This window comes from Saccharopolyspora sp. NPDC045941, assembly GCF_056431445.1.
The window spans coordinates 170396-213078 of the sequence record NZ_JBWKKU010000009.1; the positions used below are offsets into that span (position 1 = coordinate 170396).

47 protein-coding genes (1 of these 47 cut by a window edge) are annotated in these 42683 nt (G+C 71.4%); 19 read left to right on the plus strand and 28 right to left on the minus strand.

Annotated elements, in window-relative coordinates; translation table 11 throughout:
- Positions 1 to 176, minus strand: the beginning of a protein-coding gene (locus AC07FN_RS10010) for a response regulator (RefSeq protein ID WP_093264979.1). 541 nt of this gene lie to the left of the window's left edge; 176 of the gene's 717 nt are visible here — the first part of the coding sequence; it begins with the start codon at positions 174 to 176; its stop codon lies beyond the left edge, outside the window.
- Positions 177 to 592: 416 nt separating this feature from the next.
- Positions 593 to 1168 (minus strand): DUF3000 domain-containing protein, encoded by a 576-nt coding sequence (locus AC07FN_RS10015; RefSeq protein ID WP_452612804.1) that lies wholly within the window; start codon positions 1166 to 1168, stop codon positions 593 to 595.
- A gap of 214 nt (positions 1169 to 1382) precedes the next feature.
- Between AC07FN_RS10015 and hemE the strand changes: the two genes are divergently transcribed.
- The 5 genes from hemE to AC07FN_RS10040 are packed head-to-tail and all read left to right on the plus strand — an operon-like array spanning position 1383 to position 5306.
- The gene (gene hemE / locus AC07FN_RS10020) at positions 1383 to 2477 is read left to right on the plus strand and encodes a uroporphyrinogen decarboxylase (protein WP_478395295.1); all 1095 of its coding nucleotides are present in this window, start codon (positions 1383 to 1385) and stop codon (positions 2475 to 2477) included.
- Positions 2477 to 3913: a protoporphyrinogen oxidase gene (gene hemG / locus AC07FN_RS10025; protein WP_478395296.1), complete on the plus strand. Its 1437-nt coding sequence runs from the start codon at positions 2477 to 2479 to the stop codon at positions 3911 to 3913. Before hemE ends, hemG begins: the two co-directional genes overlap by 1 nt.
- Positions 3914 to 3917: 4 nt before the next feature.
- The gene (gene hemQ / locus AC07FN_RS10030; RefSeq protein ID WP_132493784.1) at positions 3918 to 4613 is read left to right on the plus strand and encodes a hydrogen peroxide-dependent heme synthase; all 696 of its coding nucleotides are present in this window, start codon (positions 3918 to 3920) and stop codon (positions 4611 to 4613) included.
- A gap of 58 nt (positions 4614 to 4671) precedes the next feature.
- A complete protein-coding gene (locus tag AC07FN_RS10035; RefSeq protein ID WP_452612801.1) occupies positions 4672 to 4908 on the plus strand; it encodes a FitA-like ribbon-helix-helix domain-containing protein in 237 nt (78 codons plus the stop codon).
- Positions 4905 to 5306, plus strand: coding sequence for a type II toxin-antitoxin system VapC family toxin (locus AC07FN_RS10040; RefSeq protein ID WP_478395297.1), 402 nt, complete (start codon positions 4905 to 4907; stop codon positions 5304 to 5306). Before AC07FN_RS10035 ends, AC07FN_RS10040 begins: the two co-directional genes overlap by 4 nt.
- A gap of 2 nt (positions 5307 to 5308) precedes the next feature.
- On the opposite strand, the gene msrB is transcribed toward AC07FN_RS10040, so the two are convergent.
- From msrB to AC07FN_RS10060, 4 genes are read right to left on the minus strand one after another with little or no spacing between them, the layout of a single operon-like run.
- Complete coding sequence (gene msrB, locus AC07FN_RS10045) at positions 5309 to 5728, minus strand: peptide-methionine (R)-S-oxide reductase MsrB (protein WP_478395298.1); 420 nt, start codon at positions 5726 to 5728, stop codon at positions 5309 to 5311.
- A 45-nt stretch (positions 5729 to 5773) separates the two neighbouring features.
- Positions 5774 to 6673 carry a DNA glycosylase AlkZ-like family protein gene (locus tag AC07FN_RS10050; protein WP_478395299.1) on the minus strand — a complete coding sequence of 300 codons (900 nt, stop codon included), beginning with the start codon at positions 6671 to 6673 and terminating at the stop codon, positions 5774 to 5776.
- An 18-nt stretch (positions 6674 to 6691) separates the two neighbouring features.
- Positions 6692 to 6853: a hypothetical protein gene (locus AC07FN_RS10055; protein ID WP_478395300.1), complete on the minus strand. Its 162-nt coding sequence runs from the start codon at positions 6851 to 6853 to the stop codon at positions 6692 to 6694.
- A 52-nt stretch (positions 6854 to 6905) separates the two neighbouring features.
- Complete coding sequence (locus AC07FN_RS10060) at positions 6906 to 7283, minus strand: hypothetical protein (RefSeq protein WP_478395301.1); 378 nt, start codon at positions 7281 to 7283, stop codon at positions 6906 to 6908.
- Between the two features lie 441 nt (positions 7284 to 7724).
- Between AC07FN_RS10060 and AC07FN_RS10065 the strand changes: the two genes are divergently transcribed.
- Positions 7725 to 8495, plus strand: a complete 771-nt coding sequence (locus AC07FN_RS10065; RefSeq protein ID WP_478395302.1) for a DUF4389 domain-containing protein — start codon at positions 7725 to 7727, stop codon at positions 8493 to 8495.
- A gap of 311 nt (positions 8496 to 8806) precedes the next feature.
- Here AC07FN_RS10065 and AC07FN_RS10070 read toward each other — a convergent pair whose 3' ends face one another.
- Complete coding sequence (locus AC07FN_RS10070) at positions 8807 to 9349, minus strand: AAA family ATPase (protein WP_478395303.1); 543 nt, start codon at positions 9347 to 9349, stop codon at positions 8807 to 8809.
- A gap of 346 nt (positions 9350 to 9695) precedes the next feature.
- Complete coding sequence (locus AC07FN_RS10075) at positions 9696 to 11255, minus strand: alpha/beta hydrolase (RefSeq protein WP_478395304.1); 1560 nt, start codon at positions 11253 to 11255, stop codon at positions 9696 to 9698.
- Between the two features lie 158 nt (positions 11256 to 11413).
- Here AC07FN_RS10075 and AC07FN_RS10080 point away from each other — a divergent pair, with 158 nt between their 5' ends.
- Entirely contained in the window at positions 11414 to 12370 is a 957-nt protein-coding gene (locus AC07FN_RS10080; protein WP_478395305.1) for an EamA family transporter, read from the plus strand.
- A 16-nt stretch (positions 12371 to 12386) separates the two neighbouring features.
- On the opposite strand, the gene AC07FN_RS10085 is transcribed toward AC07FN_RS10080, so the two are convergent.
- The 12 genes from AC07FN_RS10085 to AC07FN_RS10140 form a co-directional block, all read right to left on the minus strand.
- Positions 12387 to 13286, minus strand: coding sequence for a 2-dehydropantoate 2-reductase (locus tag AC07FN_RS10085; RefSeq protein ID WP_397528398.1), 900 nt, complete (start codon positions 13284 to 13286; stop codon positions 12387 to 12389).
- Between the two features lie 11 nt (positions 13287 to 13297).
- A complete protein-coding gene (locus AC07FN_RS10090; RefSeq protein ID WP_478395306.1) occupies positions 13298 to 14410 on the minus strand; it encodes an ATP-dependent DNA ligase in 1113 nt (370 codons plus the stop codon).
- An 18-nt stretch (positions 14411 to 14428) separates the two neighbouring features.
- Complete coding sequence (gene amaP / locus AC07FN_RS10095) at positions 14429 to 15034, minus strand: alkaline shock response membrane anchor protein AmaP (protein WP_478395307.1); 606 nt, start codon at positions 15032 to 15034, stop codon at positions 14429 to 14431.
- Positions 15031 to 15567 carry a DUF6286 domain-containing protein gene (locus tag AC07FN_RS10100; protein WP_478395308.1) on the minus strand — a complete coding sequence of 179 codons (537 nt, stop codon included), beginning with the start codon at positions 15565 to 15567 and terminating at the stop codon, positions 15031 to 15033. The genes amaP and AC07FN_RS10100 overlap by 4 nt, the downstream gene beginning before the upstream one ends.
- A gap of 3 nt (positions 15568 to 15570) precedes the next feature.
- Positions 15571 to 15957, minus strand: coding sequence for an Asp23/Gls24 family envelope stress response protein (locus AC07FN_RS10105; protein ID WP_478395309.1), 387 nt, complete (start codon positions 15955 to 15957; stop codon positions 15571 to 15573).
- A complete protein-coding gene (locus tag AC07FN_RS10110; protein WP_093264953.1) occupies positions 15954 to 16133 on the minus strand; it encodes a hypothetical protein in 180 nt (59 codons plus the stop codon). Before AC07FN_RS10110 ends, AC07FN_RS10105 begins: the two co-directional genes overlap by 4 nt.
- 37 nt (positions 16134 to 16170) lie before the next feature.
- On the minus strand, positions 16171 to 16425 hold the full coding sequence (locus AC07FN_RS10115) for a hypothetical protein (protein ID WP_478395310.1): 255 nt from the start codon (positions 16423 to 16425) through the stop codon (positions 16171 to 16173).
- Complete coding sequence (locus AC07FN_RS10120) at positions 16422 to 16721, minus strand: hypothetical protein (protein WP_478395311.1); 300 nt, start codon at positions 16719 to 16721, stop codon at positions 16422 to 16424. The genes AC07FN_RS10115 and AC07FN_RS10120 overlap by 4 nt, the downstream gene beginning before the upstream one ends.
- A gap of 267 nt (positions 16722 to 16988) precedes the next feature.
- Positions 16989 to 17504 carry an Asp23/Gls24 family envelope stress response protein gene (locus AC07FN_RS10125; protein WP_478395312.1) on the minus strand — a complete coding sequence of 172 codons (516 nt, stop codon included), beginning with the start codon at positions 17502 to 17504 and terminating at the stop codon, positions 16989 to 16991.
- Between the two features lie 128 nt (positions 17505 to 17632).
- Positions 17633 to 18199 (minus strand): Asp23/Gls24 family envelope stress response protein, encoded by a 567-nt coding sequence (locus tag AC07FN_RS10130; RefSeq protein WP_478395313.1) that lies wholly within the window; start codon positions 18197 to 18199, stop codon positions 17633 to 17635.
- Entirely contained in the window at positions 18192 to 18749 is a 558-nt protein-coding gene (locus AC07FN_RS10135) for an RNA polymerase sigma factor (RefSeq protein ID WP_478395314.1), read from the minus strand. Before AC07FN_RS10135 ends, AC07FN_RS10130 begins: the two co-directional genes overlap by 8 nt.
- Positions 18746 to 19495, minus strand: coding sequence for a pyrimidine reductase family protein (locus AC07FN_RS10140; RefSeq protein WP_478395338.1), 750 nt, complete (start codon positions 19493 to 19495; stop codon positions 18746 to 18748). Before AC07FN_RS10140 ends, AC07FN_RS10135 begins: the two co-directional genes overlap by 4 nt.
- 96 nt (positions 19496 to 19591) lie before the next feature.
- Between AC07FN_RS10140 and zapE the strand changes: the two genes are divergently transcribed.
- A complete protein-coding gene (gene zapE / locus AC07FN_RS10145) occupies positions 19592 to 20617 on the plus strand; it encodes a cell division protein ZapE (protein ID WP_478395315.1) in 1026 nt (341 codons plus the stop codon).
- Between the two features lie 79 nt (positions 20618 to 20696).
- Here the strand turns inward: zapE and rocD are convergent, their stop codons facing one another.
- Entirely contained in the window at positions 20697 to 21929 is a 1233-nt protein-coding gene (rocD, locus tag AC07FN_RS10150; RefSeq protein ID WP_478395316.1) for an ornithine--oxo-acid transaminase, read from the minus strand.
- 178 nt (positions 21930 to 22107) lie between these two features.
- On the opposite strand from rocD, the gene AC07FN_RS10155 reads away from it, so the two are divergent.
- Positions 22108 to 23163, plus strand: a complete 1056-nt coding sequence (locus AC07FN_RS10155) for a lactonase family protein (RefSeq protein ID WP_478395317.1) — start codon at positions 22108 to 22110, stop codon at positions 23161 to 23163.
- A 268-nt stretch (positions 23164 to 23431) separates the two neighbouring features.
- Here AC07FN_RS10155 and AC07FN_RS10160 read toward each other — a convergent pair whose 3' ends face one another.
- Positions 23432 to 25066: a serine/threonine-protein kinase gene (locus tag AC07FN_RS10160; protein WP_478395318.1), complete on the minus strand. Its 1635-nt coding sequence runs from the start codon at positions 25064 to 25066 to the stop codon at positions 23432 to 23434.
- Positions 25067 to 25291: 225 nt separating this feature from the next.
- Between AC07FN_RS10160 and AC07FN_RS10165 the strand changes: the two genes are divergently transcribed.
- The 4 genes from AC07FN_RS10165 to AC07FN_RS10180 all read left to right on the plus strand — a co-directional run bounded on the left by AC07FN_RS10165 (position 25292) and on the right by AC07FN_RS10180 (position 29950).
- On the plus strand, positions 25292 to 26812 hold the full coding sequence (locus AC07FN_RS10165; protein WP_478395319.1) for a sugar ABC transporter ATP-binding protein: 1521 nt from the start codon (positions 25292 to 25294) through the stop codon (positions 26810 to 26812).
- Complete coding sequence (locus AC07FN_RS10170; protein WP_478395320.1) at positions 26809 to 27819, plus strand: ABC transporter permease; 1011 nt, start codon at positions 26809 to 26811, stop codon at positions 27817 to 27819. The genes AC07FN_RS10165 and AC07FN_RS10170 overlap by 4 nt, the downstream gene beginning before the upstream one ends.
- A gap of 139 nt (positions 27820 to 27958) precedes the next feature.
- Positions 27959 to 28963, plus strand: coding sequence for a substrate-binding domain-containing protein (locus AC07FN_RS10175; protein ID WP_478395321.1), 1005 nt, complete (start codon positions 27959 to 27961; stop codon positions 28961 to 28963).
- A gap of 342 nt (positions 28964 to 29305) precedes the next feature.
- On the plus strand, positions 29306 to 29950 hold the full coding sequence (locus AC07FN_RS10180; protein ID WP_478395322.1) for a trimeric intracellular cation channel family protein: 645 nt from the start codon (positions 29306 to 29308) through the stop codon (positions 29948 to 29950).
- Here AC07FN_RS10180 and AC07FN_RS10185 read toward each other — a convergent pair.
- Positions 29947 to 30399 (minus strand): peroxiredoxin, encoded by a 453-nt coding sequence (locus tag AC07FN_RS10185; protein WP_452612774.1) that lies wholly within the window; start codon positions 30397 to 30399, stop codon positions 29947 to 29949. The genes AC07FN_RS10180 and AC07FN_RS10185 overlap by 4 nt on opposite strands.
- A gap of 117 nt (positions 30400 to 30516) precedes the next feature.
- On the opposite strand from AC07FN_RS10185, the gene AC07FN_RS10190 reads away from it, so the two are divergent.
- Complete coding sequence (locus tag AC07FN_RS10190) at positions 30517 to 32484, plus strand: hypothetical protein (RefSeq protein ID WP_478395323.1); 1968 nt, start codon at positions 30517 to 30519, stop codon at positions 32482 to 32484.
- 42 nt (positions 32485 to 32526) lie between these two features.
- On the opposite strand, the gene AC07FN_RS10195 is transcribed toward AC07FN_RS10190, so the two are convergent.
- Complete coding sequence (locus tag AC07FN_RS10195; RefSeq protein WP_478395324.1) at positions 32527 to 33708, minus strand: low temperature requirement protein A; 1182 nt, start codon at positions 33706 to 33708, stop codon at positions 32527 to 32529.
- A 159-nt stretch (positions 33709 to 33867) separates the two neighbouring features.
- On the opposite strand from AC07FN_RS10195, the gene AC07FN_RS10200 reads away from it, so the two are divergent.
- Together AC07FN_RS10200 and AC07FN_RS10205 are read left to right on the plus strand one after the other, a co-directional pair.
- Entirely contained in the window at positions 33868 to 34668 is an 801-nt protein-coding gene (locus AC07FN_RS10200; protein WP_478395325.1) for an Fpg/Nei family DNA glycosylase, read from the plus strand.
- A 279-nt stretch (positions 34669 to 34947) separates the two neighbouring features.
- Positions 34948 to 35811, plus strand: a complete 864-nt coding sequence (locus AC07FN_RS10205) for a 3-hydroxybutyryl-CoA dehydrogenase (protein ID WP_478395326.1) — start codon at positions 34948 to 34950, stop codon at positions 35809 to 35811.
- Positions 35812 to 35950: 139 nt separating this feature from the next.
- On the opposite strand, the gene AC07FN_RS10210 is transcribed toward AC07FN_RS10205, so the two are convergent.
- The 3 genes from AC07FN_RS10210 to AC07FN_RS10220 all read right to left on the minus strand — a co-directional run bounded on the left by AC07FN_RS10210 (position 35951) and on the right by AC07FN_RS10220 (position 38567).
- On the minus strand, positions 35951 to 36508 hold the full coding sequence (locus AC07FN_RS10210; protein ID WP_478395327.1) for an SUKH-4 family immunity protein: 558 nt from the start codon (positions 36506 to 36508) through the stop codon (positions 35951 to 35953).
- A 173-nt stretch (positions 36509 to 36681) separates the two neighbouring features.
- Complete coding sequence (locus AC07FN_RS10215; RefSeq protein WP_478395328.1) at positions 36682 to 37524, minus strand: alpha/beta fold hydrolase; 843 nt, start codon at positions 37522 to 37524, stop codon at positions 36682 to 36684.
- Complete coding sequence (locus AC07FN_RS10220; RefSeq protein WP_478395329.1) at positions 37521 to 38567, minus strand: alcohol dehydrogenase family protein; 1047 nt, start codon at positions 38565 to 38567, stop codon at positions 37521 to 37523. Before AC07FN_RS10220 ends, AC07FN_RS10215 begins: the two co-directional genes overlap by 4 nt.
- A 125-nt stretch (positions 38568 to 38692) precedes the next feature.
- On the opposite strand from AC07FN_RS10220, the gene AC07FN_RS10225 reads away from it, so the two are divergent.
- Positions 38693 to 39253 carry a TetR/AcrR family transcriptional regulator gene (locus AC07FN_RS10225; protein WP_478395339.1) on the plus strand — a complete coding sequence of 187 codons (561 nt, stop codon included), beginning with the start codon at positions 38693 to 38695 and terminating at the stop codon, positions 39251 to 39253.
- A 12-nt stretch (positions 39254 to 39265) separates the two neighbouring features.
- On the opposite strand, the gene AC07FN_RS10230 is transcribed toward AC07FN_RS10225, so the two are convergent.
- On the minus strand, positions 39266 to 39919 hold the full coding sequence (locus tag AC07FN_RS10230; protein WP_452612766.1) for a GntR family transcriptional regulator: 654 nt from the start codon (positions 39917 to 39919) through the stop codon (positions 39266 to 39268).
- Between the two features lie 143 nt (positions 39920 to 40062).
- Here AC07FN_RS10230 and AC07FN_RS10235 point away from each other — a divergent pair, with 143 nt between their 5' ends.
- Together AC07FN_RS10235 and AC07FN_RS10240 are read left to right on the plus strand one after the other, a co-directional pair.
- A complete protein-coding gene (locus tag AC07FN_RS10235; RefSeq protein ID WP_478395330.1) occupies positions 40063 to 41244 on the plus strand; it encodes a CaiB/BaiF CoA transferase family protein in 1182 nt (393 codons plus the stop codon).
- A complete protein-coding gene (locus tag AC07FN_RS10240) occupies positions 41241 to 42434 on the plus strand; it encodes an acyl-CoA dehydrogenase family protein (protein WP_478395331.1) in 1194 nt (397 codons plus the stop codon). The genes AC07FN_RS10235 and AC07FN_RS10240 overlap by 4 nt, the downstream gene beginning before the upstream one ends.
- Positions 42435 to 42683: the final 249 nt, after the last annotated feature.

Below are 42683 nucleotides of genomic sequence, written 5' to 3' on the forward strand. Positions count from 1 at the left end.
TGCACCGTGCCGGCGCCCATCTGCAGCAACCGGGCGGCGATTGCCTCCCGGAGCAGCGGATGGTCGTCCACCACGAGCACCGTGAACAGCTCTTCCCGCGGGTGCGGGACCATGTTGGCCGGCAAAGCGCCGGCGGGCGTGGTTCGAGCGGCCTGACCTAAGCCGACGGCAGCCACGTCACTACCTCCCTGGAGTCGGTCGTGCCCCCCGACCGGCACCGGGACTCTCGACCAATCAGCCGCGCCACTGATCGACCGAAAGTGGTGTCGTCGGGGGCAGCGTAACCGCCCAAGCGGGTCAGCGGGACGATCAATCGGGTATCTATCCCGATCGAGTTGTTACCGGAACATGATCGCATCGCTCTTTTGGGTGACTATGAGCTATCTCCGTAACGTCGGAGCGTGGCCAAGCGACGTAACATGAACGCGGATTGTGAATAATTTGCGCAATCAACTGTTTCGGCGGCCTCGCAGGGTCTTCGCGAAAGGAAATCGCGCATCGGCGTGTCGGCCGCCACGGAAACAGGACCGGTTGCGCCGAACCTTACGCGCCGGAGTCGGCCGACACAGCCGGTGATCGGGCGATCTCGCGATCAGTCGCGATGCGCCGTCCCGGACCGCCCGCCGAGCATCGAGACGCCTTCCGGCGGCAGGCCCGCCGCGCTCGCCATCAACTCGTGAAACGCCGCCGCGTGCGGCGCCAGCTCCGCGTCGGTGGCCGTCCACGAACCGCGCAACTCCAGATCGTGGCTGCGGGCCGGGCCCGCGATGTCGCCGAAGCGGGCCGACGAGGTCAGCGTGACCGTGCCGCCCAGGGCGGTCCAGGACGCGCCGGAATCCTCCAGCGCATCGGTCAGCCACGACCAGCCGACCGCCGGCAGCAGCGGATCGGTGGCCAGTTCCGGATCGAGTTCGGCCCGCAGGTAGACGACGAGCCGCAGCACGCCCGCCCACGCCTCCTGGCCTTCCGGGTCGTAGAGCAGCACCAAGCGGGCGGTGGCCAGCTCACCGGCCGGGCCGTTCGCCTCCGCTGCGAGCGCATGAGCCCAAGGAGCGAGGCGCTTGGGCGGCCCCACCTCGGTCAGCTCTATCTCCGCTCGCGGACGCGAAGACGTCAACGCGGCAACCGCCTGCCGGAAAACCTCGGGCGCCACCGGCATCTCCGTCACGCCGCAGACTGTATGCGGCCGGGTGCGGGCGGTTGCGGAGGCACGCCGAACGGGGATGAAGACGCTTCGCGGTCGGCCTCGGAGTCGTCCTCGGCGGGGCGCCGAGGCAGGGGAAAGGGGCGGGCGGGTGCGTGCGAAGATTGCCGCGTAAGCCCGGTCGGCCCGCCGTGGCGCCGTCCCCGGGACGCCTTTCGACCTACGGACAGCGACCTCGATGACGAACTCCGCGAACCCCGCGCCGGCGTCGGCCCGCCGGAACCTGGCCGACGCCCCCCTGCTGGTTGCCGCCCGCGGCGGCACCCCCCGGCACACCCCGGTCTGGTTCATGCGGCAGGCGGGTCGTTCGCTGCCCGAGTACCGCAAGCTCCGCGAGGGCGTGCCGATGCTGCAGGCGTGCCTGACGCCGGAACTGGTCAGCGAGATCACCCTGCAGCCGGTGCGCCGGCACGGGGTCGACGCCGCGATCCTGTTCAGCGACATCGTGCTGCCCCTGTACGCCGCGGGTGTCGGGCTGGACATCGTCGCGGGCACCGGCCCCGTCGTGTCGAACCCGGTGCGCACCCCGGCCGACGTCGCGGCGCTGCCGACGCTGGATGCGGCGCAGGTCGCGCCGGTGGCCGACGCGATCGGGCTGCTGGTGCGCGAGCTGGGGCAGACGCCGCTGATCGGGTTCGCCGGCGCGCCGTTCACGCTGGCGTCCTACCTGGTGGAGGGCGGCCCGAGCCGCAACCACGAGCGCACCAAGGCGCTGATGCACTCCGACCCGAAGACCTGGCACGCCCTGCTGGACCGGCTGGCCGACACCACGCTGGAGTTCCTGAAGGTGCAGCTGGCGGCCGGGGTGGACGCGATCCAGCTCTTCGACTCCTGGGCCGGGGCCCTGTCGCTGCGCGACTACCGCGAATTCGTGCTGCCGCACAGCCGGCGGATCTTCGCCGCCGTCGCCGAGATCGCGGACGTGCCGAAGATCCACTTCGGGGTGGGCACCGGCGAGCTGCTCGGCGCGATGCGCTCCGCTGGAGCCGACGTCGTCGGCGTGGACTGGCGGGTGCCGCTGGACGAGGCCGCGGCGCGGCTGCGCGCGGCGGAGCCGGATGCCGCCGCGCCGGTGGTGCAGGGCAACCTCGACCCGGCGCTGCTCTTCGCCGGATGGGACGCGGTCGAACGCGACGTGCACCGGATCCTCGGCGAGGGCAAGGCGGCCGGTGGCCACATCTTCAACCTCGGCCACGGCGTGCTGCCCAGCACGGACCCCGAGGTGCTCACCCGCGTCGTCGAGCTGGTGCACACCGCGAGCAAGCAGCAGTGATGACGCGCCGGGTCGCAGTCGTCGGCGGCGGCATCGCCGGCCTCGTCGCCGCCTACCGGCTCCGCCGCGAGCTGGGGCCGGACGTCGAGATCGTGCTCTTCGAGCAGGGCGAGCGGCTCGGCGGCAAGCTCCGCACCGTCGAGCTCGCCGGCTGCCGCTACGACGTCGGGGCGGAGGCGTTCCTCGACCGGCGTCCGGAAGTCCGGCAGCTGGCCGAGGAGCTCGGTGTGCCCGAGGAGGTCGTGCACCCGGGCGCGGTGTCCGCGACGGTGCGCGCCGGAGGCCGGACCTGCCGGTTGCCCGGCGGAACCGTGATGGGTGTCCCGGCTTCGCCGGAGGCGGTGCGGGACGTGCTTTCCCCGGCGGGAGTGGCCGCGGTCCGGGCGGAGGCGGAACTGCCGCCGGTCCGGCTCGGCGGCGCCGACATCTCGGTGGGTGAGCTGCTGCGCGGGCGGATGGGTGACGAGGTCGTCGACCGCCTGGTCGAACCGCTGCTCGGCGGCGTCTACGCGGGCGATGCCGACCGGCTCGGCCTGCGGGCCACGATCCCGGCGCTGGCCGCAGCGATCGACGCCGGAGCGGAGTCGATCACCGCTGCCGCGGCGGCGGCGCTGCCCGCGCCGAAACCGGCGGATGCGCCGAAGCCGCCGGTGTTCGGCGCGTTCCGCTACGGCTACCGGGAGCTGGTCGACCGGCTGCTGATCGCCGCCGGCGCCGAGGTGCGGATCGGACTCCCGGTGCGGCAGCTGGCGCGGGCGGAGCAGGGCTGGCGCCTGGAGATCGGCGCCGCGCCCAGCCCGGAGTTCCTGGACGTCGACGCCGTGGTGCTCGCGGTGCCCGCTCCGGCGGCTCGGCGGCTCCTCGGTGACGTCGTTCCGGCGGCGGCCGCGAAGCTGGCCGAGGTGGAGCTGTCCTCCTCGATCGTGGTCGGGCTCGCCCTGCCGCCCGACACGCGGCTGCCAGAGGCGTCGGGCGTGCTGATCGCGCGCGGCGAGCAGCACGCGGACGGAACCCCGTTCACCGCCAAGGCATTCACCTTCTCCAGCAAGAAGTGGCCGCACCTGCGCGGCGCCGAGGGCGAGCTGCTGGTGCGCGGCTCGGTCGGGCGGTTCGGCGAGACCGCCGAGTTGCGGCTGGACGACGCCGAAGTGCTGCGCCGGGTCCTGGCCGACTTCGCGGAGCTGACCGGGATCTCCACGGCTCCGGTGGACTCCGTCGTGACGCGCTGGGGCGGCGGGCTGCCGCAGTACGGCGTGGGACACCTCGACCTGGTCGCCGACGTCGAGCGCGCCGTGGCCGAGGTGCCGGGGCTGGCGATCGCGGGCGCCGCGCTGCACGGGGTCGGCGTTCCGGCGTGCATCGCCACCGGGACCGCGGCAGCGACCGATATCACGCGGGACCTGCTGCAGGCCGGTCGCCGCGAGGTGGGAGCATGAACGCATGGCGCGGCTGAACTACAACGAGCTCAACGACACCATTCGCTACACCATGTGGTCGGTCTTCCGGATCGAGCAGGGCACGCTGCCCGAAGACCGGGCCAAGGCCGCGCAGCAGACCCAGGAGTACCTGGACTCGCTGGCCGAGACCGGCGTCGTGGTTCGCGGCGTCTACGACGTCTCCGGGCTGCGCGCCGACGCGGACTTCATGATCTGGTGGCACGCCGAGCGGATCGAGGAAGTGCAGGCGGCCTACACCGGGTTCCGCCGGGAGACCCCGCTGGGGCAGGCGTCCGAGCCCGTGTGGAGCAACGTCGCGCTGCACCGCCCGGCCGAGTTCAACAAGAGCCACATCCCGGCGTTCCTGGCGGGCGAGGAGCCGCGCAAGTACATCTGCGTGTACCCGTTCGTGCGCTCCTACGAGTGGTACCTGCTGCCGGACGACGAGCGCCGCACGATGCTGGCCGACCACGGCAAGGAAGCTCGCGACTACCCGGACGTCCGGGCGAACACGGTGGCGTCCTTCGCGCTGGGCGACTACGAGTGGATCCTGGCCTTCGAGGCCGACGAGCTGCACCGGATCGTGGACCTGATGCGCCACCTGCGCGGCACCGAGGCCCGTCTGCACGTCCGCGAGGAGATCCCGTTCTACACCGGTCACCGCGTCGACGTCCCCGACCTGGTCACCCGCCTCCCCTGAGCGGGTACAAGGCCGTCAGGCTAGCGCGATAGTAGCGCTGTCGCGCTACTATCGCGCTATGGCGACCATCCAGATCCGGGACATCCCGGAAGAGGCTTACGAGACGATCCGCAAACGAGCGCGATCCGCTGGGATGTCGCTGCAGACGTACATGCGTGACGAGGTCGTGCGCATGGCATCGCGGCGAACGAAGGAAGAAGCGCTCGCGGCTGTCGAGGCAGCACTCGCTCGCGATCGCGGTACCGGAGTGACCGTCGAAAGCATCCTCGCGGCAAAGGATGCTGATCGGCGGTGACGGAATTCGTCGTAGACGCCTCGACTCTCGTGTTGGCAACCACCGTCGTGTCGGACGAGGCCCGCCAGCTGCGGCATCAGCTGCTGCAGAGCGAGTGCCATGCACCGCACCATGTCGACGCCGAGGTCGGGAACGTGCTCAGAAGGCAGGAGTTGGGCGGGCAGATCGAAGAGGACGCCGCGACGACTGCGCTCCTGGCGATGAAGCACTTGATCGACCACCGCTATCCGCACGTAGGCCCGCTCAGCCAAGCCGCGTGGGAATTGCGTGGTGCCATCACGTTCTACGATGCGCTCTACGTGGCGCTGGCTGCTGGTCTGGATGTGCCACTGCTGACCGCCGATGCGAGGCTGTCCCGCGCGCCGAAGCTTCCGTGCAAGGTCGAAGTCGTCGTGTGACCTCACTCCGCCGGGGTCAGGCGGACGGCGATCGAGTTGATGCAGTAGCGCTGGTCGGTGGGGGTCGGGTAGCCCTCGCCCTCGAACACGTGGCCCAGGTGGCCGTGGCAGGACGCGCACAGGACCTCGACGCGCACCATGCCGAGCGACCGGTCCTCGCGGAGGATCACCGCGTCGCTGTCGGTCGGGTCGTAGAACGACGGCCAACCGCAGTGCGATTCGAACTTGGTGTCGCTGCGGAACAATTCGGCCCCGCAGCCGCGGCACTCGTAGACCCCGACCGTCTTGGTGTCGACGTACTCGCCCTGCCAGGCCGGCTCGGTGGCGGCTTGGCGCAGCACCGCGTACTCGTTCGGGCTGAGCTGCTCCCGCCACTCCTGATCGGATTTGGTGACCTTCGGGGTTCCTGCGACCGGATCCATGCCTCCACGCTAATCCGTGCGAAGATCAACTGCATCGGCGCGGTCTCAGATCGAGTCGAACGCCACCACGGCCGACTTCGCCCCTCTGGTCCCGGCCAACTGCTGGGCCTCGGTTTCCACCTCCTCGCGGACGGCGGCGCTCAGGGCGCGGAAGCCCGTCGCGTCCACCTGGAGCTTGCTGCCGGCCTTCCTCCCTCGCCAGGTGCCGATGATCTCGCCGTCGGCGAGCAGGGCCCCGGGAGAGCCGACCGCCCGCCAGAGGACCTTTCGGTGCGCGGGATCCGGCAGCAGCTCCGCGCGATCCCGGGCTTGCAGGTACGGGTCGCCGGTCGGCAGCAGCCGCACGCCCCGTGGTGACGGCGGCGAGTCGAGCGCCGCGACCGCGTCCGGCGCGAACCACGACTGCTTCCCGGCGACCGAGACCTCGACGAGGTCCGTCGGCCAGACCGGCCGCAGCGCGGTGGCGCTGGTGCCGAGGAGCGCGGCGACGTCGGCGACCGAGCCCGGGCCGAGCAGGCGCAGCACGTCTTTGATCAGGGCGTCGGTCCGGGCGGGCTGCTGCGGGACGTGCCACTTCGGGGCCGCCGTGATCCGCAGCCGCCCCGATGCGCGGACGAGCCGGATGCCCGCTGCCAGCCCGGATTGCAGGTACAGCGAGTAGAAGACGTGGGTCGATTCGCATCCCTTGCACCATGCCGAGGCTTCTGGGACGTCGCGGGTGACCGCCGCGCTCAGCGTGCCCCGGTCCGTCGGTTCGAGCGAGTGCTCGCGCATCGCCGCGACCGTTTTGCCGAACACCGCGAGCGGGGCGTCGACCGACTTCATGACCGGCATCCGGGCCACCACGTCCGCGTCCGACATCGGGTAGAGCCGGCCGGCCAGCTCCGCGAGGTCCGCGACGCGGTGCAGGTGCGCGCTGCCGCGCACCGACCAGGCGAGGACCACCGAGTCCGGGAGTTCCGCTCAGGGGATCCGCGTGCGCACCGACTGCAGCGCCGAGCCCGCCGGGGTGTCCGGCACGCCGAGCGGCAGCACTCCGAGGTTCTCGACGGCGCCTGCGGACCGGTCCAACTGCTGGACGGCGTGCCGGTAGGCCAGGACTCGTTCGCGGTCGGTCTCGATCACGGGTACCCCGATTCGACGGCAGGCGTCGAGCATGCCCCACGGCCCCGACAGATCAGCCGAGGAAGGTGCCGAACACGAACGAGACGGCGTTCCAGACCGTGAACAGCACGCCGAACAGGATCAGCAGGACCACCGCGACGGCCATCAGCCTCCGGTGACCGTTCGCCCGGTTCACGCTCTGCGCGAAGTCGTCCACGCCGCGCAGCATGCCCTCCACGGTGGCCTCGGAGTTCGGCCGCTGCATCCGGTCGCGATGCTCAGCGAAGGCCTGCACCTCGGGATCCTCCGGGTCGAGCCCGTGCAGGTCATCACCGAGGCGCTCGGTCTCCTCATCCCGGTCGCCGCGCTCCACGGCCCCACCGTAGCGCCTCACCACGGCGCCGTCGGGCGGCTGTTCGCGATCCGTGCCGCGTTCGGACGAGTCGGCCACCGAGCCAGCCCTCCGCCACACGGCCCACATCGTCCACAGTGGTCGGTGCTCTTCAGATGCAGGGGGCGCGCGCTCGTGGCGGACGGGCGAGCGAGGAGGCCGCTCCGCGTCCCGTCGCCGGACATGATCCAGTCCGCGATGCGTTGGTCGGCCGGGCTCGCCAAGGCCTTCGCGATCCGGCACTGGTGTGGCACCACGGCGAATCCGTCGCTGGGCACCGCGATCTGACAGGCATCCGGTCTCGTACACGTGGAGGCTCCTCCCGGCTTGCGGAATCAATCGCTCGCCGGGAAAACGCCGTGGAGCGCCCGCACGTGAGCTGCCGTGCCCGCCGTTCACCAGATCGGATGATGGAGAGCGCGTGCCCCCAGCCGAATCCCGACCCGGCCCAGGGGCGGTGGTTACATTCGCCGCGCTCCACACCGGACTCGGGAGGCGATGATGAGCGACCAGCCCGCGGAGGCCAACGGCCCGTTCCTGCCCGAGCTGGAGGTGGTTCCCCCGGAACGGCAGCGGCGCTGGACCGTCCTATTGCGACTGCTGCTGTTGATCCCGCACTTCATCGTGCTCTGGCTGCTGTCCATCGCCGCCGCCGTCGCGGTGATCGTCGGCTGGTTCGCCGCGCTGTTCCTGGGGCGGCTGCCGGACTGGATCGCCGGGTTCCTGAGCCTGTTCGTCGGCTACCAGGCCAGGGTGGTGGCGTCGAACATGCTGCTCGTCGACAAGTACCCGCCGTTCCTGGTGCCCGAGCAGGACTACCCGGTGCAGGCCGACATCCGGCCCGGCGAGCTGAACCGGTGGGCGGTGCTCTTCCGGATCATCCTGGTGATCCCGGCCGCGATCGTGAGCGCGATCGCCACCCAGGGCTTCGGCATGCTGGCGTTCTTCATCTGGCTGATCGTGCTGGTCCTGGGCCGCAACCCGCGACCGGTCTTCGACGCCTCCGCGGCGGTGCTGCGCTACAGCTACCGCACGAACGCCTACTTCTACCTGTTGACCGGCGCCTACCCGAAGAAGCTGTTCGGCGACGCGCGCGCGGAGGAGAACCCGCCGCGCCAGTCGCCGGGCACCCGCCCGCTGGTGATGTCCCAGGGCGGCCGGGTCCTGCTGATCGTGTTCATCGTGCTCGGCGTGATCGGCTCGGTCACCAACGGCGTCGTGCAATCGCAGTACGAGCCGCCGAACCACCAGGACTACTACTACGGCCGATGACGTCCCGCAGTTTCAGTGAGGTTTTCCAACCTCGTTTTGCGTGGCGGTGCGGGTAGCGGAACCTCAGAGGCTTCCTGGTCTGTGGGTGCCCCTCCTGATGTATGTCCGATACACGGCGGAGGGGCCGTCCTCGCCCAGGAGTGCCCCAGGGGCACGGGCGCAGTGAACCCGCGGCGGTGCCGGTGTCGTAGGTGGGCTATGCGCCTGCGGCGCATGCGGCACCTCATCGACGTGTGGCTTTACGACCCGCGGCTGCGGGCCGACCAGGATGAAAAACGCTCATTGAAACCGCGGGCCAACGTGCGGCTGGATCAGATCGCGGCTTCGGTCCAGGCCCGGTCGAGGATCTCCGCGACGGTCTGCTCCGGGGTCTGGTCGGAGGTGTCCAGCCACAGGCCGATGCGCGGCGTCTGCTCGTGCAGCACGGCGTTCAGCTCCGCGATCGCCCAGCCGTCGTACGCGGTCTTGCCGCGACCCGCCTCGCGCTCCGCGATCGCCGTGGTCGACGGCGCGAGGACGACCACGAGCAGCGGCCGGCTGCCGATGTTCTCGGCCATCTCCGCCAGGTGCTCGCCCAGGACCACGTCCTGCGCGACGACGGTGAACCCCGCCGCGAAGTACGAGTCCGCGGCCTGCGCGGTCAACCGGTGGCGCAACCGCAACTGGCGCAGTGCCTCGTCGGACGGCGGCGCGGACATCTCCTCGCGGCCGCCGACCACCATCCGGCGGAACGCATCGCCGCGCAGGTGCACCGAGCGCGGGAGCTTTTCGGCGACTCCCTGGGCGATGGTGGACTTCCCGGCGGCCTGGATGCCGGTGATCAGCAGGACGGCCTGGTGGTGCTCGTCGGACACGTTTCCTCCTCGTGCGAGGAGTGGATCTTCCCACCCGGTCGGCGCAGTCGTCATGCGCATTTCGCACCCGGTTACAGATCGCTATGCGTTCATGTGTCCTGTTCAGCGGGTTGGCCCAACGCGTTTCCCTCGCCCGGCGGTGTCTCGGTTGCTCCGTCGGCGAGCACCATCGCAACCGTTGGTATTCGTCACGACGCGGGAGGCCAAGATGGTCCGCACCGAAGCCGAACGTGCACCGGAAGCCCAGGGTGGCTGCAGCTGTTGCGGCAGCTGCAGCGGTCCTTCCTGCGGCTGCTGCTCCAGCTGCGGCTGAGCCGCCGGGGGGTCTGTCCGGGGTGTTGCGGGATCACCCCGGGCAGGCCATGCCTTCCGTCGGCACGGTGCCCTGCACCAGGAACCGGCTGACCGCCTCGGTGATGCACGGCGACTTGCCGATGGCCCCGTGCCCGGCGCCCTGCCAGCGCAGCAGCACCCCGGTCGGCATCTGCTCGGCCATGTGATCGGTGCCCAGACCCAGCAGCTGCGGGTCGTTCGCGGTGCTGATCACCGGGATCGGCGGCAGGTCCGGGCGGCGCGGCGAGGGCAGCGGCTGCTGCGGGACCGGCCACGACCCGCACCACACCAGCCGCTGAGCGGCGGCACCGCCGAACAGCGGGAACCGGTTCACCCAGTCCAGCGCGAGCTCGCCGGTGCGTTGCGGCGGCACGCGCACCGTCGTGTCGTTGCAGCTGGTGATCAGGTCACCGTCCAGCCACGGCGGGTTGACGCCCTGGTCGGCGACCAGCGGCGCGCTGATCGAGGCGAGACCGGCGCCGTCGCCGCGACCGGCCGCGGCCAGCGCATCGGCGAGAGCGGGCCAGGTGGCCCGATCGGAAAGACCCAGCAGGATCGCCTGCACCACCCGGCCGGCTCCGACCGAGGTGCCCGGCGCCGGTAGCGGCGTGCCGCGGGTCCCCTCGACCAGATCGCCGACCGCCTTGCGCGGCTCGGGGCCCAGCGGGCAGCCGCGGCTGACGCAGTCGGCGGCGAACACGTCGAAGGCCTGCTCCGCGCTCTGCGCCTGCGATTCCGCTTGGCCGATGGCGTCGCGGGTCGGGTCCGGTGCGCCGTCGAGCACCAGCCGGCCGACCGATCCGGGGAAGCGCTCCGCGAAGGTCGTCAGCAGGCGCGCCGCTTCGCCGCGCCCGATCGCGTGCAGTCGCGGCACGCCCAGCTCCAGGCGGAGTTCTTCCAGGTCGGAAGCCGCTCGCCAGGTGTCGTAGGCCTGCAGCCGCTCGTCGAGGTCGAGCAGGCATTCCTGGCTCGCCGACAGCACCGATTCGAGCAGCCGGTCCAGCGCGGCGCGGTCGGTGGCGCGCGGGTCGAAGCCGACGATCGCATCGCGCTGCGCGGGCGGCACGCAGTCGGCCGGATCGGATTCGCCGGTGCCGCGCCGGTCCATCCCGATGATGTCGAAGGTGTTGCGCAGTTCCGCCGGCAGCTGCGTGGCCAGCCGGGCCGCGTAGGTCGTGCCCGGCTCGCCGCCGACGTCGCCCAGCACCACCAGCGGGACGTGGCCGGAACCGGCGCGGATCAGCGAGATGCGCGCGGTGCCGCGTTCCGGGGCTTCCGGGGCGTCGAGCGTGCTGATCAGCCGCGAGCAGGAGAACGTCATGCCCGCTGGCAGACCGCCGAGTTCCGTGCGCGTCTGCTCGGTGCAGTCCTCCCAGCTCTGCGCGTCGTCGCCGGGGGAGCCCAGCGGCGGGACGGGGGCCGGTTTCGGCGGCTGCGGCGCGGGGACGACCTGCTGCTCGCCGTCGTGGTAGGCGACCGCGGGCCGGTTCGACGGTCCGGCCGAACAGGCGGCGACCACCAGCAGCAGCAACGGCAGTAGTGCGGCCCCGACCCGGTGAGTGGTGCGCGGCACGGGTACTCCTAGTCGGCAGGCGCGGTGGTCGCTGGACCGGGTCAGCATCGCATGATCCGGGTGAGGCCCCGGTGAGGGCCCTGACAATCGGGTGACGGTCGCGGCCGGTTGCGGGATAACGTGCGGCGGTAAGCGGTTGGCGGAGGCAGAGGAGCATCGTGCACGTCGCGCAGGTCGGCTCGGGGGCATCGTCGAACAGGCGGTCGCTGTTCAGCGTGGAGCAGGTCTCCGCGCGCGCACTCGGGGCGATCCCGCCGCCGATGCTCGTGCTGCTGGGCGTGATCAGCCTGCAGGTCGGCGCCGCGTTCGCCAAGCAGCTGTTCACCACGGCCGGGGCGTCCGGCGTGGTGGCGCTGCGGTTGACCTTCGCCGCGGTGATCCTGCTGGCGGTGTGGCGGCCGTCGCTGCGCATGGACCGCAAAACGCTGGCGGTGGTGGCCGGCTACGGCGCGGTGCTCGCCGGCATGAACGTCTGCATCTACCAGGCGTTCGAACGGATTCCGCTCGGCGCGGCGGTCACCATCGAGTTCCTCGGCCCGCTGACCGTGGCGGTGATCGGCTCCCGCCGCAAGCTGGACATCGTCTGGGCGGTGCTGGCCGGCACCGGCGTGGTGCTGCTGGCCCGGGTGGAGGGCGGCCTCGACTGGGTCGGGGTCGCCTTCGCGCTGATGGCCGGCGCGCTGTGGGCCGGCTACATCCTGGTCGGCGCGAAGCTCGGCAGCCGGACCAGCGGCGGATCCGGGCTGGCCCTGGGCATGGCGTTCGGCGCGCTGGTGGCGGCGCCGTTCGGCATCGCCGAGGCCGGGACTGCGCTGTTGCACCCGGCGGTGCTCATCGCCGGGCTGGTGGTCGCGCTGATGTCCTCGGTGGTGCCGTACTCGCTGGAGCTGGAGGCGCTGCGCCGGATGCCGCCGCGGGTGTTCGGCGTGCTGATGAGCCTGGAGCCCGCGGTGGCGGCGCTGGCCGGGCTGCTGGTGCTGGGCGAGATGCTGGGCGGCTGGCAGTGGGTCGCCATCGGGTGCGTCGTCGTCGCCTCGGTCGGTTCGGTCGGCGCGACGAAGGACCGCGACGGGAAGCCCGACGAGGCGGGCCCCAGGGACACCGGCGCCAACTGACCCCGGCCCGGCGAGGTCAGATGGACGGCATCCGCATGGGGCGGAGGGCGCGCATCAGGGTCAGGAGGGTCCGGTTGAGCGGGACGGGGAGGTCGTGCTCGTCCGCCGCGCGCACCAGCGCTCCGGTGATGTGCTCGTGCTCGGTCGGCAGGCCGGCCAGCCGGTCGTAGAGCATCGACGTGCCGTTGGTCGGCGGGAACTTCTCGATGTAGTCCGAGAGCACCTTCTCGGCGTCGGCGTGGGTCAGCCGGGCGCCTTCGGCGCGGGCGACGTCGACGGCCTCGGCGAGCACGCCCTTGCTCAGGTCCAGGATGTCGGGCTCGCGCAGCACGTCGAGGCGGCGCAGGGTCAGCGCGGTGATCGGGTTCGGCGCCAGGTTCGTCAGCATCTTCCGCCACGCCGCGGTGCGGAAGTCCGACGTGGTCCGGGCGCTCAGGTCGTCGGTGGAGACCAGCTCGACGAAGCGCTCGCCGATCTCGCCGGCCTCGACCTGCATGGTGGCGGGGCCGCGGCGGACCACGTGCCCGGGCCGGACCCGCTCGGCGGCCACGTAGATCAGCGCGGGCAGCACCTGGGCCTGCAGACCCAGCCCGGCGATCGATTCGCGGTGCTCGACGCCGTTCTGCACCACCACGACCGGGGCTCGCCCGTCGTCCAGCTTCCGCAGCCAGCCGGCCGCGCTCGCCGCGTCCTGGACCTTCGTCGTCAGCAGGACCCAGTCGTACTCGCCGAGCGCGCCGGGCTCGGTCACCACCGAGACCGGGATCTCGCCGGTGCGGCCCGGGGTTTCCAGCGTCAGCCGGTCGAACGGGGTCCGGACGCACATCGTTACCTGGTGCCCGGCGGAATGCGCAGCTTCCGCGAGAACCCCACCGATACCGCCCGAACCGATCACCGCGATGCGTTGTGCTGCCACGGGTCGTGACATTACCCGTCGACGCGGGCTCCCCGGTCGACATCGCCATCGAGCACTGCTTCGAGGTCGTACCGCGTGGGCTCGTCGAGCTGGTCGTAGCGGCAGGACACGGGGTCGCGGTCGGGGCGCCACCGCACGAACTGCGTGGTGTGCCGGAACCGGCCCGGGTGGGCGCCTTCGGTGTGGTCGTAGGAGACCTCGACGACGCGTTCCGGGCGCAGCGGCACCCACGGCTGCTCGGTGCTGCTCCAGCGGTTCACCGACCCGGGCAGCCGCCGCCCGTCCGCCGCGTCGGGCCCGAGCCACGGGTGCTCCCCGTCGGTGATCAGCTCGGCGAGCTCGGCGGCCAGCGCGCGTCGCTGCGCGGCCGGGAAGGCGCCGACGACGCCGACGTGGTGCAGCACGTCCCGGTCGTCGTACAGCCCGAGCTGCAGGGAACCCACCGCGGTGCCGGGTTCGGTCTTGGCGTGCCAGCGCAGCCCGGCGACGACGCAGTCCGCGGTGCGGGAGTGCTTGATCTTGAACATGGTCCGCTTGCCCGGCACGTACTCGCCGTTGGTGGGCTTGGCGATCACGCCGTCCAGCCCCGCGCCCTCGAACACCCGGAACCACTCCGCCGCGGTGTCCGGATCGTCGGTGACCGGCGTGGTGCGCAGCCCATCGTGGTCCAGGCCGAGACCGGCGAGCAGCTCGCGGCGCTCGGTCTGCGGCGCGGCCGTGAGGTCCCGGTCGTCCAGCGCCAGCAGGTCGAAGGCGATGAAGGTGGCCGGCGTCTTCTCGGCGAGCACCTTGACCCGGCTGGCGGCCGGGTGGATGCGCTCGCCCAGCGCGTCCCAGTCCAGCCGGTCGCCGACCTCGTCGCGCCGGATCACCACGAGCTCGCCGTCCAGCACCGCGGGCCGGTCGAGGTGTTCGGCGACGGTCCGCAGGACCTCGGGGAAGTACCGGTTGAGCGGGCGGCCGGTGCGGGACTGCAGCAGCACCGGCTGCTCGGCCTGCGGATCGGCGAACACCAGGCACCGGAAGCCGTCCCACTTCGGTTCGAACAGCAGGCCGCCCTGCCGGGAGATGCCCTCGACCGGGCTGGCCAGCATCGGCTTCACCGGCGGTTGCAGTGGGAGCACCGGGTCCTCCTTGGTCGGTCAGTGGACGCGTTGGCGAGGCGCGCGGTCCAGCTGCAGTCGGATCGCCGTGGGCAACGTATCCATTCCCAGCGATTCGCGAGCGCGGGAAAGCACTTTCTCGTCGAGTTCTTCCCAAACGTGGCGCACGTTGGTGCCTTCCTGCAACGACAGCGTGAGCCGCAGCGCCGGACGCTGCTCGCTGCCCGCCATCCGGACCCGCGCCCGCTTGACCCCGGTGACCCGCTCGGCGTCGGCGCGCACGGCTTCGGTCAGCGCCGCACTCGTCACCGCCAGGCTGCCGTTGCCGCGCTCCAGGACGAGGGACGGCCGCGGCTCCGGGCGCAGGGCCCGCACCACCCACCACAGGCCGAGCACGAACAGCACGATGCCGAGCACGATCGCCACCGCGATCGCCGCCTGCGAGTTGTCCCGCAGCCACTGCACCAGGAGCGGGTCGGCCAGCGGCCGTTGCGCGCGGAAGACGCCCAGCCAACCGGTGCCGACGAGGAGCGCGATCACGCCGGCGACCAGCGCCAGCAACCCGAGCGCGATGACCACGCCGCGCTCGAAGGACAGCCCGCGCGCGACCGGCGTCGTGCTCGGTTTGATCTCCTGCCTCGTCATCGCTGCTCCTTCGGCGCGGTCACCGACACCAGCACCTTCGGGGTGCTGCGCAGCGGCAGGTCCTGCACGGCGTGCTCGGCGGTCTCGGTCAGCCGGGCGCGCAGGTCACCGGGTTCCCGGAACTGCGCGGTCGCCTTCACCTGGACCCGCTTCGAGCCCACGGTGACCGAGGCGACCGCGACGCCGTCCTGGCCGCGCACCTGGTGCCCGACCAGCCGGGCCAGCGATCGCCGGTCAGTGGTCACGGTGACCTCCGGCGCCGGGTCGTGCAGCCGGATGTCCTTGGTCCCGGCGTTGATCGCGATGAGCACCAAGAGCACGCCCACCACCGCGACCACCGCCGCCGTCGCGAGGACCTGGGGGTCCTGCCAGGACAGCGAGCTCAGTCCGATGTGGACCTGCTGCCAGGGCACGATGAGGCCGCCGGTGCCGGGCCGCGCCAGGACCCACACCGCCTCGATCGCCAGGAGTGCGCCGCCGGCCGCGACGGCCAGGCCCAGCAGCGTGGTGATCAGGCGTACCAACAGGCGCATGGCTCACTCCACTCGCGGCGGCACGTCGGCGGGGACGAGGGCGGATACGGTCACGTCCACGGTGCGGACCCGGAACTCGGTGAGGCGCTGGAGCTCCGACCCGATCTGCTCCCGCATGGACTCCACGGTTTCGCGCACGGGCAACGGGTAGCGCAGCGCGACGTCGAGCCGGATCCGCAGCGCGTCGTCCGGACCGGACACCTGCGCCGCGGCACCCTGCCTGCCCCCGCCGAGGCGGTGGCGCCGCCGGGCGCTGCCGGGGTCCTGATCGGCGGTGTGCTCGGCGATCTTGCGCAGCACCGTGCGGCTGATCTGCAACCGGCCCCGCTCGGCCGGATCGTCGTCGCGGCCGGGTTCTCCGGCCGCGGCCGGTCCGGTGGTTGCCGTCATCGGTCCCGGCCCCGGCCCAGGATGTCGCCGATCTCCAGCTCCCCGTCCAGGACCCGGCCGATCACCAGGCCGACGGCGCCGACCGCCAGCGCGATCAGGAAGCCGGTGAAGCCGGCGACCGCCGCAGCGGTGCCGAGGATGAGGCCGGCGAGCAAGCCCGTCTGCGTCGCGTTCATGGGTGCAACCCTCCTGCTGAGGAACTGACTTGGATGGTCACCGGACTCGTGGTGGCCGGTTGCGGCGGGCCCGGCGGGCTCTGATCCGGTGCAGCAGCCCGCGAATCCCGCGCGGCCGGTGCACCACGACGATCGGTGCGTCGTAGCGGTCGCGCGGCCGGTGGCACCGGAGTTCGGCGAGACCGGCGGCGAAGACCTCCGGGTCACCACCGACGTCCGGGTGGTTGGCCCGGACGAAAGCGCGGATCGCCGCCCGCGTGGTGGCCGATTCGTGCTGCACAGGCACCATCATGCGCCTCCCCGCGGCTCGTCGGTGATCACGTCGGCCACGGTGATGTCCACCGGGACGTCGCCGAGCGCTTCGGCCAGCGCGCCGCGGATCTCGCCGAGGATCTCCGGCAGCGGCCGGTCCAGGCGCAGCACGACGCCGATCTCCGCGGCGCCCGACTCGGGCAACCGCACCCCGACGATCTTGCGGCCGGGCAGGTACGACGCGATCTCGCCGAACTGCCCGCCGTGCAGCCGGACCACCGAGGGGTGGGCGAGCACCCGATCGGCCAGCTCACCGGCGGAAACCTGTTCCGGCATGTCGAAGTCGCCCTCCACGAAAGCGATCGGTCTTCTGGTTTGTTCTTTGTCTTCGAAGCGGCGGAGCCGCTTAGCTCACCTTCGCAACCGGCACCGCTCACGGTGCTCATGCGGGGACACCCCGCACCCCGAGCTTCTCGCGAGGACAGCCCCGGCGCCGCGTATTGGTCGTGCACAAGCCGGGGATCCCGGAGCCGAGAAGGGCGCAGCAACTCCCGCAGGGGGGCCGCTACCCGCACCGCTACGCAAACCGTTTCCTCTCGGGTGCTACTCGACGCGGGACGTGGTCTGCTGGCCGGCTTCCTCGCCGTCCTCGTCGGGCAGGTGGATGTCGTTGACCGCGATGTTGACCTCGATGACCTCCAGCCCGGTCATCCGCTCCACCGCGGTGATCACGTTGCGCCGCACCGCCCGCGCGAGGTCCACGATGGACGCCCCGTACTCCACGACGAGGTCCAGGTCCACCGCGGCCTGCTTCTCGCCGACCTCCACCTGGACGCCCGAGGTGGAGGAGGTCCCGCTGCCGCCCGGGATCCGGTCCCGGATGGCGCCGAAGGCCCGGGACACGCCGCCGCCCATCGCGTAGACGCCGGAGATCTCGCGGGCCGCGATGCCGGCGATCTTCTGCACCACGGACGCGGCGATGGTGGTCTTGCCCTGGGCGGTCTCGTCGGCCAGGCGGGCGGGCGCGGTGCCGGACCGGGTCTCCGGGATTCGCCGGCCCTCGTCGCTGCGCTCGGTCTTGGCCTGCGCGTTCTGCGGGCTCCCGCTGTTCTGTGCCATGGAAATCCAGCTCCTTCCCGGTTTCGCCGATGCCGCGTGGGCTCGGCTGGGCTTGTAGGTGGTCTGATGCATCCGCTCGACGTGATCTTCCGCGACTGTGAGCCACACCACTCATTGTGACGATGCGGTCACCCGGCTCTCGGCGGCTCGACGTCGACCACCCGCACCCACACCTGCGGCGCGCCCGCGCCGAGTGCCTCGCCCAGCGCGGCGGTCAGCTCGCGGTGGATCGCGTCGGCCAGCTCCGGGGCGGGCAGCGGGTAGCGGACCGCGAGGTCCACCCGCACCTCGTCGACGTCGCCGACGCAGCCGCGCAGGTGCACACCCTGCCGCTCGGCGAGGAGCCCCAGGCACAGCCGCCGCGTCAGCAGCACCACCGCCTGCGGGGAGACGCGCAGCTTGCCGCCCTCCTGGGCGAGCTCCACCGGCGCCGCGCCGCGGCCGCCCCGCACCCCGCGCACCGCCATCAGCGTGCGCTCCACCAGCCCGTGCGGCGGCTCGATCGGCAGGTGCGCGGTTCGCCGCACCGGCGCCCAGTCGGAGTCCAGCTCGGCGAGCCTGGCCTGGCAGTCCTGGCAGGTCGGGATGTGCTTGGCGAGTTCCGGCGGGGCGCTGTCGGCGAGGAAGTCCAGCAGCATGCCGTCGGTGCGGCCGCACGGCAGCGCGCGGTCCGGATCGAAGGAGCGGTCATCCATCGCGCATCTCCTTCAGCCTGGCGAGCAGAACTGCCCGCGCCCGGTGCAGCCGGGACCGCAGCGCGGCCGCCGGCACGTCGAGCATCTCGGCGATCTCCTCGTAGCTCAGCCCCTCCAGTTCGCGGAGCACCAGCGGGATGCGCTGGGAGGGTTCGAGGGTTGCGATCGCGCGGTGCACGCGGGCCGCGTCCTCGGTGCGGACGACGTGGCCCTCAGGATCGACCGCGATGCGGTCGGAGATCAAATCGGCGGTCGGTCCCAGCGGGACGGTCGGCTTGCGGCGGCGCAGGGTGGCCAGGGCCGCGTTGGTGACCACCCGGAACAGCCAGGTGGTCGGCGCCGATTCGCCGCGGAAGCGCTGCAGCGACCGCCAGGCGGACACCCACGCCTCCTGGACGGCGTCCTCGGCCTCGGCGGAGTCCCCGAGGATGCGGTACGCGACCCGGTACATCTTGGCGGTGTGGCGGCGGACCAACGCGTCGAACGCCGTCGCGTCGCCGCGCTGGGCGGCAGCCACCAGGGCTTCGTCCGCGCTCGCCCCAACTGTCACGGACGCATTCTCGCGTAACGCAGCAGTAGCAGCGATTCCACGTGCAGAGCGGACTGCAGGTGCATCCGCCGAGGCGCCTCGACACCGGCCCCCGCCGCGATCCTGCCTGCGTCGCCGCTGGTCAGCAGCGGTGACAGGGTGAGGCACAGCTCGTCGACGAGGTCCTCGTCGACGAGGCTGCCGAACAGCGTCGGGCCGCCTTCGCATCCGATGCGGCGCAGCCCCCGCGCGTTCAGCGCGTCCAGCGCCGCGTGCAGATCCACCCGTTCGTCGCCGGCGACGACGACGTCGGCACCCGCGTCGGCGAGCGCGGTGCGCCGCGACTGCGGGGCGGCGTCGCAGGTGAGCACGATCGGCGGCACCAGGGTGTCGGTGAGCAGCGGCGACTCCGGCGGCAGCGAAGCGTGCGCGGTGACCAGCGCGATCGGCGGCACGGCGGACAGGCCGAGCCGTTCCCGGCGCTCGGCGCGGACCTCGTTGCGCTTCACGCCGCGATAGCCCTCGGCCAGCGCCGTGCCGACGCCCACCAGCACGACGTCGGAGAGGTCGCGGATCAGCCCGAGGACCCGCTGGTCGACCGGCGCGGACAACCCGCGCGAGCTGCCCCGGACGGTCACCGCGCCGTCGAGGCTGGAGACGAAGTTCACCCGCACCCAGGGCCGTTCCAGCCGCTCGGGGTAGGCGTAGAACCCCTCGAGTTGGTCGTCCACCTGCTGCGCGCCGTCGACCGGCCAGAGCTTGTCCACCACGGGTCAATCCCACCACGCGAGCCGGTCCGGCGGGTGAGCAGGAGCACGCGCCCGCACGGCCGGGAATGCCCCGTTCGGTTATAAGGTCTGCGCATGAGTTCTCCCCGTCTGGTCGACCGCCGTCCCGAGATGACACCGGACGAGCTGGTCCAGGCGATGACGCCACCGCCCATGTTCGACGCGGTGCGCTTCGACACCTACATCCCGAACCCGGACGAGCCGAGCCAGGAGCAGGCGGTCCGGGACTGCTCGGCGTTCGCCGACCGGATCAACGCCGCCGCCGGTGGCGGGTCCTGGCTACGCGGGGTGTTCGGCCGGAAGAAGAACGACGACGGCAAGCGGGGGCTCTACCTGGACGGCGGGTTCGGCGTCGGCAAGACGCACCTGCTCGCGTCGCTGTGGCACGCCGTCGAGGGGCAGAAGTCCTACGGCACGTTCGTCGAGGTCACCAGCCTGGTGGGGGTGCTCGGCTTCGCCGAGACCGTCGAGCGGCTCTCGAATCACCGGCTGCTGGCCATCGACGAGTTCGAACTGGACGACCCGGGCGACACGATGCTGGTCACCCAGCTGATCGCGAAGCTCACCGACGCGGGCGTGCACATCGCCGCGACCTCCAACACGCTGCCCGACAAGCTGGGTGAGGGCCGGTTCGCCGCGGCGGACTTCCTGCGCGAGATCCACGCGATGTCCGCGCGCTTCGGCGTGGTGCGGGTCGACGGCCCGGACTACCGGCACCGCGGGCTGCCGGACGCGCCGCCGCCGATGAGCGAGGACGACCTGTCCCGGCTCGCGGAGGCCACCGACGGCTCGACGCTGGACGACTTCGACGAGCTGTGCGACTACCTGGCCGGGCTGCACGCCTCGAAGTACGGCCGCCTGGTCGACGGGATCACCGCGGTGCACCTCAGCGGGGTGCACGCGGCGCCGGACCAGGACGTCGCGCTGCGGCTGGTCGCGCTCGCGGACCGCCTCTACGACCGAGCGATCCCGGTGCGGGTCTCCGGTGAAGCGCTGTCGGCGCTGTTCACCGACGAGATGCTGCAGGGCGGCTACCGGAAGAAGTACCTCCGCGCGATCAGCCGCCTCACCGCGCTCTCCCGGGACCTCGCCAAGTCCTGACCCAGGGCGAACGGTCCGTTCACTCCGCCTGGCGCGGCGAACGGACCGTTCACTCCTCTTCGGACGTCTCGGTCCCAGGTCAGCTGGTGAGGACCGCTTCGATCGCGTCGAGGCCGGTGTCGAGCTCGGCGCGGGTGATCACCAGCGGCGGTGCGATTCGCAGCGTCGTGTCCTGCGTTTCCTTGCACAGCACGCCGCGCTCGGCCAGCGCCTCGCTGACCTGGCGGCCCGTCGGCCCGCCTGCGGCGAGCTCCACGCCGGCCCACAGGCCGCGGCCTCGCACCTCGACCGCTCCGCGGCCGACGAGCTCGCCGAGCCGCGCGTGCAGGTGCGCTCCCAGCTCGCGCGAGCGCTCCTGGAACTCGCCGGTGCTCAGCATGCGCACCACGGCTCGGCCGACCGCGCAGGCCAGCGGGTTGCCGCCGAAGGTGGAGCCGTGCTGGCCGGGTTCGAGGACGCCGATGACGTCGTCGCGGCCGACCACCGCGGACACCGGCAGGATGCCGCCGCCGAGCGCCTTGCCGAGGGTGTAGAGGTCGGCGCGGATGCCGTCGTGCTCGCTGGCCAGCAGCTCGCCGGTGCGGGCGAGTCCGGACTGGATCTCGTCGGCGATCAGCAGCACGTCTTTGTCGTCGCAGAGCCTGCGCAGCCGGGGCAGGTAGTCGGCCGGCGGCACGATCACGCCCGCTTCGCCCTGGATGGGCTCGACCAGGACGGCCGCGGTGCGTTCGGTGATCGCGGCCTCGACCGCCGCGGCGTCGCCGTACTCGGTGACGATGAATCCCGGGGTGTACGGGCCGAATTCGTCGTGCGCGACCGGGTCGGTGGAGAACGACACGATGGTGGTCGTGCGGCCGTGGAAGTTGGATCCGGCCACGATGATCTCGGCCCGGTTCTCCGGCACGCCCTTGACCCGGTACGCCCACTTCCGGGCGATCTTGATGGCGGACTCGACGGCCTCCGCGCCGGAGTTCATCGGCAGCACCCGGTCGGTGCCGGTGAGCTCGGCGAGCTCGCGGCAGAACGGGCCGAGCTGGTCGTGGTGGAACGCGCGGCTGGTGAGCGTGACGCGGCCGAGCTGCTCGGTGGCGGCGGCGATCAGGTCGGGGTGGCGGTGCCCGAAGTTCAACGCCGAGTACCCGGCCAGGAAGTCCAGGTACTGCCGTCCGTCCACGTCGGTCATCCAGGCGCCGGACGCCTCGGCGATCACGACCGGCAGCGGGTGGTAGTTGTGCGCGCTGTACTGATCGTCGAGCGCGCGGTACCGCGCGGCTTGCGACGACGCTTCGAGGTGCGACGGAACGACAGTCATGGCCATTAGGTTATGTCGACGCCTGTGCAGATTTCATCCGCAAGGCGTTGCTTTGAGCAGCGATCTGTTGCGTGATGTCGGCGGAATGCGGAGGTTCGTTGTCTCGCCGGGGGAGTGGGGCGGGCTCTTGACATCATGTGTGCGGTGAGGTTTCCGCGGACGGGAAGGCGAGGCGCTGATGCCGGACAACGGGGAGTACCGGATCTACCTGGGGGCGTACACGGGAGCGGAATCGGCGGCCGACGGGATCCGGCTGGCGATCGCCGATCCCGGTGGGGTGCTGCGGTGCACCGAGAGCGTGGCCGAGGCGTTCGATCCGTCCTTCCTCGCGATGGCACCTGATGGGGCGACGCTGTTCGCGGTCAGCGAGCTGCGGGAGGGCCGGGTCATCGCCTTCGCGGTGCGCGCCGACGGCACGCTCGGCGAGATCAACTCCCAGCCGACGCTGGGCGCCGCGCCCTGCCACCTGAGCGTGCACCCGTCCGGCAAGTACCTGCTGACCGCCAACTACGAGTCGGGGAACCTCGTGGTGCACCCGATCGCCGAGGGCGGCGTGCTGCGCGAGCCGTGCCACGTCGTGCAGCACAGCGGCAGCGGGCCGAACCCGCAGCGCCAGGAGGGCCCGCACGCGCACCAGGTGCTGTCCGATCCGGCCGGCCGCCACGTGCTCGCCGTGGACCTGGGCACCGACTCGGTCTACGTCTACGACTTCGACGTGGAGAGCGGCCACCTGGCGCTCAAGCACGAGGTCCCGGTGCGGGCCGGTGCCGGTCCGCGGCACCTGGCGTTCCACCCGGACGGGGAACGCGCCTACGTGCTCAACGAGCTGGCGTCCTCGATCACCGAGTTCGGCTACGACCCGGCGACCGGGGCGCTGGAGCCGGGGCGGACGCTGTCGATGCTGCCGCCGGGCTACGGGCAGCCGAACCTGGCCGCCGAGGTCGTGGTGACGCCGGACGGCCGGTTCGTGCTCGGGTCGAACCGGGGCCACGACAGCATCGCGGTGTTCCGGGCGGACTCCAGCGACGGCGAGTTCCGGCTGGTCGACATCCGGCCGGCGGGAGTGGCGGAGCCCCGCCACATGGCGCTGTCGCCGGACGGCCGGGTGCTGTTCGTGGCGGGCCAGCGCAGCAACGACGTGCAGGCGTTCGGCATCGCGGAGAACGGCGACCTGACGCCGCTGAGCGAACCGGTGCCGACCCCGACCCCGGTCTGCGTCCTCCCGGCGAGGTGAAGGCATGTATCCGAACTTGCTTTGCGTGGCGGTGCCGGTAGCGGAACCTCAGGTGCCTTCTCGCTGTGGGATCCCGACTCATGAATGCCGATTCACCACATCGGGGCTGTCCTCGCGAGAAGACCTCTGAGAACCTGCGGCGGTGCCGGTTGCGAGGGGGGCTAAGCGGCTGCGCCGCTTCAAAGACACCGCACCTCACACCACGACATCCAAACAGCCTCTGAAGGCGCCCGATTTTAGGCAAAATCGGGAGCTCTTCGGCTCGGGGTCAGGCGCGCGTGCTGTAGCGGCCGAAGGCGTACTGGCTCAGTGCCGTTCGGGCCCTGCGCGCTTCCTGGCGGCGGGTCAGCCAGCCGCCCGTGGCCCCGATCGGGAAGACCCGGGCTCCGCCCCGGTGCGCGGGGGCGCGGTGCCACCACTTCGACGGCGGCTTCGAACCGTTGGCCAGCCACACCACCAGCGCCGCTCGCTTGCCGTTGTCGACCACGTCGACCCGGTTCACCTGGCTCCACGGGATCTCCCGGGTCAGGCCCAGGCGGGAGATCAGCAGCCCGTCACTGTTGATCTTCAGGCGCAGGCTGGGCAGCAGCACCCGCCCGATCGACCAGAGCATGCTGACGGCCAGCAGCAGCATGCCCAGCCGGAAGATCGCGACGTGCTCGGCCGAAAGCCCGCCGTAGGTCTGGAACACGCGGTTGGCGCCGAACATGATCAACGCGCAGATCAGCGCCGACATCGCGGCGCGGAACCGGCCGCCGGTGGCGAACACCGGGCCCGGGTTGTCCTTGCGCACCCGTGGCACCGGGTGCTGGTTCTGCGCGGTCTGCCTCGGGCGCGCCGGGACGATCTTGTCCCGCATGCGTTCGGGCGCCACCGCCGCGGGAACCACGGGAGCGGGCGGGGCGGGAGCCGGTGCGACCGGTGCGGGCGGCGCCGCGTTCTGGGCCTGCGTGTAGGAGCGCGTCGCGGGCCTCGGCGTCGCCGGGACCTGCTGCGGCGGGGGAGTGTCGGGCAGCGGCGCGTTCGCCGTCTGCTGCAGCTGGGTGGCGTGCTGGGCGATCACGTCGCTGATCGCCGGCGGCAGCCAGGAGTTGCCCTGCGGGCTGGACTCGCCGATCTGGTCGAGCAGGTCGCCGGGCGTCGGCCGGTCGGCCGGGTCCTTCGCCAGGCAGCTCGCCAGCAGCGGCCGCAGCCCGTCGGGCACCTGGGCCAGGTCGGCCTCGGCGTGCACCACCCGGTACAGCAGCGCCGCCGTGCTCTCCTCGCCGAACGGACCGGTGCCGGTCGCGGCGAACACCAGCACCGCGCCGAGGGAGAACACGTCGCTGGGCGGCCCGACCTCGGTGCCGAGGGTCTGCTCCGGGGAGAAGAAGCCCGGCGTGCCCAGGAACATGCCGGTCGCGGTCAGGGCGTTGCCGGCCATCGCCCGCGAGATGCCGAAGTCGATCACCCGTGGCCCGTCCGGGCCGAGCAGCACGTTGGCCGGCTTCAGGTCGCGGTGCACCAGGTGCGCGCGGTGGATCGCGCCGAGCGCCTCGGCCAGCCCGGCGGCCAGGCTGCGCACCGTGGCCTCCGGCAGCGGGCCGTGGTCCACGACGGCCTGGTGCAGCGTCGGCCCGGGCACGTACTCGGTGGCCAGCCACGGCTGCTCGGCGGTCGGGTCGGCGTTGACGACCGCCGCGGTCCAGAACCCGCCGACCGAGCGGGCGGCGTGCACCTCGCGGCGGAACCGCTCGCGGAACTCCGGGTCCTCGGCGAGGTCGGCCCGGACGACCTTGACGGCCACCACGCGGCCGCCGCGGGAGCGGCCGAGGTAGACACCGCCCATGGCGCCGCGGCCCAGCCGGGCGAGCAGCCGGTAGTCGCCGACCCGCGTCGGGTCGCTGGCCAGCAACGGCTGCACGGGACCTCAGCCTCCTGCCTCGAAGATCGTGGATTCGTCCCCAATGAGCTTACGGATCCGCGGCCCCGGCGTACGCCGGTCCACTCGACTGGTCACGGCGGCGGTGTACTGGTAATCGAATACTTGGCTTCGTTCCAACCTTTTCCCCGGGTGTTCGTTGTGGGTATGATCCGGCGCACTGCGAGCCCGAAGGAACGATCACGCGGATCCGATGGGAGGCGCTTCGTGACGTCCACCGAGCAGGACCGACCCGCCGTCGCGCTGCACGGCGTGGGCAAGCGGTTTCCCGGGGTGGTCGCGGTCTCCGACGTCACGCTCGCCATCCCGCCCGGCGAGGTGCACGTGTTCGCCGGGGAGAACGGCGCGGGCAAGTCGACGCTGATGAAGCTGATCGCCCAGATCGAGCAGCCCAGCAGCGGCCGCATCGAACTGGACGGCGTCCCCGTCGCCTACCAGGGGCCGGGCACGGCCCGGCGGCTCGGCGTGTCCATGGTCCACCAGGAGTTCGCGCTGGCGCCGGACCTGTCGGTGGCCGAGAACCTGTTCATCGGCCACGAACCCGGCCGCGGCGGGTGGATCTCGCGGGCCGGGGAACGCCGCGCCGCGCGGGAGCTGCTCGGCCACGTCGGCCTGGACATCGACCCGGGACGCCGGGTGGCGCTGCTGTCCACTGCGGAGCAGCAGCGCGTCGAACTGGCGAAAGCCCTTGCCGTGCAGGCGAAAGTGCTCATCCTGGACGAGCCCACGGCCAGCCTCACCGAGCGGGAGGCGGAAGAGCTGTTCGGCATCGTCCGGGAGCTGACCGCCAAGGGCATCGCGGTGCTCTACATCTCGCACCGGCTGGACGAGATCTTCGAGATCGGCGACCGGGTGACTGTAATGCGCGATGGCGCGGTCGTCGCCACCCGGCCGGTGACCGAGCTGGACGAGGCCGGGCTGGTGCAGCTCATGGTCGGCCGCGAGGTGGAGAACCTGTACCCGCGCCACCACAACCCGCCCGGCGAGGTGCGGCTGAAGGTCGACGGGCTCACCCGGGACGACGTCGTCCGCGACGTCTCCTTCGAGGTCCGGGCCGGCGAGATCGTCGGGCTGGCCGGGCTCGTCGGGGCCGGGCGCACCGAGCTGGCGCGCGCGGTGTTCGGCGCGGAGCTGCCGGACGCGGGCACGATCACCTTGGACGGCAAGCGGTTGCGCATCCGCGGCCCGTCCGACGCGATCGCCGCCGGCATCGGATACCTCACCGAGAGCCGGAAGACCGATGGTCTTGCCCTCCAACTGGGGGTGGACAAGAACATCACGATGGCGAAGCTGCCGATGCGCGCCGGCCTGATCGACCTCGCCGGCGAGCGGCGGATCGCGGAGCGGGAGCGCGACGGCCTGCGCATCCGGGTGCCGTGGGTGGGGCGTCCGGTGCGGCTGCTCTCCGGCGGCAACCAGCAGAAGGTGATCCTGGCGCGGTGGCTGGAGACCGGCGCGGAGGTGCTGTTCTTCGACGAACCCGGCCGCGGCATGGACGTCGGGGCCAAGTCGGAGATGTTCCAGCAGATGGATTCCCTTGCCGCGCGCGGGAAAGCGGTGGTGTTCATCTCCAGCTACCTGCCGGAGCTGCTGAACATGTGCGATCGGATCCTGGTCATGCGCGGCGGGCGGATCACCGGGGAGGTCCGCCGCGCGGAGTTCTCCGAGGAACGCGTCGTCGCGCTGGCGACCGGAGCCCGCAATGCCGAAAACGGGGGCAACTCATGACTGAGCGGACCAAGTCACCGTCCACTGGGGACCGCGGCCCGCTGGGAGCGCTGGGCGACCGGCTCTCCGGCGCGGTCTCGCAGGTCGCCGCGGCAGGCGCGCTGATCGTCGTGTTCATCGTGCTTTCGGTCATCGCGCCGGCCTTCCTCACCGCGGACAACCTGTTCAACCTCGGCTCGCAGACCTCGGTGAACGCGGTGATGGCGGTCGGGGTGACGCTGGTGATCATCACCGGTGGCATCGACCTGTCGGTGGGTTCGGTGGCGGCGCTGTCCGGGGTGCTCGGCGTGCTGCTGATGGCCGAGTACGGCTTCAACCCGCTGGTGGGCGTCGTCGGCGGCATCCTGGTCGGCGCGGTCGCCGGGCTGGTCAACGGGCTGCTGGTGTCGGTGGTCGGGCTGCCGCCGTTCATCGCCACCCTCGGCATGCTCAGCGTCGCCCGCGGGCTGGTGCTGATCGCCACCGGCGCCGTCGCGGTGTTCGGCGCGCCGGAGTCGTTCCGGCTGCTCGGGCAGGGCGTCATCAACAGCATCCCGATCCCGGTGCTGCTCATCGCGCTCGTCGCGGTGGCCGGGCACGTGGTGCTCACCCGCACCCGCCTCGGCCGCTACGCGTACGTGATGGGCTCCAACATGGAGGCCGCGCGGCTGTCGGGCGTGCCGGTGCGGCGCTACACCACGTCCGTCTACGTGCTCTCCGGCGCGCTGGCCGGGCTCGGCGGCATGATCGCGGCGTCCCGGATCCACTCGGGCCAGCCGAATTTCGGCGAGGGCCTGGAACTCGATGTCATCGCCGCGGTCGTCATCGGCGGGGCGAGCCTGTTCGGCGGTCGCGGCACCGTGTGGGGGTCGCTGATCGGGGCCTTCCTGGTCGCGGTCATCCGCAACGGGGCGGTCCAGCTCAACATCAGCACCTTCTACCAGAACGTGCTGATCGGCGTGATCATCTGGCTGGCGGTCTGGTGGGACCGGTACCAACGGCGCAAGCTCGGCGGCGATGCCACATGAGGAATCTGCCGCAGAACTCGCTTTGCGCAGCGGTGCGGGTAGCGGCCCCCCTGCGGGAGTGCGCCAAGCGGCTTCGCCGCTTCGAGACAAGTCCCGAACACCAACTCAGCAAGCCGCGATGAGCAAGGGAGCTCGGCCGATGAAGAAGGTACTGACCGCGACGTGCGTGCTGCTTTCGGTTGCTGCCGCCGGGTGCAGCGTCGGGGTGCGCGAGCAGACTGGCGGCGGCGTCCAGCAGGGTGGGCCGATCAAGCTGGCCGTGGTGCCGAAGGCGATCGGTTTCGACTTCTGGGAGAAGGTGCGGGTCGGCGCCGAGTGCGCCGGGTCCAAGCACCCGGACGTGACGATCCACTGGGACGGGGTGCACGCCGAGAGCGACGTCAGCGGCCAGCAGAGCCTGCTGCAGGACCTGCTCTCGCAGGGCGACGTCAAGGGCCTGGTGTACGCGGCGACGGACGCCAAGGCGCTGGCCGACATCACCAAGTCCGCGCAGGGCCAGGGCACCACGGTGGTCAACATGGATTCCGGCACCACGCCGCAGCCGCCGGACGTGCCGGTGTTCGCGACGAACAACGTCGCCGCCGCGGAACAGGCCACCGACGCGCTCGCCGAGCAGCTCGGCGGCCGCGGCAAGGTGGCGTTCATCGAGTTCCAACCGGGCACGAGCACCAACGAGACGCGCGCCGAGGGCTTCAAGAAGGGCCTGGCCAAGCACCCCGGGTTGCAGCTGGTCGCGCAGCAGTCCAGCGACAGCGACTACAACCGGGCGCTGCAGGTCACCCAGGACATCCTCACCGCGAACCCGGACCTCAACGCCATCTACGCGGCCAACGAGCCCAGCGTGCTCGGCGCGGCCGAGGCGGTGCGGCAGGCGGGCAAGGCCGGCCAGGTGAAGGTCATCGGCTGGGACACCTCGGAGGGCGAGATCCAGGGCCTGCGGGACGGCGTGATCACCGGCCTGATCGCGCAGAACCCGTTCAAGATGGGCTACGCGTCGGTGAACGCGGCGGTCGGCAAGATCCGCGGCTCGGCGGACCCGCTGCCGGACCCGGACACCGGCGCGGTGCTGATCACCAAGCAGAACGTCGACGGGCCCGACGTCCAGAAGCTCCTCAACCCCACCTGCGAGAACCCACCCGCCTGAGCGATTTCCCGTCGCCCGATCGGCTGAGTGATGGTTTCCGAACTCGCCCTGCGCGGCGGTGCGGGTGGCGGAACCTCAGACGCCGTCTGGACTGTGGGATCCCCGACTTGTGTATGACCAATACACGGCGCTGGGGCTGTCCTCGCCAAGAACCCCGACGGGGTGGGCGCTGTCTGAGAACCCGCGGCGGTGCGAGCTGAGTCCCTCACCGCATGCGGCTGACGCCGCATTCCGAAAGAACCGCTGAGAACGCGGGCGCGTTCGGCCGCCTGAGCCGGTCGAATGCGCTACTAGCTTGCGGCTGATTGGAGGAACTCCGGCGGTGGCGGTGAGAATGTCTCGGTGGATACCGCGATCGTGAATCCGCTGGTGCAGGAGATCCTCGACCTGGTCGGGATCTTCGCCTTCGCGCTCTCCGGCGCGCTGCTCGCCGTGCGGAAGCGCTTCGACGCCGTCGGCATCGTGGTGCTCGCCGAGGTGACCGCGCTGGGCGGCGGGCTGTTCCGGGACCTGGTGATCGGCGCGGTGCCGCCGGTGGCGTTCACCAACGTCGCCTACTTCACCACTCCGCTGGTCGCCGCGGTCGTGGTGTTCTTCTGGCATCCGAGGCTGGCCCGGATCCGGCGGTTCGTGATGTTCTTCGACGCGGTCGGCCTCGGCGTGTTCTGCGTGGCGGGCAGCATCAAGGCGCTGAACTACGGCATGCATCCGCTGGCGGCGATCGCGCTCGGCGCGGCGACGGCGATCGGCGGCGGTGTGGCCCGGGACCTGCTCGCCGGCGAGATCCCGGCGCTGCTGCACCCGAAGAGCGAGATCTACGCGGTGCCCGCCCTGCTCGGCAGCGCGCTGGTGTCGATCCTGGCCGTGGCCGGCGTGCTGACGCCGGCCACCAGCTCGCTCGCGGCACTGCTCGCGATCGTCGTCAGGCTGCTCGCCCTGCGCTACGGCTGGCGGGCGCCGCTGGCCCGCGGAACCGGGCCTGCCTAGGCACCCCGCCGGAGCACTTCCAGCGCGGTGTCGGCGTGCGCGGCCATCCGGAACTCGTTGCGGATCACCGCCAGCACCCGCCGCTGCTCGTCGATGACGAACGTGTGCCGCTTCACCGGGATCGGGCCGAACCGCCGCTTCACGCCGAACTGGCGGGCCACGGTGCCGTCGAAGTCGGACAGCAGCGGGAAGCCGAAGCCGTGCGCGTCGGCGAACTTCTGCTGCTTGGCGACCGAATCCGCGCTGATCCCGACCGGCTGGGCGCCGAGCTCGGCGAACTCCGCGGACAGGTCGCGGAAGTGGCAGGTCTCCGCCGTGCAGCCGGTCGTCATCGCCGCGGGGTAGAAGAACAGCACCACTGGGCCGTCGACCAGCAGGTCGGACAGCTTGCGTTCGTTGCCGCGCTGGTCGGTCAGCGCGAAGTCCGCCACCACGTCGCCTTCTCGCATGCCGCCTCCTCGAAGGGATCGGGATCCACAGGGTATGCGCACCGCCGCACACCCGGACGGCCAGCCCGGCGCCGATTCGCCACCGGTCGTCGGGGGCCACCTCTACTGTGGTCGATCATGGATCTGAAGGGCAAGAAGATCTACCTGTCCAGCACCGAAGCGCCGGTCTCCCGGGCGGAGTTGGAACGGCGGTTGGCGGAGCTGGGCGCCCAGGTGGTCGAGCCGGACGCTGCGCCGGATGCGGTGCTGGCCGGGGAAGTCGTGTTCTCGGTTCGCTTACCGGACTTGGCGGAGCAGAAGCTCGGCGTGCCGATGCTGCCGGAAGCCGAGTTGTACGAGTTGTTGCTCCGCGGCGAGCAGGCCGATGGTTCCTTCGCCGATCACGACGCGTTGGCGGCGGCGAACGACCCGGCGGAATTGCTCGGCCTGCTCCGGGAAGCGGAGTGGGCGGCGTTCGCGCCGGAGCGGGATTTGCCTTCGCTGCGGGAGAAACTGGCCGAGCTCGAACGCGAGCACGGCGTCACGCAGGCGCACCGGCTGGCGACCGAGCGGTTGGTGGCGCGCGGTGCTCGGTTGCGCCACCCGCACGCCCATCCCGCCTACGAGGACGGCGGCGGGCTGCTGGACTTCGAGCTCAGCCCGTGCGGTCGGCACCTGGCCACCAGCCGGTGGGGCGAAGACGCGGAAGCGGGCACGGTGCAGATCTGGGAGATGAGCACCGGTCGCGCCGTCAACGAGATCGTGATCGACGGCGGCGTCGGCTGGCTGGGCGACCGCGACACGGTGCAGTGGTCGGCCGACGGCACGCGCCTCGCGGTCGGGTTCTGCACCAACCAGGTCGGGGTCTGGGATCCCTTCGGGCAGAGCGCCAACCCTCACGGCTACGCGGACGTGACGGACGGCAACGACTCGTCCGCGACCTTCGCGCTGGCACCCGATGGCCGGCGCGCCTACATCAGCATGCGCACGAGCCACGAGGTGATGGGCTGCATCGCGCCGCTGGACCGGGGCGAGGTCGTTTACGCCCACCAGTTCGACCACCTCGAAGGCCCGCAGCCCGAACTGCTCCCCGAGCCGATCCCGGCGGAGGCCAGGCAGCTGCTCGGACCGTCGCAGATCGGCCGTGACGGCGAGCCGGACCGCTACGAGTTCTTCTTCCACCAGGTGCGGTGGTCGCGCGATGGCACCCGGCTCCTGGGCGACGACGGCCCGATGGCCTGCGTCGTCGACGTGCCGGGCGGGCGGATGCGTTGGGCGGCGCAAATCGGCGATGCCAGCTGGAACGGCCTCAGCGCCCCGCTCGCGTGGAGCCCGGACGACCGGTTGGTCGCCGCCGTCGCGAGCGGTGAGCCCGGCACGCTGACCGTGCTCGACGCCCGCACCGGGAGCCAGGTCGGCGAATCGGTCGAGCAGACCCCGGGAATGTTGCACTGGGGCATGCGCGATGCGGACGCGCGGCTGGCGATCGTGCTGCCGGACGGCGGCGGCGTCGACGTCCGCGACGAGGACGGCCGCCGCTTCCACCTCGACATCGACACGACCAAGAAGATCGGCATGCACGATGCGGGACCCGAGCGCCCCTGGGCGTGGGAACCGTCGGGGGAGCGCGGTGCGTGCCTGACGGCCGACGGGCGGGTCGAGGTGTGGTCCCTGGGCGACGAGCCGGCGTGCGTGCGGTCGATCGAAGTGCCTGCGGAGACGACGGCGGTGCTGTGGGGCGCCTCCGGGGTGCTGGCCGTGATGGGGGAGTACGCGCTGCGGTTCGTGCGCGCCCTGACCGGCGAGGTCGTCGGTGACTTCGAGTTCGGCCAGGAATCCGACGAGGAACTGCGCCCCGTTGAGGAGGGCGACTTCATCGGCGACATGTTCCAGGAGGATTCGTTCCCGCTGGACGAGTCGACCTGGTGCACCATCGCCAAACCGGCCGTCGGCCCGGCGGCGTCCTTGGTGATCGGCCCGGAGGATGCCGACCTCGACGCGGTGCTGGCCTGGACCGTCGACCGGCGCTTCGCGTGGCCGGTGCGGTGGGGCGTCCTGGACGTCGTCGAGGATCTCGAAGCTGCCGAGGCCGCTCTGCAGCGGTGACTTCGCGCCGTGGCCCCGCGCGCACGGGGCCACGGCGGCGGGTCATCCCGCCGAAATCCGGCGCTGCTGCAGGAAAAGCCCGGCGACGAGCACCAGGGCCATCACGATTCCCATCGTCAGCACGGAACCCGAGATGGTGAGCCGGTCCGCCAGCAGCGCCACCACCACGAGCAGCGCGCAGCCCACCCCCGTCAGCACCAGGACCGGCGAGCCCGCGTCGGCCATCCGGGAGTGCAGGACGGCCGTCGTCACCAGGTAGACGATCAGCGGGATCGCGACGGTCAGCGCACCGGCGACGGTGCTCACGTGCGCCTTGTGGGCGTTGACGTCGATGGCCACCTCCAGCCCGGCGCCGACCGCGGCGACCGCGGCGAACACCAGGTAGTGGCCGTATCCCCAGGCCAGCGGGGCGCGCTTCGTGTCGCGCAGCTGCTCGACCGCGGAGTGCTTGAAGTAGATCCACCACATCGCGAAGATCATCAGCAGCCCGCCGATGCCGATCTCCAGCAGCTCCGGGGACCATCCGCCGTCGGAGACGTCCTCCTGGATCGCGGCGGTCACGGCCAGCACTACCTCGCCGAGCACGATGATCGTGAACAGCCCGTAGCGCTCCGCGATGTGGTGCGGGTGCCAGGGGGTCCGGGCGCGCCGCTCTGCGAACGCCGGAACCGCGAGTTCGGCCAGCACCAGCAGCGCGAAGCCGGCCTCGGCCCACGGGTGCGGCAGCGCCAGCCGCAGGAGCCAGCCGATCTGCACCACCGAGATGCCTGCCGCGTACCGCAGCGAGCAACCGCGGCTGTCGGGATGCTCGCGCGCGGCGCGCAGCCACTGGGCGACCATCGCCACGCGCATCACCACGTACCCGATGGTCACGATGGTGAAGTCGTAGTCGTGGAACGCGCCGGGCACCCCGGCGGCGAGCACCAGCACCCCGCCCATCTGCAGCAGCGTCAGCGCGCGGTAGAGGGCGTCGTCGGTGTCGAAGGCGGAGGCGAACCAGGTGAAGTTCATCCAGGCCCACCAGATCGCGAAGAACACCATGGCGTAGCCGATGCCGAACTCGGCGAAGTGCCCCTCGGCGAGCCCGTGGTGCAGCTGCACGGCGGCCTGGCCGACGGCCGCGACGAAGCACAGGTCGAACAGCAGCTCCAAGGGCGTGGCCACGCGGTGTTGTTCTGCCGGGTCGCGCGCGACCATCACGCGCCGCAGAGGTGGGATGTTCATGGCCCGGATTCTCTCCAAGCCGAGCGGAACCCGCTAAGGGGCCGTTCGGGAACCGGGCGTGAGACGTCGCCACCGGTGCCGGGCGCCGTCGGGACGTGCTTGCCCGGAGCCTTTCCGGAGTGGCCGCTAGGACGGCGCGCCGGCGGGTAGCCGGGAGGCATGCCCGAATTGCCGGACGTAGCAGGATTTCGCCGGGTCGCGGAGCAAGCGACCGGCAAGCAGGTGCGCGAGGTGCGTGTGCACGACGCGCAGGTGTTGCGCGGCATCGGCGCGGACGCGTTCCAGCGCGCGCTGCGGCGCAGGTTCTTCGCCGAGCCGCGGCGGCACGGCAAGTGGTTGCTGATCCCGACGGCGCCCGCCGCGAACGCCTCGGCGGCGCCGCCGACCTTGCTGGTGCACTTCGGGATGACCGGGAATCTCCAGTGGTGCGCCCACGACGAGGAACTGCACGCGCACGACCGGGTCGTGTTCGACTTCGCCGCCGGCGAACTCCGCTACCGGGACATGCGGAAGCTGACCGGCATCCACCTCGCGCGGGAGCAGGACGAAGTGGACGGTCTGCTGGCCGACCTCGGCCCGGACGCGCAGCGCATCGACGCCGCCGAGTTCGGCTCGCGGCTCACCCGCACCCGGCGCGGCCTCAAGCCGGCGCTGATGGATCAGTCGGTGCTCGCCGGGCTCGGCAACATCTGCGCCGACGAGATCCTCTGGCGGGCCAGGATCAACCCGAACCGCTCCACCGCCGAGCTCAGCGACGGCGATCTCGGCCGGTTGCACCGCGAGATGCGCGAGATGCTGCGGGTGGCGGTTCGCGCGGGCCGGGTTCCGGACGGCGCGTCGTGGCTGACCGGGCACCGCGACGAGCCGGACCGGAGGTGTCCGCGGTGCTCGTCGGCTTTGCGGCGATTGCGGATCGGCGGCCGCAGCACCCTCTTCTGCCCGGTGTGCCAGCCGGGGTGACCAGCGCGTATCCATGCTCGGAGTGCATGCATTCATGCGCAGAGCGTGCTGTAACCTGAAAGAACTTCAGGGGGTCAGGGTCGGACCGGGGGTCCGACCGCGCGGAGCCGGGCCCGGGGGGATCCGGCCCGGCTCCGTACGGCCCACCCTTCCCGCGCGGTGGTGTGATCGACGTGGCCTAGCGCACTGTTCACCGGTCGGCAATCGCTGTTTTTGGCATGATCTGGCCGACGAAGGCCCTGCAGCGGCAGCGCAGCCGGAAGCGGAAGGATCGGTGTGGTGACGAAGATCGAACGCCTGGGAGTCGTCGGTGGCGGGCAGATGGGCGGCGGCATCGCCGAGGTCAGCGCCCGAGCCGGCATCGACGTGATCGTGTGCGAGGTCAACGCCGAGGTCGCGCGCGCCGGCCGGTCCAGGCTGTGGAAGTCGCTCAACCGCGGGGTGGAGAAGGGCAAGCTCACCGAGGCCGAGCGCGACGAGGCGCAGTCCCGGCTGCACTTCACCACCACGGTCGCCGACCTCGAAGACCGGGACATGGTCATCGAGGCGATCGCCGAGGACGAGGGGCTGAAGCTCAAGCTGTTCGCCGAGCTGGACAAGGTGGTGTCCGATCCGGAGGCGATCCTGGCGTCGAACACCTCGTCCATCCCGATCGCCAAGCTCGCCGGCGCCACGAAGCGCCCGCAGCGGGTCATCGGCGTGCACTTCTTCAACCCGGTGCCGGTGCTCAACCTCGTCGAGCTCGTGCCGTCGTTGCTGACCGCCGAGGACACGACCGCGCGGGCCACGGCGTTCGCCGGTGAGCAGCTGGGCAAGGAGACCATCCGGGCCAAGGACCGGTCCGGGTTCATCGTCAACGCGCTGCTGGTGCCGTACCTGCTGTCGGCGATCCGGATGCTGGAGGGCGGCTTCGCCACCGCCGAGGACATCGACAAGGGCATGGTGCTGGGCTGCGCCCACCCGATGGGCCCGCTGCGCCTGTCGGACCTGGTCGGACTGGACACCCTGAAGGCCATCGCGGACTCGATGTACGCGGAGTACGCCGAGCCCACCTACGCGGCCCCGCCGCTGCTGCAGCGGATGCTCGACGCCGGCCTCAAGGGCAAGAAGACCGGCAAGGGCTTCTACACCTACGACAACTGACCGCTCGCGCGGTTTCGCGACACCAGGTGGCTCTCTGAGCCGGATGCTGCTCGTAGCGCCCTCGCCAGGCGTGATGAGCGGCATCCGGCCTTTGTCGGCACTGTCCGGTCGACTTCGCGCGAGATCGTGCCCTTCCCGATCAGGCGAACGGGTCGATGCCGGGGCCAGGGGTGGCGACGCGGGCCAGGACCTTGGGCCACCAGAGGTCGGGGGCTTCGAACGAGAACGGGTCCATGGCCCGCAGCTGGTCGCGCAGCTCGCCGAGGGACTTCTCGCGAACGTCCGGATCGTCGACCGGGTGCATCCGGAAGCGGTCGATCAGGTAGAGGAACTCGACGAACTCCGCCAAGTTGTTGTTGACCACGTCGAATTGCGGTGGATCGGTCCGCTGCACGAAGGTCACGAAGCCCTCCTGCGCGTCCAGCGAGAAGTTGATGACCGGATCGTCCGGCACCCAGCCGAGGAGGACTTCCCGGTGCACGGAGCCGTCCTTGGTCCGGACGTCGAAGACCTCCAGGAAAGGGGGCTCGCCTTCGACGTGGTTGGTGAAGATCACCGGGCTGAACGCGGGGATCCCCACCCGCGCCAGCACCTCAGCATCGGCGTCGCGGACGCGGAGCCGTTCGGCCTCGTCGGCCGACACTGTGACGACGTTCTCCGGACCGTAGAGCTCGACCAGGTCCTGATTCGTGATCACGAAACCTTCTTCCACCGGTGGGCGACGAGTGAAACGCTACCGCCACCGATCCGCGCCACTTGACCATGTCGCGAGAAACGCCCCCTGCCCGCGAGGAGGGGGCGTTTCGGTGTCCGGTCGTAGCGCTCCGCAGCACGAAGCCGAGTTTCGTCGCGGAGCGTTGCGGTCTTCCGTCACCCCCGGGGTGGGTTCAGGAAGGTCAGGATCTCTTCGGTGATCCGGGCCGGGTCGTCCTCCATGGGGAAGTGGCCCGCGCCGGGGATGATCGACAGCTGCGCGCCCGGGATGTCCTCGGCCAGGCGTTGCGCGTAGGCGAGCGGTTGCCAGCGGTCCCCGGCTCCCCACACGATCTTCACCGGCGCCGCAAGGGTTTTCAGCAGCGGGGCCACCCGTTGCGTCGGCGCCGAGTCGTAGTGGCGGACCTGGTGTTCGAAGAACGACGCCCGGCCCATCGGCGTCCGGTGCGGAGCGAGGTAGGCCTCTAGGGTTTCGCCGGTCATCCGGGTCGGGTCCGCCACGGTCATCGCCAGCTGGCGGGTCAGCATCGCCTCGAACTCCGCCTGGGGCATGGCGGCGTGGTCGGCCAGGTGGTCGCGGATGATCTCCCGCCAGGTGCTCGACGGCCACGAGTCGTAGCTCACCGAGTCGATCAGCACCAGGCGTTCGACGCGGTCCGGGTGGCGGGTGGCGAAGATCTGCGCCACCGCGCCGCCGATGTCGTGGGCGATCAGCGCGCAGCGCCGGATTTCCTGCTGCGCCAGGACTTCTTCGAGCAGATCCGCCTGCGCCTCGACCGAGGTGTCGCGGTTCGGCGGGCGCTCGGAGGCGCCGTAGCCCAGCAGGTCGTAGGCCAGCACGCCGTGCCCCGCGGCTTCGACGGGCGGGATCACGTTGCGCCAGATGTAGGAGTGCGACGGCGTTCCGTGCAGGAACACGAGCGTTTCGCCGGTGCTGCCGGCGGTCCGCCGGTAGGCCAGCCGGACCCCGTCGACGATCAGGTCGCGGTCCAGGATCATGCCGCACCGTCCAGGGTGATCACGAGCTTGCCGAAGAAGTCCTTGGCGGCGAAGGCTTCCTGCGCTTCGGGCAGTTCGCGCAGCGGGTACGTCCCGGCCAGCAACGGCGTCAGCTCGCCGCGGGCGATGTGCTGCAGGAGCTGGGCGAAGTCGTCGTGGGTGCCGAACGAGGAGCCGATCAGCTGCAGCTGGCGGAGGTAGACCGTGCGCAGGTCCGTCTCCACCAGCGGGCCGGCGATCCCGCCGGCCACGACGTAGCGGCCCAGCGGCCCGAGCATCCGCAGCAGCGCGGGGAAGCTCGGCCCGGCCACGACGTCGGCGACCACGTCGACCGGGCCGACCGCGGCCCGCACCGCCGCCTCCAGGTCGGCGGCGCGCCGGTCCACCGTCGCTTGCGCTCCGAGGCGCAGCGCGCGCTCCCGCTTCGCGTCGCTGGTGATCGCCACGACGCGCGCTCCGCGCAGCGTCGCGAGCTGGATCAGCGCCGAGCCGACGCCGCCGGAGGCGCCGGTGACCACCACGGTCTCGCCGGCGCCGACGGCCGCCCGGTTCAGCATCCGCATCGCCGTCGCGTACGCGGTGGGGAAGGTCGCCAGCTCCGCATCGCCGAGGTCGCTGTCGATCTGGTGGGCGTTCTGGGCGGGCACGGTGGTGAATTCGGCGAATCCGCCATCGCGCTCGCTGCCCAGGTACGCGGTGTCGACCAGTTCTCGTTCGCCGCCGGTGTAGAGCATCGGGTCGACGATCACCCGCTCGCCCAGCCGCGATCCGGGCACGCCCGCGCCGGTCTGGTCGATGCGGCCGACCACGTCGGCGCCCTGGACGCGCGGGAACTCCAGCGGCTCCCGCCGCCAGCCCGCGCTCGCCCCCGGATCGTCGGGGGAGCCGTACGCGCCTTCGCGGGTCCAGATGTCGGTATTGTTGATCGCCGTGGCGGCGACCCGGATGCGCACCTCGCCCGGTCCGGCCTGCGGCTCGGGCACGTCTTCCCGGTACGCCAGCTTCTCCGGCCCGCCGAAGCCGGTGAGCAGCACTGCCCTCATGGGAAACACTCCGTTCTGGGTCTCGGCGCCGGTCAGAGCATGTATACCGACCGGTGTGGTTACCAGGGTAGGCATGGTCGGCCGTGGTGTGTCAACACACCGGTCGGTATAGTCGGGGCGTGGAGTTGTTGGAGAGGCTGACGCCGGCCGGGCGGCGGGTGCTCGACGTGGCGGCCGAGCTTTTCTACCGGCAGGGCATCCACGCCGTCGGCGTCGAGGCGATCGCCGCCGGAGCGGGCGTCACGAAGAAGACCCTGTACGCGTGCTTCGGCTCGAAGGACCAGCTGGTCACGGCGTACCTCGTCGAGCGGGACCAGTGCTGGCGCACCTGGCTCCAGCGGTGGGTCGTCGAGCACGCGGCCACGCCGGCGGACGAGCTGCTGGCGGTCTTCGACGCGCTCGACGCGTGGATGGGCGGCGCGGACTTCCGGGGCTGCGGATTCGTCAACGCCCTGGCGGAGATCCCGGACCCGGAGAGCCCGGCCCGCGCAGTGATCATCGGCCAGAAGCGGTGGATGCGCGAGTACTTCGAACAGCTCGCCGCGGCGGCCGAGCTGGCCGATCCGGCGGACTTCGCCGACAGCGCCCTGCTGCTCTACGAGGGCGCGACGGTCGCGGCCTCAGCGGGCTTCGACGGCGCGGTCCGCCAGGCGCGCCGAGCCGCGGAGATCCTGCTCCGGGCCTGAGTCCCGGCCTGATCAGTCCACTTCGGACGCGATGGTGGCGCGCAGCGCGTCGACCGCGTGCCTGCGGTGCTCGTCGAGCAGGCGCACGAGGTCGTCGGCCCGTCGGTCCGCGACCGCCGCCACGATCGAATCGTGCTCGTGGCGGACGCGCTCGCGGTTGGTGCTGGAGTTGTAGTACACCGCGCGGTAGGCGTCGGTGGCATCCCAGAGCGTGCGCACGACGCGCAGCAGGCGGGGCATCCCGGCGGGCTCCAGCAGCGCGAAGTGGAACCGCCGGTTCGCCGCGATCATCGCGACCAGGTCGCCGCTGTCGGCGGCCTTCTCGACGTCGACCTGGGCGTCGGTGATGCGGGCCAGGTCGGCCTCGGTGAGCCGCTCGGTGGCCACCGCCGCGGCTTCCGATTCGAGCAGCTCGCGCATCCGGTAGACCTCCAGCAGGTCGCTCAGCGACAGCTCCGCCACCGAATATCCCCGGTGCGGCTGGTAGATCACCTGGCCCTCGGCCTCCAGCGTCTTCAGCGCCTCGCGCAGCGGAACCCGGCTCACTCCGAGGCGCTGGGCGATGGTGTCCTGCCGGATCGGCTGGCCCGGCGCCAGCTCGCCGGACACGATGGCCCTGCGGAGCTCGCCGAGGACGAACTCCTGGGTGGTGGGTGGTCGTTGCATCGGCTCTCCGGTTTTCGCGGTTCTCCGGCGTCTTGACCGCCGCCCGATCAACTGTATATTGGATCCAAAATTACGGCGAGGCAAGCCGCTGTTCGGACCACCGCGCCCATTCGCGCTGGTCCGCCTGGCGGAGGGGTGGGTGCATGGAGACGCTGCCGCTGGAGGGCGTGGTCGTCGCGGACTTCAGCCGAGTGCTGGCCGGGCCGTACGCGACCATGCTGCTGGCCGACCTCGGCGCGACGGTGATCAAGGTGGAACGCCCCGAAGGCGGCGACGACACGCGTTCGTGGGGACCGCCCTGGACCGAGCACAGCTCCGCCTACTTCGAGTCGGTCAACCGCAGCAAGCGCAGCATCACCCTCGACCTCGCCGACCCGGCCGGGCAGGAGGCCGCGCGCCGGCTCATCCGCCACGCCGACGTCCTGGTGGAGAACTTCAAGTCGGGCTCGCTGGCCCGCTACGGCCTGGACCACGAGAGCGCGCTCGGCATCAACCCGCGGCTGGTCTACGCCTCGATCTCCGGGTTCGGCAGCAAGGAAGGCGCGCACCTGCCCGGCTACGACTTCGTGGTGCAGGCGCTCGGTGGCCTGATGAGCATCACCGGCGAGGCCGACGGCGCGCCGATGAAGGTCGGCGTGGCGCTGGTTGACGTGCTCACCGGCAAGGACGCGGCGCTGGGCATCATGGCGGCGCTGCGGCACCGCGAGCTGACCGGCCGCGGCCAGCACGTCGAGGTGAACCTGCTGTCCAGCCTGCTGGCGTCGCTGGCGAACCAGATGAGCAACCTGCTGACCACCGGGGTCGCGCCGCAGCGGATGGGCAACCGGCACCCGAGCATCGCGCCGTACGAGGCGCTGCGCTGCGAGGACGCCTTCCTGGCCGTCGCGGTCGGCAACGACGGGCAGTTCCGCAAGCTCTGCGATGCGCTGGGCCTGGTCGCGCTGCCCGACGACCCGAGGTTCGCGACCAACGCGCAGCGGGTGGCCAACCGCGAGGAACTGGCGAAGCAGCTGGAGAACGTGCTCGGCGCGCGGACCGCCGCGGACTGGCAGCGGCGCCTGCAGGGCGTGGGCATCGCGTGCGGTCAGGTCAACGACCTGTCGCGGGCCGTGCACTACGCCGAATCGCTGGGACTGCGGCCGATGGTCGATCCCGGTGGCGGCGCGGCGATGCAGGTGCGCACGCCCATCGACTTCTCCGGCCACGGCACCGCCGAGGTGGCGGCGCCGCCGCTGCTCGGCGAACACACCGAGGAAGTCCTCGCCTGGCTGGAGGACTCCGAACAACAGCTTTCCCCGCTCGTATCGAGGAGGAGCCCGCAATGAGTGCCGGTGGAAAACGTCCCGCGTTCGACCCGCGCGATCCGCTGGGGATCGACGCCGAATTCACCCCGGAGCAGCTCGCGATGCGCGACAGCGTGCGCGCGCTGTGCCGGGACCACGTGCAGCCGTACGTCGCGGAGTGGTTCGAGCGAGGCGAACTCCCGCAGGTCCGGGAACTGGCCCGGGAACTGGGCAAGCTCGGCGTGCTGGGCATGCACCTGGAGGGCTACGGCTGCGCCGGACTGTCCGCAGTGGACTACGGCATCGCCTGCGAGGAGCTGGAGGCCTGCGATTCCGGGCTGCGCTCGCTGGTTTCGGTGCAGGGCTCGCTCGCGATGTTCGCGATCTGGCGGTGGGGCTCGGAGGAGCAGAAGCAGCGCTGGCTGCCGCAGATGGCCGCGGGCGAGGCGATCGGCTGCTTCGGCCTGACCGAGCCCGACCACGGCTCCGACCCGGCCTCGATGCGCACCGCCGCGCGCCGCGACGGCTCCGACTGGGTGCTCAACGGCCGCAAGATGTGGATCACCAACGGCACGGTCGCCTCGGTCGCCGTGGTGTGGGCGCAGACCGATGAGGGCGTGCGCGGCTTCGTCGTGCCGACCGACACGCCGGGCTTCTCGGCGCCGGAGATCAAGCACAAGCTTTCGCTGCGGGCGTCGGTGACCAGCGAGCTGGTGCTCGACGACGTCCGGCTGCCCGCCGACGCGGTGCTGCCGGAGGTCACCGGGCTGCGCGGGCCGCTGTCCTGCCTGAACGAGGCGCGCTACGGCATCGTGTGGGGCGCGGTCGGCGCCGGGCGCAGCTGCCTGGAGGCGGCGCTGGACTACGCGACCACCCGCGAGCAGTTCGGCCGGCCGATCGGCGGCTTCCAGCTCACCCAGGCCAAGCTCGCGGACATGGCGGTGCGCGTCCAAAATGGACGGTTGCTGGCGCTGCACCTCGGCAAGCGCAAGGATGCCGGCGAGCTGATCCCGCAGCAGGTGAGCTTCGGCAAGCTGGACAACGTCCGCGGTGCGCTGGAAGTGGCCCGCACGGCCCGGACCATCCTGGGCGCCAACGGGATTTCGCTGGAATACCCGGTGATCCGGCACATGACGAACCTGGAGTCGGTGCTGACCTACGAGGGCACCAGCGAGATGCACGCCCTGACCATCGGCCAGGCCCTGACCGGCCTCGCTGCCTTCCGCGGCTGACGTTCCCGCGGTTTCAATTGGAAATCGAAGGTTGGTTCCATTGAAGTTGCGGGAGTTGTCCACACCCTCCGGCGTGTCGGGGTCCGACGCGCCGGAGGGCCGCAATTTCCATTGAAATCAGAGGTTCGATTTCCATTGAGGTGATCTCAGTGGAATGGGGGCTGAGGTCTTGAGGTGGTGCGTGCTGGGGGGTTTGAAGAGAGTGGGCGTGGGGTCCTGGTAGAAGAGGTCTCACCACAAGATCGTCTT

Bases quoted from the DNA above. Each gene is read 5' to 3' on its own strand.
- hemQ (WP_132493784.1), top strand. From the start codon at position 3,918: ATGGCGCGGCTGAACTACAACGAGCTCAACGACACCATTCGCTACACC.
- AC07FN_RS10130 (WP_478395313.1), bottom strand. From the start codon at position 18,199: ATGGATGACCGCTCCTTCGATCCGGACCGCGCGCTGCCGTGCGGCCGC.
- AC07FN_RS10175 (WP_478395321.1), top strand. From the start codon at position 27,959: ATGAAGAAGGTACTGACCGCGACGTGCGTGCTGCTTTCGGTTGCTGCC.
- AC07FN_RS10185 (WP_452612774.1), bottom strand. From the start codon at position 30,399: ATGCGAGAAGGCGACGTGGTGGCGGACTTCGCGCTGACCGACCAGCGC.
- AC07FN_RS10235 (WP_478395330.1), top strand. From the start codon at position 40,063: ATGGAGACGCTGCCGCTGGAGGGCGTGGTCGTCGCGGACTTCAGCCGA.
- AC07FN_RS10220 (WP_478395329.1), bottom strand. From the start codon at position 38,567: ATGAGGGCAGTGCTGCTCACCGGCTTCGGCGGGCCGGAGAAGCTGGCG.
- AC07FN_RS10110 (WP_093264953.1), bottom strand. From the start codon at position 16,133: ATGAACGCGACGCAGACGGGCTTGCTCGCCGGCCTCATCCTCGGCACC.
- AC07FN_RS10190 (WP_478395323.1), top strand. From the start codon at position 30,517: ATGGATCTGAAGGGCAAGAAGATCTACCTGTCCAGCACCGAAGCGCCG.
- AC07FN_RS10170 (WP_478395320.1), top strand. From the start codon at position 26,809: ATGACTGAGCGGACCAAGTCACCGTCCACTGGGGACCGCGGCCCGCTG.
- hemG (WP_478395296.1), top strand. From the start codon at position 2,477: ATGACGCGCCGGGTCGCAGTCGTCGGCGGCGGCATCGCCGGCCTCGTC.
- msrB (WP_478395298.1), bottom strand. From the start codon at position 5,728: ATGGATCCGGTCGCAGGAACCCCGAAGGTCACCAAATCCGATCAGGAG.
- AC07FN_RS10035 (WP_452612801.1), top strand. From the start codon at position 4,672: ATGGCGACCATCCAGATCCGGGACATCCCGGAAGAGGCTTACGAGACG.
- AC07FN_RS10105 (WP_478395309.1), bottom strand. From the start codon at position 15,957: ATGACGGCAACCACCGGACCGGCCGCGGCCGGAGAACCCGGCCGCGAC.
- AC07FN_RS10100 (WP_478395308.1), bottom strand. From the start codon at position 15,567: ATGCGCCTGTTGGTACGCCTGATCACCACGCTGCTGGGCCTGGCCGTC.
- AC07FN_RS10230 (WP_452612766.1), bottom strand. From the start codon at position 39,919: ATGCAACGACCACCCACCACCCAGGAGTTCGTCCTCGGCGAGCTCCGC.
- AC07FN_RS10125 (WP_478395312.1), bottom strand. From the start codon at position 17,504: ATGGCACAGAACAGCGGGAGCCCGCAGAACGCGCAGGCCAAGACCGAG.
- AC07FN_RS10200 (WP_478395325.1), top strand. From the start codon at position 33,868: ATGCCCGAATTGCCGGACGTAGCAGGATTTCGCCGGGTCGCGGAGCAA.
- AC07FN_RS10215 (WP_478395328.1), bottom strand. From the start codon at position 37,524: ATGATCCTGGACCGCGACCTGATCGTCGACGGGGTCCGGCTGGCCTAC.
- rocD (WP_478395316.1), bottom strand. From the start codon at position 21,929: ATGACTGTCGTTCCGTCGCACCTCGAAGCGTCGTCGCAAGCCGCGCGG.
- AC07FN_RS10195 (WP_478395324.1), bottom strand. From the start codon at position 33,708: ATGAACATCCCACCTCTGCGGCGCGTGATGGTCGCGCGCGACCCGGCA.
- AC07FN_RS10120 (WP_478395311.1), bottom strand. From the start codon at position 16,721: ATGCCGGAACAGGTTTCCGCCGGTGAGCTGGCCGATCGGGTGCTCGCC.
- zapE (WP_478395315.1), top strand. From the start codon at position 19,592: ATGAGTTCTCCCCGTCTGGTCGACCGCCGTCCCGAGATGACACCGGAC.
- amaP (WP_478395307.1), bottom strand. From the start codon at position 15,034: ATGACGAGGCAGGAGATCAAACCGAGCACGACGCCGGTCGCGCGCGGG.
- AC07FN_RS10155 (WP_478395317.1), top strand. From the start codon at position 22,108: ATGCCGGACAACGGGGAGTACCGGATCTACCTGGGGGCGTACACGGGA.
- AC07FN_RS10065 (WP_478395302.1), top strand. From the start codon at position 7,725: ATGAGCGACCAGCCCGCGGAGGCCAACGGCCCGTTCCTGCCCGAGCTG.
- hemE (WP_478395295.1), top strand. From the start codon at position 1,383: ATGACGAACTCCGCGAACCCCGCGCCGGCGTCGGCCCGCCGGAACCTG.
- AC07FN_RS10240 (WP_478395331.1), top strand. From the start codon at position 41,241: ATGAGTGCCGGTGGAAAACGTCCCGCGTTCGACCCGCGCGATCCGCTG.
- AC07FN_RS10115 (WP_478395310.1), bottom strand. From the start codon at position 16,425: ATGATGGTGCCTGTGCAGCACGAATCGGCCACCACGCGGGCGGCGATC.